The sequence below is a fragment of the Luteitalea sp. genome (assembly GCF_044337415.1).
Lineage (GTDB): Bacteria > Acidobacteriota > Vicinamibacteria > Vicinamibacterales > Vicinamibacteraceae > Luteitalea.
In genome coordinates, this window is the sequence record NZ_JBIINP010000025.1 from 1 (window position 1) to 44,308 (window position 44,308).

32 protein-coding genes are annotated in these 44,308 nt (G+C 70.3%); 14 read left to right on the forward strand and 18 right to left on the reverse strand.

What is annotated here, in order from left to right; genetic code table 11:
* The 6 genes from ACIRDX_RS06695 to ACIRDX_RS06720 form a co-directional block, all read right to left on the reverse strand.
* Positions 1-818 (reverse strand): VOC family protein (locus ACIRDX_RS06695; protein ID WP_396624627.1); only part of this gene is annotated, 818 nt, incomplete at its 3' end.
* Positions 819-860: 42 nt separating this feature from the next.
* Complete coding sequence (locus ACIRDX_RS06700; RefSeq protein WP_396624628.1) at positions 861-2,387, reverse strand: phosphoesterase; 1,527 nt, start codon at positions 2,385-2,387, stop codon at positions 861-863.
* Between the two features lie 127 nt (positions 2,388-2,514).
* Positions 2,515-3,171 carry an ACP phosphodiesterase gene (locus ACIRDX_RS06705; RefSeq protein WP_396624629.1) on the reverse strand — a complete coding sequence of 219 codons (657 nt, stop codon included), beginning with the start codon at positions 3,169-3,171 and terminating at the stop codon, positions 2,515-2,517.
* A 148-nt stretch (positions 3,172-3,319) separates the two neighbouring features.
* The gene (locus tag ACIRDX_RS06710; RefSeq protein WP_396624630.1) at positions 3,320-5,305 is read right to left on the reverse strand and encodes a response regulator; all 1,986 of its coding nucleotides are present in this window, start codon (positions 5,303-5,305) and stop codon (positions 3,320-3,322) included.
* Complete coding sequence (locus tag ACIRDX_RS06715) at positions 5,305-7,353, reverse strand: histidine kinase dimerization/phosphoacceptor domain -containing protein (RefSeq protein WP_396624631.1); 2,049 nt, start codon at positions 7,351-7,353, stop codon at positions 5,305-5,307. Before ACIRDX_RS06715 ends, ACIRDX_RS06710 begins: the two co-directional genes overlap by 1 nt.
* A gap of 161 nt (positions 7,354-7,514) precedes the next feature.
* Entirely contained in the window at positions 7,515-7,850 is a 336-nt protein-coding gene (locus ACIRDX_RS06720; protein ID WP_396624632.1) for a hypothetical protein, read from the reverse strand.
* 140 nt (positions 7,851-7,990) lie between these two features.
* Between ACIRDX_RS06720 and ACIRDX_RS06725 the strand changes: the two genes are divergently transcribed.
* On the forward strand, positions 7,991-9,607 hold the full coding sequence (locus tag ACIRDX_RS06725) for an amidohydrolase family protein (RefSeq protein ID WP_396624633.1): 1,617 nt from the start codon (positions 7,991-7,993) through the stop codon (positions 9,605-9,607).
* 20 nt (positions 9,608-9,627) lie between these two features.
* A complete protein-coding gene (locus ACIRDX_RS06730; protein ID WP_396624634.1) occupies positions 9,628-10,593 on the forward strand; it encodes a small ribosomal subunit Rsm22 family protein in 966 nt (321 codons plus the stop codon).
* 75 nt (positions 10,594-10,668) lie between these two features.
* On the opposite strand, the gene ACIRDX_RS06735 is transcribed toward ACIRDX_RS06730, so the two are convergent.
* A complete protein-coding gene (locus tag ACIRDX_RS06735) occupies positions 10,669-11,190 on the reverse strand; it encodes a DinB family protein (RefSeq protein WP_396624635.1) in 522 nt (173 codons plus the stop codon).
* Between the two features lie 126 nt (positions 11,191-11,316).
* Here ACIRDX_RS06735 and ACIRDX_RS06740 point away from each other — a divergent pair, with 126 nt between their 5' ends.
* Positions 11,317-11,892, forward strand: coding sequence for an SAM-dependent methyltransferase (locus ACIRDX_RS06740; RefSeq protein ID WP_396624636.1), 576 nt, complete (start codon positions 11,317-11,319; stop codon positions 11,890-11,892).
* A 2-nt stretch (positions 11,893-11,894) separates the two neighbouring features.
* Here ACIRDX_RS06740 and ACIRDX_RS06745 read toward each other — a convergent pair whose 3' ends face one another.
* The 3 genes from ACIRDX_RS06745 to ACIRDX_RS06755 all read right to left on the reverse strand — a co-directional run bounded on the left by ACIRDX_RS06745 (position 11,895) and on the right by ACIRDX_RS06755 (position 18,249).
* Complete coding sequence (locus tag ACIRDX_RS06745; protein ID WP_396624637.1) at positions 11,895-14,216, reverse strand: ATP-binding protein; 2,322 nt, start codon at positions 14,214-14,216, stop codon at positions 11,895-11,897.
* 143 nt (positions 14,217-14,359) lie between these two features.
* Positions 14,360-17,218 (reverse strand): ATP-binding protein, encoded by a 2,859-nt coding sequence (locus ACIRDX_RS06750; protein WP_396624638.1) that lies wholly within the window; start codon positions 17,216-17,218, stop codon positions 14,360-14,362.
* Positions 17,219-17,403: 185 nt separating this feature from the next.
* Positions 17,404-18,249 (reverse strand): DMT family transporter, encoded by an 846-nt coding sequence (locus ACIRDX_RS06755; protein WP_396624639.1) that lies wholly within the window; start codon positions 18,247-18,249, stop codon positions 17,404-17,406.
* A 277-nt stretch (positions 18,250-18,526) separates the two neighbouring features.
* On the opposite strand from ACIRDX_RS06755, the gene ACIRDX_RS06760 reads away from it, so the two are divergent.
* Positions 18,527-19,882, forward strand: coding sequence for a Gfo/Idh/MocA family protein (locus tag ACIRDX_RS06760; RefSeq protein WP_396624640.1), 1,356 nt, complete (start codon positions 18,527-18,529; stop codon positions 19,880-19,882).
* A 93-nt stretch (positions 19,883-19,975) separates the two neighbouring features.
* Complete coding sequence (locus tag ACIRDX_RS06765; protein WP_396624641.1) at positions 19,976-20,614, forward strand: DUF2911 domain-containing protein; 639 nt, start codon at positions 19,976-19,978, stop codon at positions 20,612-20,614.
* A gap of 88 nt (positions 20,615-20,702) precedes the next feature.
* Here the strand turns inward: ACIRDX_RS06765 and ACIRDX_RS06770 are convergent, their stop codons facing one another.
* Positions 20,703-21,713, reverse strand: a complete 1,011-nt coding sequence (locus ACIRDX_RS06770; RefSeq protein WP_396624642.1) for an SMP-30/gluconolactonase/LRE family protein — start codon at positions 21,711-21,713, stop codon at positions 20,703-20,705.
* 58 nt (positions 21,714-21,771) lie between these two features.
* On the opposite strand from ACIRDX_RS06770, the gene ACIRDX_RS06775 reads away from it, so the two are divergent.
* The gene (locus ACIRDX_RS06775) at positions 21,772-22,611 is read left to right on the forward strand and encodes a c-type cytochrome (protein ID WP_396624643.1); all 840 of its coding nucleotides are present in this window, start codon (positions 21,772-21,774) and stop codon (positions 22,609-22,611) included.
* 25 nt (positions 22,612-22,636) lie between these two features.
* On the opposite strand, the gene rhaM is transcribed toward ACIRDX_RS06775, so the two are convergent.
* Both rhaM and ACIRDX_RS06785 read right to left on the reverse strand, forming a co-directional pair.
* The gene (gene rhaM / locus ACIRDX_RS06780; protein WP_396624644.1) at positions 22,637-22,960 is read right to left on the reverse strand and encodes an L-rhamnose mutarotase; all 324 of its coding nucleotides are present in this window, start codon (positions 22,958-22,960) and stop codon (positions 22,637-22,639) included.
* A gap of 85 nt (positions 22,961-23,045) precedes the next feature.
* Positions 23,046-23,438 (reverse strand): VOC family protein, encoded by a 393-nt coding sequence (locus tag ACIRDX_RS06785; RefSeq protein WP_396624645.1) that lies wholly within the window; start codon positions 23,436-23,438, stop codon positions 23,046-23,048.
* 86 nt (positions 23,439-23,524) lie between these two features.
* On the opposite strand from ACIRDX_RS06785, the gene ACIRDX_RS06790 reads away from it, so the two are divergent.
* Both ACIRDX_RS06790 and ACIRDX_RS06795 read left to right on the forward strand, forming a co-directional pair.
* Positions 23,525-26,119, forward strand: coding sequence for a glycosyl hydrolase family 95 catalytic domain-containing protein (locus tag ACIRDX_RS06790; protein WP_396624646.1), 2,595 nt, complete (start codon positions 23,525-23,527; stop codon positions 26,117-26,119).
* 233 nt (positions 26,120-26,352) lie between these two features.
* A complete protein-coding gene (locus ACIRDX_RS06795) occupies positions 26,353-29,625 on the forward strand; it encodes a carboxypeptidase regulatory-like domain-containing protein (RefSeq protein ID WP_396624647.1) in 3,273 nt (1,090 codons plus the stop codon).
* A gap of 167 nt (positions 29,626-29,792) precedes the next feature.
* On the opposite strand, the gene ACIRDX_RS06800 is transcribed toward ACIRDX_RS06795, so the two are convergent.
* The gene (locus ACIRDX_RS06800; protein ID WP_396624648.1) at positions 29,793-30,851 is read right to left on the reverse strand and encodes an NAD(P)-dependent alcohol dehydrogenase; all 1,059 of its coding nucleotides are present in this window, start codon (positions 30,849-30,851) and stop codon (positions 29,793-29,795) included.
* A 103-nt stretch (positions 30,852-30,954) separates the two neighbouring features.
* A complete protein-coding gene (locus ACIRDX_RS06805; RefSeq protein WP_396624649.1) occupies positions 30,955-32,520 on the reverse strand; it encodes a family 43 glycosylhydrolase in 1,566 nt (521 codons plus the stop codon).
* A gap of 95 nt (positions 32,521-32,615) precedes the next feature.
* Between ACIRDX_RS06805 and ACIRDX_RS06810 the strand changes: the two genes are divergently transcribed.
* The 4 genes from ACIRDX_RS06810 to ACIRDX_RS06825 all read left to right on the forward strand — a co-directional run bounded on the left by ACIRDX_RS06810 (position 32,616) and on the right by ACIRDX_RS06825 (position 36,465).
* Positions 32,616-33,938, forward strand: a complete 1,323-nt coding sequence (locus ACIRDX_RS06810; protein WP_396624650.1) for a Gfo/Idh/MocA family protein — start codon at positions 32,616-32,618, stop codon at positions 33,936-33,938.
* A 207-nt stretch (positions 33,939-34,145) separates the two neighbouring features.
* Positions 34,146-34,589 carry a hypothetical protein gene (locus tag ACIRDX_RS06815; RefSeq protein ID WP_396624651.1) on the forward strand — a complete coding sequence of 148 codons (444 nt, stop codon included), beginning with the start codon at positions 34,146-34,148 and terminating at the stop codon, positions 34,587-34,589.
* Positions 34,586-35,683 (forward strand): sugar phosphate isomerase/epimerase family protein, encoded by a 1,098-nt coding sequence (locus tag ACIRDX_RS06820; protein ID WP_396624652.1) that lies wholly within the window; start codon positions 34,586-34,588, stop codon positions 35,681-35,683. The genes ACIRDX_RS06815 and ACIRDX_RS06820 overlap by 4 nt, the downstream gene beginning before the upstream one ends.
* Entirely contained in the window at positions 35,680-36,465 is a 786-nt protein-coding gene (locus ACIRDX_RS06825) for an SDR family NAD(P)-dependent oxidoreductase (RefSeq protein WP_396624653.1), read from the forward strand. The genes ACIRDX_RS06820 and ACIRDX_RS06825 overlap by 4 nt, the downstream gene beginning before the upstream one ends.
* A gap of 324 nt (positions 36,466-36,789) precedes the next feature.
* Here the strand turns inward: ACIRDX_RS06825 and ACIRDX_RS06830 are convergent, their stop codons facing one another.
* Positions 36,790-38,016, reverse strand: a complete 1,227-nt coding sequence (locus tag ACIRDX_RS06830) for a PQQ-dependent sugar dehydrogenase (protein ID WP_396624654.1) — start codon at positions 38,014-38,016, stop codon at positions 36,790-36,792.
* A gap of 27 nt (positions 38,017-38,043) precedes the next feature.
* Positions 38,044-39,420: a serine hydrolase domain-containing protein gene (locus ACIRDX_RS06835; protein WP_396624655.1), complete on the reverse strand. Its 1,377-nt coding sequence runs from the start codon at positions 39,418-39,420 to the stop codon at positions 38,044-38,046.
* A 365-nt stretch (positions 39,421-39,785) separates the two neighbouring features.
* On the opposite strand from ACIRDX_RS06835, the gene ACIRDX_RS06840 reads away from it, so the two are divergent.
* Positions 39,786-42,971, forward strand: coding sequence for a carboxypeptidase regulatory-like domain-containing protein (locus ACIRDX_RS06840; protein ID WP_396624656.1), 3,186 nt, complete (start codon positions 39,786-39,788; stop codon positions 42,969-42,971).
* 92 nt (positions 42,972-43,063) lie between these two features.
* Here the strand turns inward: ACIRDX_RS06840 and ACIRDX_RS06845 are convergent, their stop codons facing one another.
* On the reverse strand, positions 43,064-43,567 hold the full coding sequence (locus ACIRDX_RS06845) for a DUF427 domain-containing protein (protein ID WP_396624657.1): 504 nt from the start codon (positions 43,565-43,567) through the stop codon (positions 43,064-43,066).
* Positions 43,568-44,029: 462 nt separating this feature from the next.
* Between ACIRDX_RS06845 and ACIRDX_RS06850 the strand changes: the two genes are divergently transcribed.
* A partial coding sequence (locus tag ACIRDX_RS06850; RefSeq protein ID WP_396624658.1) for a hypothetical protein occupies positions 44,030-44,308 on the forward strand: 279 nt, incomplete at its 3' end.

The following is a 44,308-nucleotide window of genomic DNA, read 5'->3' on the forward strand; positions in this document are numbered from 1 at the left end:
GCATCGGGCAGGACGATCGTCCACGCCAGCAACTGCGCGTCGTCTGGACCTGGCGTCGCCGCGCGCGGGCCCGCCCAGGTGTTCGCGCCGAGGTGATGGTGGTACCCACCGGCCGAGAGGAACAGCGCGCCGGGGTAGCGCCAGACGATCCGGTCGAAGCCCATGGCGTCGCCGTAGAAGGCGCCTGCAGCCGTGGTATCGCCCACGTGGAGGTGCACGTGGCCCATCACCGTGCCGGCCGGCATGCCGGTCCACGTCGTGGCGCCCGCCGACTGCACCAGGCCGCGCACGTCCACCGGGTCGGTGGCCATCATCAACTCACGGCCGTCGCGCTTCCAGGTGTCGCGTGGACGATCCGCATACACCTCGATGCCGAGGCCATCGGGATCGGTCAGGTAGAACGCCTCGCTCACCAGGTGATCGCCCGCGCCGGCCCGCACGCCGATCTCCCCGAGATGGCGGACGAACCTCCCGAGCGCCTCGCGCGACGGCAGCAGGATCGCGAAGTGGAAGAGCCCGTGGTGCGGCGCGGCGTCGGCACGGCGTGCGCCCTTCCGCTCGACGAGTTCGACGAGCGCGCGCCGATCCCCGTGTGATCCGAGGCGCGCCTGCCCGCCGCCGTGGTCGAGCACGGCGAGGCCCAGCACGTCGCGGTAGTAATCGAGGGAGCGCTCGAGGTTGGCCACCTGCAGCGCCACCGGGCCGAGGCGCAGGGCGTCGGGCAGCCGATACGAAGGCGGTCGCTGGCCGTAGCTGCCGGGTGCCGCGATCTGGATGCCCGTCGGGTCGCCGAAGAGGTCGTCGGAGGTCACGCCCATCCAGAAATTGTAACAGTGAGAGTTTCGGACTTCGTCGAGCCCCTACGGATGCGTGTGCGCCGGCACGCGGAAGGCGGTCGTCGCCGACGCGGCGGGCGGCGCGATGACGCCGCGGTCGATGAACACCGGGTTGGCATAGAACCAGAGGTCGTCCCACGGGTTCTCGCCGGCCGTATCCATCGCCGGCTCATCGTCGGTCGTGCTCGTGCCGCGCACGCGCACGTACTGCGAGTAGGGCGAGGCCGGCAGCCGCGTCGCCAGCGAGCACGTCTCGCCCTTGCACTTCCAGTCCTTCGCGGTGAGGCGCGCCACGACCCGCGTGCGCGGCGCCCGGTCGGCGGTCGGGTCGGCCGCCGGCCCGGTCATGTCTCCCACGATGACGTCGATGCGGGCCACCGACGGCGTGCGCCCGCCGAAGTTCGGCCCCGCCGGATCGCGGAACGCGATCGCCACCTCGACGGCCTGGCCCGGCTTCGCCTTCATGGTCCCGCCGATCCCCGCCATCGACCTGCCGGCGCGCGCGGTGACCGACAGCTCGGAAATCAGATCACCGGCGACGGTGAACACGCGCCCCTCTCGAAGTCCCTCGAGCACGTCCGCGTAGTCCTTGCGCGCCAGTACGTACGTCTTGTGGAACTCGCCCGGCCAGAAGTCGCTGCCCTGTCGCGTCGTCTCGTCGAAGTGGACGTGCGAGTCCGACGCTGCCACCACCCAGAAGCGTCGCCCCTCGGCGAGCATCGTGTCCCACAGGCCGCCGACGATGGCCGTCATCTGATCGAAGCCGCCGAGGGTGTGCGCGCCCGGGCGTGAGTAGCCGCCGCGGAACCCGGTGAGTGCGCCCGAGGCATCCCGGCGCGGCGAGCCGTCCCTGGCCAGGCCCGACGCCTGATGCCCCGGTCCGCCCTCGAGGCCGCGGTAGACCTGCGGCGCGCGCGTGTTGTTGTCGCGCAGTTCGGCGGGCTCGTCGAGCCCGTACTGGCGGAGGCCCGTCGCCGACCGCGACGGGTGGTTGGCGAACACGAGCGGCAGGCGCGGCAGCGACGCGAGGAAGGCCAGGGCCGCCTGCCGGGCGGCGGCCGTCCCCCGCGACGGGTCGGCAGGCCACGCATCGGCCGCGTCGAACCGGCTCTCGATCTCGTACAGCACGTCGCGTTCGTCGGCGGCGCGCGGCACGATGAGCGTGTGGTGGTCCATGGCCGGCATGTTGAGTTCCATGCCGTAGAACTGCAGCAGGTCGGGCACGGCCGTGCGCGACTGCAACAGCTCCGGGTAGGCCTCGTCGCGATTGAGCCGCGAGTGGGTCGGTCCGCCATGATCGGTGGTGACCATCCACGAGAGCCCGTGGGCGCGCGCCATCGCGGCGTTCTTCGGCGTCGGGTACAGCGCGTCGGCGCCTCGCAGGTAGGTCGGCGGCGAGGTGGCGCGGTCGTAGCCGGGACTCCACTGGCTGTGCACGTGGGCGTCGCCGGCGAGCCACCGGCGTGGCGCAGCCGGCGCGGTCGTGCCGACGATCAGGAGTGCAGGAGACAGCAGCGCTGACGAGACGAGGGCGAGGGGCAGCAGGCGCACACGCGGAAGTCTATGCCCGGTTCGTCTCGACGGTGTAACCCGGCAGGAATTCAGAATTCAGAGTTCAGAATTCAAAGGGCGAAGGGCGAAGGGCGAAGGGCGAAGGGCGAAGAGAACAGTGCCCAGCTCAGAAGGGTGAAGGTCCGGGAGGCGTCGCGCGCTGCTCGCTGCTGGCGCTCTGGTCGTCACGGTGCGCGGCCACCAAGGCCGTGCAGTGTGCTTGCAACTGCGGGAAGAACTCGGCGAAGTCGGCGGCGATGTCGGTGTACTGCGCCGCGAGTTCCTCGGCGGCCGTCCCGATGTCGCGTGCCACGGGCGCCCGCCGCGCCATGCCGCGCAATGCGCGGCCGACGTAGGCGATGTCGGCGTAGCCGGTGAGCCAATCGCCCTGCGTCATCGCGTGCACGAGCGGGTGAATCTCCTCCGGCAGCCGCCCGAGGTTGCCCCGCAGCGTCCGGTACACGTCGTCGGCAAACGCCGGCAGCGTGCCCTCGCCGTGCGTCGCCCACTCCCGCGCCAGCACGTGGTCGTAGTAGACGTCGACGATCACGCTCGAGAGCCGCCCGTACCGGTGCGCGATGCGCTGCTTGGTGCGGCGCACCACCGGGTGCGTGTCCGAGAAGCTGTCGATGGCGCGGTGCAGGCGGATCCCCGCCTTGATCCCTGGCGTGACACCGGGATGGTCGTACCGTTCCACGCGTCCCTTCACGAGGTCGCCGAGGAAATTGCCCAGCCGCAGGTCCTCGTCGTTGGCCGACAGGAGGAAATGGGCGAGGAAGTTCATCGGAACCAGACGGAATCGGGAATCGGGAGTCGGGAATCGGAGGTCGGGGGGCGGCAGTCGGCAGTCAGTAGGCGGCAGTGAGCAGTCGGCAGTCGGCAGTCACGTCTGTATCCCGTACCCGGCACCCGGTACCCGGCTAGGCGGCCCGTCAGGACCGCACCGGCGGCTTGCGCAGGACGTCGCGGACGGCGAGCAGCAGGTGTCGGCCCTTGAACGGCTTCTGGAGGAACGCGAGGCCGTGTTTCATGATGCCCTGGCGGAGGACCGTGTCGGCGGTGTAGCCCGACATGAACAGCGCCCGGATCTCCGGCCGCGCGGCGCCGAGGCGCTGGCACAGTTCGCGGCCGCCGAGCCGCGGCATCACGACGTCGGTCAGCAGCAGGTCGATGGGGCCGGCGTAAGCGCTGGCCTGTTCGAGCGCATCGACGCCGTCGCAGGCGGCGAGCACCGTGTAGCCGTGCTGCTCGAGCAGCGTCCGCGTCAGGCTGCGCACCGCCTCCTCGTCCTCGGCCAGCAGCACCGTCGTCGCGACCTCGGCCTGCAGGTCGTCGTCGACGAGGTTGGGGCTGCCGGGCGGCAGCGCATCGACCTCGGCGACCTGCGGGAAATACAGCTTGAACGACGTGCCGTGGCCGGGCTCGCTGTAGAGCAGCACCTGGCCCTCGGCCGCGCGCACCATGTCGCGCACGACGGCCAGGCCCAGCCCGGTCCCGTGTCCGCCGGCCTTCGTCGAGAAGAAGGGCTCGAAGACGCGGGTGGCGATCTCGGGCGGGATGCCCGCCCCGGTGTCGGTCACCACCACGAGCACGTGATCGCCGGCCGGGAGTGGCGCATCGGCTCCGGTGTCCCAGCCGGCGTCGAGCGAGGCGATGCTGCTCTCGATCGTGAGCGTGCCCCCGCGCGGCATGGCGTCGCGGGCGTTCAGCGCGAGGTTCAGGATCACCTGCTCGAACTGGCCGGCGTCGACGCGGATGCGCGCGCCGGGGCCGGTCGACAGCCGTCGCATCGTGATCGTGGGGGGCAGCACCTGCGCCAGCAGGGGCTCCAGGCTGGCCAGCAGGTCGGCCACGTCGGCCACCTGGGGGCGCGGAATGCGATGACGACTGAACGAGAGCAACTGGCGCGTGATGCCCGCCGTGCGATCGCCGGCCTGCTTGAGTTCCTCGACGAGCCCGCGGTTCGGGTCGTCGGCCGCCAGTTGCGACAGCAGCAACTCGGCGTAGCCGGTGACGACGGTCATCATGTTGTTGACGTCGTGGGCCACGCCGCCGGCGAGGCGGCCGACGGCCTCCAGCTTCTGGGCCTCCAGCATCCGCGCCTCGGCCTCGCGGGCCGCGTCCTCCTGCTGCCGTCGCAGCGAGACGTCGCGGAACACCACCACCGCGCCGCGCGCCTCGGTGCCGTCCGCGATGGGCGCTGCCGACAGTTCCACGAGGGTCTGGTCGCCCTGCCGCCGCGTGAGGCGCAGCGGCTCGGCCACCACGTCCACGGCCTGCGTGGCGATGGCCCGGCGCGCCGGATCGACGACGGTGCCCGGATCCTGCTCGTCGATCACGGGGAAGACGTGGGCAACCGCCCGCCCCTCGGCGTCCTGCCGCGTCCACCCGGTGATCTGCTCGGCCGCCGGGTTGAGGAAGGTCACGCGGCCGTCGACGTCGGTGGCGATCACCGCATCGCCGATGCTGCTCAACGTGGTGAGGAAGCGCTGCTCGCTCGACCGCAGGTCGCGCTCGAGCCGGCAGCGGTGCAGCGCCAGGCTGAGCGTGACGCGCAGTTCGTACTCCTGCAGCGGCTTCAGGAGGTAGCCGTACGGGCTGGCCGCCTTGGACCGCTCCACGGTCATGTGATCGGAGTGGGCGGTCAGGAAGACGATGGGCGTGCCGATGGTGCGGCTGATGCGCGTCGCGGCCTCGATGCCGTCCATCTCGCCCTTCAGCCGGATGTCCATCAGCACCAGGTCGGGCCGTGCCTGCTCGGCGGCGGCGATGGCCTGCTCGCCACTGTGCTCGACGCCCACGACGGTGGCGCCGATGCTCTCGAGCCGCTCGCGCAGCTCCTCGGCCAGGAGGCGCTCGTCCTCGACGATCAGGATCCGGACGTCGAACCCGGCGGCGGTGGGGTCTGTGGTGGGCATCAGGCGGACGGGGCTGAAGGGACAGTTCCGGTGACGGATGTGCCCACGATGAGAGGGAAAGCGAGCGTGGAGCGGGTGCCCCGTTCCTGGCGCTCGGTCGACAACCGTCCCTCGAGCTGCTCGGTGAGCGCCTGCATCAGGCGCATACCCAGCGTCTGCGTCCGATCGGGGGAGAGGTCTTCCGGCACGCCGACGCCATTGTCCACGATCTCGATGCGCACCTCGCCGCCCCGCGCGCTGGCCTGCACCCGGAGGACCGCCGGCGCGCCGTCGACGAAGGCGTGCTTGAAGGCGTTGGTGAGCACCTCGTTCAGCAGCAGGCCGCACGGCACGGCCTGGTCGAGCGACAGCCGGATGGGCTCGATCTCGCGCTCGACCCGCAGGCCCGGCAGCGTGCCGCGGTACACGTTGGCGAGGTGGTCCACCAGCGAGTCGAGGTAGCGCGAGAAGTCCACGGCCGACAGGTCGTCGGACCGGTACAACACCTCGTGCACCATGGCCATGCTGCGCACGCGCGACTCGCTCTCGCGGAACACGCGGACGGTGTCGGGATCCTTCGCGTACCGCTGCTGCAGGTAGAACAGGCTCGACATCACCGCCATGTTGTTCTTCACCCGGTGGTGCACCTCGCGCAGCAGCACCTCCTTCTCGCGCAGGCTGGTCTCCATGCGGCGCTCGACGGCCCGCTGCTCGGTCACGTCGCGCACGGTCGCGATGATCCGCAATTCCTCGCCGAGGCGATACGGACTCAGGCCGATCTGCGCGGGAAAGGTCTTGCCGTCGCTGCGCAGCGCGGTCAGGTCCGGCCCGGGGCCGCGCGTGAGCATCGCCTGCGGATCCGAGGCGTAGCGCTCGTGGTAGGCCCGGACCGTCTCGCGGTCGACGTCGGCCACCAGCATGTCGCTCGGTTGCCCCAGCAACTGGTTGCGCGAGTACCCGAACATCCACTCCAGCGCCCCGTTCACCTCCACGATCAGCCGGTCGTCGTCGACCACGACGATGCCCTCGGGCGTGGCGTCGAGCAGCATCCGCAGCGACAGCGCGGTGCGCTCGCGTTCGCCGATCTCGTGCGTGAGCACACCGTTGGCCTCGGCCAGCGCCTCGTTGGCCAGGCGCGTCTGGAACTCCTGCCAGCGGCCCTGCTCGATGGCCAGCGCGAGGAGCAGCGTGGCCAGGCCGATCGTGGCCAGGAACCACTGCGTCACCACGACCCGCGCGTCGAGATCGGGATGCGTGGTCTTGAAGGCGCCCCCGCCGGCCGCCGTCCCCGCCACGGCGAGCAGCGCCAGGCCGACCATCGCGATCACCGCGCCGCGGACCCCGGAGCGGACGGCGATCAGCATCGCGAAGGGAATCACCTCGAACGGCAGCGACACCAGCAGCGGCGCCCTGATGCTGCCGACGCCGTTGAAGAACACCAGGATGCCGACCAGTGACAACACGCCGAACGCGAGCAGCGTCTCCGGGCCCCGAGCCGTCGAGGGGCCGGTCAGCGGCGGCAGGTGTGCCCGCTTCCAGATGAGGCACAGCGGCGCGAACAGGAGGATGCCCACGGCATGCCCGGACGACCACACGGTGAACACGTGCCAGGCATCCACCGTGGAGACGCCGGTCCCGTGGACGAAGAGCGCCCCGACCGCAGCCGCCACCATCGCCGAGAGCGTCCCGACCGTCACGAGGGCGAACAGGTCCTGGGGGCGGTCGAACTGCGTGACGGTGGGCCTGATGCGCGCCAGCACCCAGGCGGCGACCACGGCCTCGGCGACGCCCAGGCCCGACAGGGGCAGCGCGAACGTGAGCGAGACACCCAGCAGGTGCTGCAGCAGCGCCGTGGTGCCCCAGGTGGCCAGCGCGGTCGACAGCCACACCGCGCGCGGCAACTGCAGGAGCGCCCCGATCAGGATCCCGGCGGCGGGCCAGATGATGGCGACCGACCCCGGGACGCTGAAGAGGCGGAACCCGGCCCAGGCGGCGCCCGCGTAGGCGAGGGCGGTGAGCAGGACCGGCAGGGGCTGCGGCGGGCGGTCGGCGGGTTCAGTGGCGGGCACGGGACGAACGATACCCGCCAGCCCATGCAAGAGGAACTCCAGCTGCAGACGAGCTGGAACGCGCCGCCTCCGCCCGCAAACGCGTGAGTGGCGTCAGCGGTGCGCGCTCGGGCGGGCCGAGTGGTGTCGGCCCGGCGATGGCGGGGTCGGTCGCCCGTCGGTCAGGACATGCTGGCGGCGCCAGCCGTGAACGAGCCCTCGGAGGCCTCGTTCAGCCGTGCGTCGGCCGCATCCCGCGCTGCAGGCGCCAGCCACGACCGCACCATCGCGACGTCGTCGTGGCCCCGCAGGGCGCGTGTCAGGAGGATGCCGACGCCGATCCCGACGAGGCTGACGCCCAGCCAGGTGAGCGTGTGCCGGCCGTCGGCCGCCGGGTCCAGCCCCGGGCGTTCGCCCAGCCAGGCGCCGCTGTGCGGTGCGTCGTCGGCCAGTCCCTCACCGAAGGCATCCACCGGGTAGCCGCGGTCGCTCCGCTTCCACGAGTGCTTGTCGAACATGTGCGGGGCCTCCTCCTCTCGAGTCGTCGATGCGTGACCCTCGCATCGTCTCATAGAAGAAGACGCCAAAACCTCGTCGGGAGTTTGATCGCGGCCCCGTCGGACCGGCGTGTGCGGCGCGGCTGGCGTACACTCGGGCCGTGCATCGGCGGCGTTTCCTCGCAGGAGCCGGCGCGGGTGCGCTGGTCACGGTCCTCGGCCCTGTCTCGCGCACGCTGCGCTCGCAAGGACGTCAGGCCGACGTCCTCATTCGCGGCGGCCGCCTCTTCGACGGATCGACCGACGCTCCACGGCTCGGCGACCTGGCGCTCGCGAAGGGACGCATCCTGGCGGTCGGCGACCTCCAGGGCTGGTCGGCCCCGCGCACCATCGACGCTGCCGGCCGCGTCGTCGCGCCCGGCTTCATCGACAGCCACTCGCATGCGGCCGAGAGCCTCGTCCGCAAGGGCCTGCACTCGGCCGAGGCCCTGCTCGCGCAGGGCATCACCACCATCGTGATCAACCCCGACGGGGGCGGGCCTGTCGACCTGGCGAAGCAGCGCGCCGCGATGGGCGTGCTCGGCCTCGGCGTCAACGTGGCGCCGCTCGTGGGCCACGGCGCCATCCGCGGCGCGGTACTGGGGGGCGAGCAGCGGGCCCCAGTCGCGACCGAACGAGCCCGCATGCACGACCTGCTGCGCGCGGCCCTGCGCGACGGCGCGTTCGGGCTGTCCAGCGGTCTCTTCTACACGCCGGGCGCCTGGGCCGCCACCGACGAGGTCACCGACCTCATGCGCGTGGCGGCCGAGACGCTGGGGCCGTCGGCATTCCACACGAGTCACATCCGCGACGAAGGCACCTACTCGGTCGGCGTGGTGGCTGCGGTCGACGAGATCATCGCCATTGCCGAGGGCTCAGCGACGACCGGGATCGTCACGCACATGAAGGCGCTCGGTCCGGACGCGTGGGGGCGCACGCGCGAGTGCGCCGCGCATGTGGAGGCCGCGCGGCGGCGAGGCGTGGCCGTGTGGGCCGACCAGTACCCGTACGAGGCGTCGGGCACCAGCCTCTTCGCGGCGCTCGTGCCCCGTGAGGCCCAGCGCGGCGGGCGTGCGGCCCTGGTCACGCGTCTCGCCGATCCGGCGCAACGCGCCGCCCTCCTGCCGCAGGTAGCCGACAACATCCGCCGCCGCGGCGGCGCGGCCTCGCTGCTCGTGGCGTTCCACCCGCCAGACAGGACGGTGGAAGGGAAGTCGCTCGCGCAGATCGCCGAGGCGCGCGGCGTGCCCGCGGAGGAGGCCGCCCTGGCGCTCGTGGCCAGGCACGACACATCCACGGTGTCGTTCAACATGTCGATGGACGACATCGAGTTCCTGATGCGCCAGCCCTGGATGATGACGTGCAGCGACGGCGCGACGTATCTGCCTGGCGAAGGCAAGCCGCACCCGCGTGGACACGGCGCCTTCACGCGCAAGCTGACCGCGTTCGTGCGTGACCGCGGCACGATCACGCTCCCGCAGGCGTTGCACTCGATGACGGGCCTGCCGGCGCAGGTCTGCGCGATCACCGGGCGCGGACGCCTGGTCGAGGGCGCGCATGCCGACGTGGTGGTCTTCGACCCCGCCGCCCTGCGCGACCAGGCCACCTACGCCGAGCCCCACCGCCACGCCACCGGGATGGATTGGGTGTTCGTCAACGGCGTGCCGGCGATTGCCGAGGGCCGCACGACCGGCGCCCTCGCCGGCGTCTCGCTGCGCCGGGAGGCGCGTCGCTCCTGACTCCCGGCCTTCCCCCCGCGTTGCTCGACGCCATCGACCGCGAGGTCGATGCGCGGCCCGCCTCGCGCGTCGCGGCCGCGGCGCACGCGCTCACCGAGGACTACGCGCGCGGTCGCCCCTCGCCGGTCGACGACGAGGCGTGGCACGCGGCCTACCTGGCAACACGGCTGCCCGCGACGTATGCCGCCGTGTCGGCCACGTTGGCCATGCTGCCCGACCACGTGCGCGCGAGGTGCCGGGACGTGCTGGATCTTGGCGCGGGCCCGGGGACGGCGACATGGGCCGCGCTCGCCGCGTGCGAAGGCGTGCAGGCGGCACTGCAGGTGGACAGGAGCGCCGCGCTCCTCGGGGTCGGCGCCCGACTGGCGCCAGGCGCCCTCGACGGCCGCGCCGTGGCGATGTCGTCGCGCGTGGCCGACATCGGCGTCGCCACCGACTGGCCCGCCGCGGACCTCGTCATCTCCGCGTATACGCAAGGCGAACTCGCCCCTGCCGGCCGAGCCCGCCTGGCGCAGGCCGCCTGGGGCGCCACGCGGCAGGTGCTCGTGCTGGTGGAGCCCGGCACGCCCACCGGCTTCATGCATCTGGCCGAGGCCAGGACGCGCCTGCTGGAGGACGGGGCCCACCTCGTGGCGCCGTGCCCACACGCCGGCCCGTGCCCGGTGCGGGAGGCGGCCGGACGTGACTGGTGCCACTTCAGCGTCAGGCTCCCGCGAACGCGGCGCCACCGGCAGTTGAAGGGCGGCACGCTGGGGTACGAAGACGAGAAGTTCGCCTACCTGGTGTTCGCCCGCGACACGGACATCGAGCCGGCGAACGCGCGCGTGCTGCGGCACCCGCGCGTGGACAAGGGGAAGGTGGGACTCGACCTCTGCACGCCCGACGGCCTGCAGCGCGTCGCAGTCACCCGTCGCCACGACGCCTGGCGTGCGGCGCGGAAGGCGGAGTGGGGCGACGCGTGGAGCGCCGCCCCCCTTGACGCTTGACGCTTAACGTCGAACGTCGAACGTCGAACTGTGTTCTGTGAATTCTGAACTCTGAATTGTGAATTCTGAATTCCGCTAGCGCCCCTCGCTCGACGGCGGGACGAGGCCCTTGAGGCGCATGTAGGTGACCAGGTTGCCGTAGTGCTCCATGTTGTGCGAGTTGTTGAACGCGAACACGGCCAGGCGCGGCGTCGGCCCGGTGAAGAACTTGATCTCCTCGTGCACGTTGGCGGCCGTGAGCTTGCCGATGGCCGATTCGCAGTACGCGAGCGACTCGCCCAGGGCCTTCTCGAGCGCGGCCTTGCCGGTCACGGTCTTCTCGATGTTGCCCGGGGCCGGGCTCTTCTCGCCGATCGCCGTGGCGCAGATCATGTAGTTGGCGTTGGCCACGTGTCCCACCAACTCGCCGAAGCTGCGGACCTCGGGCGTCGGCTTGAAGGCGTAGTCGACCTCGGACATCTTCGCCGCCGACTTCACCAGGTTGCCCTTGACCATGGCGTGCTGCGTCTTGATCGCCGCCACCATCGGGTTGTCCTGCGCCGCCGCGACCGTCGCGACCCCGAGCACCATCGCCGCTGCCAGCACTGCCTGCCTCATGATCGTTGCCTCCCGGTTCGCCCAGGATGGGCGAGCCCGACGATCGTACCCAAGGCCCGAACGCGTCCGTGGCGGTCTGCTACGATCGACGGACCTGTGAGCAATCCCTTCCGAAAGGACGCGTGCATGACCGGTGGGTTCAGGGCAGTCTTCCTCGGCGCGACCCTCGCGATGGCCACGGCAGGCCTGGCGGGCGCGGCGCCTGATCAGGTGCAGCCGCCGGCTGTGCCGCTGCAGACCGAGCGGCGCCCGGACGTCATCTTCGTCCCGACGCGCGACGTGGTCATCGACGCCATGCTGCGCGCGGCGAAGGTCACGCCGGCCGACGTGGTGTACGACCTCGGCTGCGGGGATGGCCGCATCGTCGTCGCGGCCGCCAAGCTGGGGGCGCGCGCCGTCGGCATCGACATCGACCCGCAGCGCATCCGCGAGGCCAACGAGCACGCCGCCAAGAGCGGTGTCGCCGGCAAGGCGACCTTCCGCCAGGAGGACCTGTTCGAGGCCAACATCCGCGAGGCGACGGTGGTGACGCTCTACCTGCTGCCCAGCCTGAACGTGAAGCTGCGGCCCCGGCTGCTCGAACAACTCAGGCCCGGGACACGCATCGTGTCGCACGACTTCGACATGGGCGACTGGGCCCCGGAGGAGACCATCGAGGTCGACGGCAAGACGGTCTACCTCTGGACGGTGCCGAAGCGCTAGCGTCAGGCCGGCGTGGCGGATGACGGCGTCGCGGGCGCCTCCGCCCTGATGCGGACGAGCGTGTCCACCAGCAGTGCCGGTTCGACCGGCTTGGCCAGGTGGGCCAGGAAGCCCGCGTCGAGCGCGCGCTTCCTGTCGTCGGCACGCGCCAGGCCGCTCAGGGCGACGGCCGGCACCGCCCGCCCGCCGATGGTCGCCAGCAGGGCGAAGCCATCGCGTGACGGCATGCTGAGGTCGCTCACGAGCACCTCCGCCTGGCGCGCCTGCCAGAGCGCCTCGGCCTCGGAGGCCGAGCGCGCGGTCCGGACCACGGCGCCTTCCCGTTCCAGCACGAACGCGATCAGCTCCAGCGTGTCGGCGTGGTCGTCGACCACCAGGACGTCGACCCCTGTGAGGCGCTGGCGCCCATGGGCCTCGGCGGCCGGTTGCGCGCCCGGCGCGAGCTCGTCGTCGCGCCGCGCGTGGGCAAGCGGCAGGCGCACGGCAAAGCAGGCGCCCTCGCCGCGGCCCGACGACCGTGCCGCGATCGTCCCGCCCAGGTGCTCCACGATGTACCTGGTGATCGAGAGGCCGAGCCCGAGGCCCTCGTGCTCGCGGGTCGAGCTGGTGTCGGCCTGCTGGAAGCGCTCGAAGATCGTCGGGAGCAGCGCCGCGTCGATGCCGGCGCCGGTGTCGCGCACGTCCAGCCATGCGTGCCCGTCGTGGCTGCCGCACGCGACCAGCACCTCGCCACCAGGTGCCGTGAACTTGACCGCATTGGTGAACAGGTTGGAGACCACCTGCCGGAGCCGCTCACGGTCGGCGACCACGAACGGATCGCCGCTCGCCTCGAGCGAGACGAGCACGCCCTTGTCGATGGCGAGCGGCCGCAACTCGTCGACCGTCTCCCGCACCACGGTGGCGAGCGGCAGCGTGCTCAGGTGGAACACGAGCTTGCCGGTCACGATGCGCGAGACGTCGAGCATGTCGTTGATGAGCTGCGTCTGCTGGCGCAGGTTCCGCTCGATGGTGTCGAGGGCGTGGCCGGCCTGCGTGGTGTCCAGCGGGGCCGTACGCAACACCTGCACCCAGCCCAGCACCGACTGCATCGGCGACCGCAACTCGTGCGACAGCACCGCCAGGAATTCGTCCTTGGCGCGGCTCGATCGCTCGGCCGCCTCCCGCGAGGCCTCGGCCGCCTCGAGCAGCAACTGGCGCTCCGCGATGCGCTCGCGCAAGTCCTGGTTGAGCGCGCGGATGCGTTCCTCGGTCGCGCGCTGCGGCGTCACGTCCTGCAGTACGCCCTGCACCAGCACCAGCGCGCCGACGGCGTCGAAGAGCAGGCGACCCCGATCCTCGATCCACACCGGGCCCTCCCGGTCCTGCAGGGAGGCCTCGGCAAGCCGGTATTGCGACTGGTACTGCCCGTCGGCCGTGCGGGAGGCCTCGCGGATGCGCGCCACGTGGGCGTCGCGGTCGTCAGGGTGGATCAGCGCGATGCCCTCGGCCCGGGTGGTCGGCAGCCGTTCGACGGGGATGCCGAGCACGTCGCTGGCCGAGGCGCCGTAGGTCACGCGATCGGCGCGCGGGTCGTACTCCCACGCGGCCATCCGCGCGGAGGCCAGCGCACGGTGGAGGCGCTCCTGGTGCCGGAGGGACTGCTCGCGCAGCCGCCGCGGCTCGGTGACGTCGCGGAACACCACCGAGATGCCTTCCGCCGTCGGCGACACGTGCACCTGCGACCACTCGCCCTCACGCTGGAAGCTCGCCAGCTCCACCGTGACCGGGACACGCTGCACCATCACCTCGCGGTAGTAGTGCTCGAGCGGCGTGCCCACGGCCTCCGGGAAGACGTCCCAGCACGAGCGGCCGATCAGCTCCGCCTCGCTGCGCCCGAAGTAGCGCTGCGCGGCCTCGTTCACGTAGGTGTAGCGCCAGGCGAAGTCGACCGCGACGAACCCGTCGGCGATGCTGTCGAGCACGGTCTGCACGCGGTGCTCGGCCCGCTCGGCCTGCACGCGGGCCTGTCGCGTCAGGTGCGTCAGCCAGACGATGAGGCCGCCGACGATCAGGAAGACCAGCAACGGGACCAGCGCGAGCGGCGCGTGCGCCGGGCCGGGCACCCACAGCCACGCGCTCGCGGCCGCCGAGACCGCCAGCGCGAGGCTGCCGGGGCCGAGCCCGCCGGCGAGCGCGGCGAGCACCACGGCGCCGTAGAACGGCCCGAACGTCGTGCTGCGTGGGTCGGTCCCCACCTCGAGGAGGGCCAGGCGACAGAGCGCGGCCCCCGCCACGAACACCAGGGCGAGGCCGTACCGGCCGACAGGAGATTCGAGGCGCAGCATGCGGGCAGGCGGCAGCGCCGCAGCGGCAGTGCCTCCGCGAGTTCACCTGACCCGCCCCCCGCAGTCAAGCTCAGCGACAACAGATCGGGGTCGGCAGTCGGCAGTCGGCAGTCGGCAGTCGGGAGTCGGGGAGCGGCCCCGGGTCAGGTGGTGGCGACGGGCTGGCCGATCGGCACTCGGCCGAGGGCCTGGCGCAGGTCGTTCAGCTGCACGGGCTTGGGCACGAAGTCGTTCATGCCCGCGGCCAGGCACTGCTGTCGATGCTCGTCGAGGGCGTGCGCGGTGAGCGCGATGACCCACGGGTGGGCCCCGTGCGCCTCCCGGATGCGGCGCGACGCTTCGAGCCCGTCCATGACGGGCATCTGCAGGTCCATGAGCACCACGTCGTAGTTGGTGCGCGCCACGGCGTCGATGGCCTGCTGCCCGTTCTCCACCACGTGGATCTGGTGGCCGAGCACCTCGACCAGGTGCGCGATCACCTGCTGGTTGACGAAGTGATCATCGGCCAGCAGGATGCGCAGCGCCCGCGTCGCCTCCGCGGGCGCCAGCTCTCGGGGCGGGCCAGGATCGGCCGGCGCCTCGGCCGCGCGCAGCGGTACTTCCACGAAGAACTGTGCGCCCTCGCCCAGCACGCTTTCGCACCAGAGGCGCCCCTCCATCATCTCCACCAGGCGCTTGCTGATCGCGAGGCCGAGGCCGGTGCCCCCGTAGCGCTTGGTGATCGACGCATCGCCCTGCTCGAACGGCCTGAAGAGGCGCGACAGGCGCTCGGGCGCAATGCCGATCCCCGTGTCGCGGACCTCGAACAACAGCCGGTCCTCGCCGTGCAGGCCCGGGACGCGGCGCACCCGCACCGTCACGCCGCCCCGCTCGGTGAACTTCACCGCGTTGGTCACCAGGTTGAGCAGCACCTGGCCGAGTCGCAGCCCGTCGAGCTGCGCGGCCGCCGGCAGGCCGGGCTCCAGTTCCGACCGCAGCGTCAGCGACTTGCCCGTGGCGAGCGGCTCCACGCACTGCACCGTGACCTGCACGAGGTCGCGCAGGCGCGTCGGCTCGGGGGCGATCTCGAGGCTGCCCGACTCGATCTTCGACATGTCGAGCACGTTGTTGATCAGCCCGATGAGGATCTGGCCGCTCGACCTGATGGTCTCGACCCGCTGCCGGTGGCGCGGCGCGAGCGTGTCCTGCAGCAGCAGGTCGGCCATCCCGATCACGCCGTTCATCGGCGTCCGGATCTCGTGGCTCATGTTGGCGAGGAAGTCGCTCTTGGCGCGGTTGGCCTGCTCGGCACGGGCGCTGGCGCGGGCCAGGTCCTCGGTGCGGGCCTTGACGCGCGCGTCGAGCTCGCTGAGTGTGGCCTCGAGCTTCGCGTTGGCGTCTTCCCGCGCGCTGAGCGCCGACTGCAGCTGGGCCTGGTTCTCGTGCAGGCGCTCGAGCATCGCGCCGAGGTCCTCGGCCAGTTGCCGCACCTCGGTGGGGGCCGCCGCCCCCATGTCGGGCATGTTCGTCGTCGTGCCCGGTTCGGCCCCCGCCGTGGCTTCGAGGAGCCGCTCGAGCGGACGGGTGACGCGCTCGGCGGCCAGGTTGGCCAGCGGCAGCGCGATCAGGAGCATCAACAGCGCGCCCGCCATGGTCACGCGATAGAAGTCGGCGATCGGTTGTTGCACGACGCGCACCGGGACGCGGGCGTACACGGTCCACGGCACCCCCTGGACGGCTGCCGTGCCGACGAGGAAGCGGGTGGGGAAGCCCATGTTCGGCTCGCGTTCGTAGTGCGTGCGCCCCCCGCGCGCCGCGCTGCTCACCCATGGCCCCTTCGAGACGTCGCGCAACAGGGTGGCGCCATGCGGCCCCGTGCTCGCGACGACGCGGCCCCGGTCGTCGACGACCACGGCCGAGCGCTCCGCCGGCACGTAGGTGCCCGCCACCTGCCCGAGGAACTTGAGGTCCAGCGAGCCCTCGATCACGCCGGTGAACCGCCGCTGCCGGTCGTGCAGGGGCGCGCTCAGCGCCACGATCGGGTCGGTGCCGAACCCGCGCCCCAGGAACACCTCAGACGTGAACGGCCGGCCCGTGCGCGCGGGCTCGCGGAAGTAGGGCCGGTCGGCCACGGTGCGCCCGCCCGAGTTCTGCTCGGGCTGGCTGCGATCGTTGACGCGCGACGATCCGGCGACGATCCAGCCCTGGTGGTCGGCGACCAGCATCGTCAGGAAGCCACGATGCAGCCCGTGCGCCGCCAGCAGGGCGCCGGTCACGTCGCCGCGCGCCGACTGCGTGCTCTCCACGAGCAGCGCGGCCGAGGCGAGCGCGTCCTCGTGCTCGCGGACGTAGTCGGCGACCTGCCGCGCGAGGCGATAGGAATGCTCGTTGAGTGCCGTGAGTTCCTGGCGCTCCGCATACTGCGCGAAGACGCGCCCGAGCCCGAAGCCGAGGAAGAGCACCGGCACCACGGCCAGCGGCAGGAACGTGTGGAAGATCTGCTGCTTGAGCCGCGTGTCGCCCCCGCGCACCGGGGCGCCGCGCAGCAACCCGACCACGGCCGGTTGCGCCGCCAGCAGCGTCGCGATCACGGTGTTGACCAGGCTGTTGAGCGGCTGCTTGGCCATGACCAGCGTGACCGAGGTCGGGTCGTGCTTCTGGATCAGCAACTGCACCACGAGGATGAACGGCCAGCCGATCAGCAGCCAGTACGCGACCGTCGCCAGCACCGGCTGCCATCGCCGCCGCCGCACCAGCGCCACGACGCACAGCACCTCACCAGCGGCCAGGACCACCATCTGGCTGGAGCCCGCCTCGATGGCCGTGCGCAGGGTGGCCAGGATCGCCGTGATCACGCCGGCCGCAGGCCCCAGGACCAGGCCGAGCAACAGCGAGAACGCGCCATCGAGCCGCAGCACCGACCCGTCGAGCAGGGGCAGCCCGTGCTCGATGCTGCGATCGCCGAGGATGCCGGCGAGCAGCACGACAATCGCGACGCGAAGCAGGTGGGGCAACTGGCGCATGGACGGTGGAGGAGGCTAACGCCCGGGACGCCCCGGGTCAACCGGGTTATCGGCGCGCGCGGCAGAAATCGCAGGGGCATACCCAAGGGCAGGTCTCGCTCCCTGCCCTCGTCAGGTGACGGGTCCCCCGTGGGTGTGTCGGCAGGCAGGCGGTGCGGGCAGGCGCCGCGCCTCCCCGGTGCGAATCAGGTGTGGACCGGCGCCGGCCGCCAGGCGCGCGCGGTGGTGGCCACCAGCACGAGGCCGCCGCCGAGACTCCCGACCAGCCCCGGTGTCTCGCCGTGGACGAGGAAGGTCCACAGCGGGTTCAGCGCGGGTTCCAGCAACAGCAGCAGCGAGGCCTCGAGGGCCGGCAGCTTGCCGATGCCCCGCGTGAGCAGCACATACGACAGCGCGAGCTGGAAGCACCCGAGGTAGCCGATCACCAGCCAGTCGACCGGGCGAGCCCCGACGACGGGGAAGGCCAGCGGGGCGCACAGCAGGAACGCCAACACGTTGCCGTAGAACGTGGCCGTCATCGCGCCGCGAAGCCCGTCCTCGCGGGAGATGCGCCGGACACCAACCAGGACCAGGGCCCACGTGACGCCGCTCGCCGTGGCGATGACGTTGCCGAGCAGGGGATTGGGCGCCGTGGTCGAGGGCGCGACAGACCCGGTGAACAGGAGCACGAGGCCCAGCCCCACCACCAGCAGGAACGGCACGTCGCTGGTGTGCATGCGCTCGTCGAGCAGCCACGGGCCGAGCAGCACCAGGTACAGGGGCGCCGCGGCCTGCAGGAACACGGCATGCGCCGACGTGGTGAGCTTGTTGGCGACGATGAACGAGATGAACGTGACGGCGATGATGAGGCCGACGCCGAGCGTGCGCCATGTCGGCCGCAGGTGGATCCGCGCCACGAGGAGCAGGAAGACGGCGGCCACCGCGGAGCGGAAGCCGGCCACCTGCCACGACGTGAGGGTGGTGGCCTTGACCACCATGCCGGCCGTGGAGAAGAGCACGGCGGCGATCAGGACCTGCAGGCGTCCACTCATCGGGGCGGGATGGTATCAGGGTCAGGACTCATGACTCTCGAGTCATGAGTCCTGACCGAATGCCGCGATGCGGCGATGCCGGAATGCCGAAGGCCAAAGGCCAACGTCGCAGGTGCGTCCAGCCCCCAGCGCCACGCCCCCAGCACCACGCCCCCAGCACCAAGCCCCCAGCACCAAGCCCCCAGTTTCCAGCCCCCAGCCCTGTCGCCGTCGTATCCACATGTGCCGATGGCGTGATGGCTGTCGACGGGTCGCCGAGTATGGTGAAATGCGGCGCATGTCGTTGTCCTCATCTTCGTCCGCCCGCCTCTCGCGTCGCGCGTTCGTCGCGCGGACGCTCGGCACCACCGGTGCCCTCGGCCTCGCGCCCCTCACCGGGCTGGCGCGCGGCGCCACCGTCCAGGGCGCCAACGACGCGGTCGGCGTCGGCGTCATCGGCGCGGGCATCCGCGGCGAGATCCTGATTCGTGCCACCAAGTCGATCCCGGGCACGCGGATGGTCGGCGTCGCCGACATCTACGACGGGCATTTCGCGCGCAGCAAGGAAATCCTGGGCGACGGCCTGGTCACGACGCGCGACTACCGCCAGCTCCTCGACAACAAGGACATCCAGGCCATCGTCATCGTCACGCCCGACCACTGGCACAAGCAGATGGCCCTCGAGGCGATGGCGGCCGGCAAGGACGTGTACATCGAGAAGCCGATGACCCACAGCTGGGAGGAGGGCGACGCCATCATCGCCGCCGCCCGCAAGCACCAGCGCATCGTGCAGGTGGGCAGCCAGTGGGCGAGCATGCCCGGCAACGCCAAGGCCATCGAGATCATCAAGAGCGGCCGCCTCGGGAAGGTGACCCAGATCAACGGGGCGTTCAACCGCAACACCGCAACCGGCGCCTGGTACTACCCGGTGCCGCCCGATGCGTCGCCCGAGACCATCGACTGGGCCCGCTTCATCGGCCCCGCGAAGAAGGTGCCCTTCGATGCCGAGCGGTTCTTCCGGTGGCGCCTGTACTGGGACTACTCGGGCGGCCTGCCCACCGATCTGTTCGTGCACCTCATCACGGCCACCCACACGCTGATGGGGGTGTCGATGCCGAGCAAGGTCTTCGGGATGGGCGGCGTCTACCGGTGGAAGGACCGCGAGGTGCCCGACCAGATGTCGGCGGTGGTGGACTACCCCGAAGGGTTCACGCTCAACCTCGCGTCTACCGCCAACAACGCGCACGCCAGCCCGCCACTGACCATCCTCGGCACCGAGGGCGCCCTCGAGTTCTACGCCAACCGGCTCGTGGTGCACCACGAGCCGCTGCTCGAGAACTACACCTACTCGACCAACCACTTCTCCGCCGCGCAGAAGGACGCGTTCGCGGCCAAGCACGATCTCGATCGGGCGTCGATGCGGCCGAAGGCCACCGCGACCCAGAAGCCGTCGCCCGCCGAGGAGATCAAGGTGGAGGGCGGCGACGCGACCGTGCCGCACATGGCCGCGTTCTACGACAGCGTGCGTACCCGCAAGGAGCCGTTCGAGAATGCCGACATGGGCCATCGGTGCGCCACGGTCGGGCACATGATCAACCTGAGCTACCGCAAGGGCGCGCTCGCGCGCTGGGACGGCAGGCGTGTGGTGGTGTAGAACAGGGCTCAGGGCTCACGGCTCAGGGCGAAGGTAGAAGGTAGAAGGTAGAAGAGCGAAGAAACAAGGATGAAGGGATACGAACACGTGCGAATGCTGAAGATACTGACGATGACGGCGGCGAGCGTGATGCTGGCCGCGACGGTGACGGCGCAATCGGTGCCCGAGGTGAAGCTACCTCCGTCGCCAGCAGGACAGGCGTCGGTGCAGGTGGGCGGCACCTGGACGAAGTCCGACGACGGCCAGCGCTATCAGGGCGGCAAGTGGATCGTGGTGGACTACGGGCGTCCGCTGCTGCGCGGCCGCAAGAACATCTTCGGCAGCGGGGCCGAGTACGGCAAGGCCGTCCTGGACGGCACGGCCATCTGGCGGGCCGGAGCCAACGCCACGACCACGCTCACCACGCAGGCGCCCCTGATGCTCGGCGGCAAGCGGCTCGAGCCTGGCATCTACAACGTCTTCGTGGACCTCAAGCCCGGGGCGTGGACGCTGGTGCTCACCAACCAGCCGCGGCAGGCCAAGTACGACCCCAACGACAAGGTGAACCTCTCCGGCGCGTACAACTACAACCCGAAGTTCGACGTCGCGCGCGTGCCGATGATGGTGGACTCGGTGGACTACTCGGTCGAGCAGTTGATGATCACGTTCATCAACGCCACCGACACCTCGGTGGTCATGGCGATGGCGTGGGAGAACACCGTGGCGCTCGCGACGCTGGAAGTCGCGAAGTAGGACGCAAACCTACAGGGTAGGGCGCGGTGTCCCACCGCGCCGCTGTGGAGGGCGGCCGGGTGGGACACCCGGCCCTACCTCGATTCCCTCACCGCGCCGCGACCGTCTCCACGTACACGCTGTAGAGCGACTGGCTCGCCGTCATGAAGAGGCGATTGCCCTTCGCGCCCCCGAAGCACAGGTTGCTGCAGACCTCCGGCAGGTCGATCTGCCCGATGTGCGTGCCGTCGGGCGCGATGATCCGCACGCCGTCGTAGCCCGCCCCCACCCAACCCGCGCTCGCCCAGATGTTGCCGTCGGCGTCGCAGCGGATGCCGTCGGCGCCGCCCTTGCCCATGTCGTGGAACAGGCGTCGGTTGGCCAGCCCCTTCCCGTTCACGACGTCGAAGACATGGATGCCGCGCGGCCACGCAGCCGACGGGTTCTCGGTGTCGGCGACGTAGAGCTTGGAGTAGTCCGGCGAGAAGCAGAGCCCGTTGGGCCGCTTGATGGCCTCGGTCATCGGCGTGGCGACCTTCGTGGCCGGGTCCCACCGGTACACGCGCGTGGGGAGCTTGAATTCCTCGAGCACGCCCTCGTAGCGCGAGAGCAGGCCGTACCCGGGGTCGGTGAACCAGAGCGATCCATCCGGATGCGCCACCACGTCGTTGGGCGAGTTCAGTGGCTGTCCGCCGACGCCGTCCACGAGCACGGTGATCGTGCCATCGGGCTCGGTGCGCACCACGCGGCGGCGTTCGCACGTGATCAGGCGGCCCTGCAGGTCGCGCGTGTTGCCGTTGCAGTTGTTCGAGGGTTGCCGGAACACGCTGACCTCGCCGGTCTCCTCGGTCCAGCGCAGCATCCGATTGTTGGGGATGTCGCTCCAGATCAGGCAGCGGAGGTCGCCGAACCACACGGGGCCTTCGGCCCAGCGGCACCCGGTGTAGAGCCGCTCGACCACCGCCGCGCCGACCCGGTACTTGCCGAACCGCGGATCGAGTACGCGCACCGCGGGATCGGGATAGCGGGTGACGGCAGGCAGTTGGCCGGCGGCCTGCGCGCGGGCGGTCGGCGCGAGCGCGCCGATGGCGGACAATGACAGGAATGCACGACGGTCCATGGGGCGCCTCCTCGGGCCTGCCTACGAGTGTGCGCAGACGATACATGAGCGACCGCGCATGACACCACTCCGCGCCTGGATCGTCCGCATCGTCCTGCTCGGCCTCGGCAGCGCGGGCCTCGCGTCGGCGGCGGTGTGGCTGGCCTCGGAGCGCCGGCTCCACGCCACCGAGACCTGGCCGCAGCCCGTTCTCGACGCGGTCCCTGCCGATGAGGCGACCGTGCGCGAGGGTGAGCGTCTCGGGCGGATTCTCGGATGCCCGAGTTGCCACGGCCCGGCGATGGCGGGTGCCCCCGTGCGCGATGCCCGCACCGGCCTCGACCTGGCGGCACCCAACCTCACGCGCGTGCGGCATGCCTACACGAACGACGCACTGGCGCGGGCCATCAGGGCCGGCGTGGACCGCGACGGGCGCGCGTTGTACGGGATGCCCGCGCGCGACTTCCGGCATCTGTCGGACGAGGACGTGCGGCGCGTGATCGCCTGGCTGCGGGCCCTGCCCGAGCGGGCCGATGCCCTGGCCCGCCGCGGCCCCGGCGTCGGCGCGCGTCTCCGCCTGTTGGTGGGACGTGCCGTGCCGGATGCGCTCGCGGTTGGGCCTGTCACGCCCTCGTCATCGGAACCAGACGCGGCGACGCGGGGACGCTATCTCGCCCATGTCGCGTGCGGCGAATGCCACGGCGCCACCCTCGAGGGCGACGGCGCGCGCGTGCCGCCGCTCACCGTGGCGGTGGCCTACACGGAGGCCGCATTCGCGCACCTGATGCGTACCGGCGAGACCCCGGGCGGTCGCGATCTCACGGTGATGGACGACACGGCGCGCGCCCGCTTCACGCACTTCACCGACGAGGAGATCGCGTCGCTCTACGCGTACCTCAGGCAGCGGGCCGGGCAGTAGGCTTTTCGAGCCCTGAGCCTTTTTCTCACTGCATCCTGAACACTTCGCGCAGCGGCACCTGCACCGGCGACTGGTCCGCGTTGGTATCCATGATGTCGGCCATCATTGCCCACCAGCGCTTCATGATCGGGTGGTCGGGCAGGGCGTCGAGCGTGTGGTCGGTGCGCCGTGTGAGCACCGCGAAGAGCGCCCGCGTCTCCTCGTCGAGGAAGATGCGGTACTCGACCACGCCCGACTCGCGCAGCAGGGCGTCGAGTTCGGGCCAGATCGCATCGTGGCGCCGCTGGTACTCGTCGGCCTGCCCCTCGTGCAGGCGCATGCGGAAGGCGACGGTCTCGGTCTGCGACATGATCTTCTTTTGGGGCTAGGGGCTAGGAGCTAGGAGCTAGGGGCCAGGGGCTGCAGGCAGCCTGTGGCCTGTCGCCTGTAGCCCTTCAGATCATCGGCGCGGCCCGCTTGGCCAGCTGGATCGCCAGGCCCCACGGGTCGCGCAGCATCACCAGGTGCGACCCGTCAGGGTGCCGCTGGTGCTCCAGGAGCACGGCGCCTGCCGCCACCAGCCGCTCCGTGTCGGCGTCCGGATCGGCCGAGGTGAAGGCCACGTGCAACTGCGCGGGATGCAGGTCCCCGTACATGTCGGCGCGCGCCACCGGGTTGTTGTAGATCTCGATCATCGCCCGGCGCGACGCGTCGGCGAGGAAGTGCATGTGCACGGGCGCGTCGCCGCGGCGCACGACCGTCATGCCGAGGTGCGTGACGTACCACTCGGCGACGGCGACGGGGTCGGCGACATTGATCGCGAGGTGCTCGAAGGCCAGTCCTGCCATGGCGGCAGAGTACATCACGGAATGCCGCGATGCCGGGAATGCCGCGAATGCGGAACGAGCAGCCCACCTGACGTAGGATGCGACGCGTGAATCGCCGGAATCGAACACCCTCGGGGGTGCCCCTCCGGACGTCCGGCCGCCGGACGTTCCTCGAGTCGTTACTCGCGCTTGGGGCCCTGCCGCTCCTGCGCGGCGGGCTGCTTGCCCAACCAATCGGCGGCGGCACATCGCTGCTGCAATTGGCCTACGCGCGGCCCGCCCGGCAGTGGGTCGAGGCCCTGCCGCTCGGCAATGGCCGGCTCGGCGCGATGGTGTTCGGTGGCGTGGGCGTCGAGCGCCTCCAACTGAACGAGGACACGCTGTGGTCGGGCGGGCCGTCCGACTGGAACAACCCCGGCGCCCGCACGGCGCTTGCCGACGCCCGTGCCCTGGTGGCTGCAGGCCGCTTCGTCGAGGCCGACGCGGCGGCCAAGCGGATGATGGGGCCGTACACGCAGTCGTACCTGCCCCTCGGCGACCTGCATGTCGTGTTCGATCACGGCGACCTGGGGCGCGGCTATGCGCGCTCGCTCGACCTCGCCACGGGGGAGGCGGTCGTCTCGTACCGGCAGGGGCCAGCCACGTTCACGCGCCGCGTGGTGGCCAGCCATCCGGACCAGGTCATCGCCCTGCACCTCACCTGCGACCGACCCGGCCTGCTCGGGTTCGAGGCGCGGTTGTCGAGCCCCTTGCATGCCGCCACGCGCGCCGATGGCGAGGCGCTCGTGCTGCGAGGGCGCGCCCCCTCCCACGTCGAGCCCAACTACGAGGACGTTGCCGACCCCGTGCGCTATGCCGACGATCGCGGCATGACGTTCGAGGCGCGCATGGGTGTCCGCACCGACGGCCGCATGTCGATCACCGCCGAGGGCGTGCGCGTCGCCGGGGCGTCGCACGCGACCCTGTACGTCGCGATGGCGACCAGCTTTGCCGGGCCCGATCGATCGGGCATGGCCGACGGACGCGATCCGGCTGCGGCGACATCGGCGCAGCTTGCGGCCGCACGGCAGCGCGACTGGGACGCACTGCGCGCCCGCCAGCGCGAGGATCATGCGGCGCTGATGTCGCGCGTCACGCTCGACCTCGGTGCGGCCTCGGCAGCACTCGTGTCGCGACCGCTCGACGTCCGCCTTGCCGAGGGACCCGCCGACGACCCGTCGCTGGCCACGCTGTTGTTCCAGTACGGCCGCTACCTGCTGATTGCCTGCAGCCGGCCTGGCACGCAGCCGGCCAACCTGCAGGGGCTCTGGAACGATCAGGTGCGCGCGCCGTGGAGCAGCAACTACACGGTCAACATCAACACCGAGATGAACTACTGGCCGGCCGAGCCGGCCAACCTCGCCGAGTGCCATGCGCCGCTGCTGGCGATGGTCGGCGAACTGGCCGTCCCCGGTGCCGAGACGGCGCGCGTCAACTACGGCGCCCGTGGCTGGACGACGCACCACAACACGGACCTGTGGCGGCAGACGGCGCCGGTCGGTCGTTTCGGCGAGGGCGACCCCGTGTGGGCGTCGTGGCCGATGGGCGGCGCCTGGCTCTCGCAGCACCTGTGGGAGCACTACGCCTTCGGGGGCGACAGCGCCTGGTTGCGCGCCACGGCGTACCCGCTCATGCGGGGCGCCGCCGAGTTCTGCCTCGACCTGCTGGTGCCCGACGCCGACGGCCACCTCGCGACGTCGCCCTCGACGTCGCCCGAGCACAAGTTCCGCCTCCCGGACGGCCGCTTCGCCGCCACGAACGCTGGCAGTGCCATGGACCTGGGGATCACCTGGGACGCCTGCACGAACGTGCTCCAGGCCGCCGCGATCCTCGGCATCGACGACCTCGTCACCGCGCGCATCCGTGAGGCGCTGCCCCGGCTCCGCCCCTACCGCATCGATGCCAACGGCGCGCTGCAGGAGTGGGGCGTCGACCTGCCACCGCAGGATCCGTACCACCGCCACTTCTCGCACCTGTTCGCGCTGCATCCGGGCAGGCAGATCACGCCGTTCTCCTCGCCGGAGCTGTTCATGGCCGCACGCAAGGCCCTCGAGTTGCGCGGCGACGACGGCACGGGCTGGTCGCTGGCGTGGAAGGTCAACGCGTGGGCGCGGCTGCGCGACGGCGATCGCGCGCATCGCCTGCTCGTGCGGCTGCTGCGCCTGGTCGACGAACTCGGCGTGCGCATGAGTGCGGGCGGCGGCGTGTACGCCAATCTGTTCGATGCGCACCCGCCGTTCCAGATCGACGGCAACTTCGGCGCCACGGCAGGGATCTGCGAGATGCTGCTGCAGAGCCACGCGGGCGCGCTCGACGTGTTGCCCGCCCTGCCCGCGGCCTGGCCGCGCGGGCGCGTGACGGGGCTGCGGGCCCGCGGCGGCTTCGATGTCGACCTCGCGTGGGACGCAGGCCGCCTCGTGAGCGGGGAGGTGCGGTCGCGCCTCGGTGGCATGTGCCGGCTCCGCAGCACGACCCCGTTGCGCGTGCAGGGGGCGTCGACGCGCGCGGTGACCGGACCCAGCAGCAACCCGCTGCTGGCGACGCACGCCGTGGCGACGCCCTTGCGGGCCCCTGGGGCCACGGTGCCAGCGCTCCCGTCGTGGTCCCTGCACACGATCGATGTGGAGACGCGCCCGGGAGGGACGTTCACGGTCAGGGGCTGACGGCCGACAGGCGTACAGGCGACTGGCTGCCTGCACGCCCGCATGAGGTTCCTCTCCCCTGGCCTGCCTCCGAGCGCGCCGGCAGTCGGACCCGCGGTCCGCGCGCTGGCCGTCCGTGGTGCCCGAAGGCACCAGTGTCACGGTGTCGTTGCATGGCGCCGGTACCGTGGGACCCGTCTTCGACGGCTCCCCGCCCGGGGCGACCGTTCGCGTCTGCGCCTTTCTTGCCAACCATGACCCGATACCTGCATTCCTTCCTGCGCGCCCTGGCGTTGCTCTGCGCGCTCGCCCCTGCGGCCCACGCGCAGTTCGACAGCGCCACCGTGCTCGGCTTCATCAGTGACCAGTCCGGCGCGGCGATGCCCGGCGTGACGGTCACCCTGACCAACCCGGCCACCGGCATCTCGACGACGGCGGTGACCGACGACCGCGGGCAGTACCAGGTGCTCAACGTGCGGCCCGGCTCCTACACGGTGAGGGCAGAGCTGCAGGGCTTCACCACGGCCATTGCCGACAACGTCGTGGTGACGGTCAATGCGCGCCAGCGCGTCGACCTGTCGCTGGCGGTGGGCGGGGTCGGCGAGACGGTGCAGGTGACCGGCGCCGCGCGCCTGCTCGAGAGCGAGTCGAGCGACCGCGGCACGGTCATCAGTCGTGAGCAGATCGTCAACCTGCCCCTGAACGGGCGCGCCTACGCCGACCTCGCGCTGTTGAGCCCGGGCGTGCGCCGCTCGTCGATCGCCACGTCGCGCGACGCCTCGTTCAACGTCAACGGCCTGCGCAGCGCGCTGAACAACTTCATCCTCGACGGTGTCGACAACAACTCGTACGGCACCAGCAACCAGGGTTTCTCGAACCAGGTGGTGCAGGTGTCGCCCGATGCGGTCGAGGAGTTCAAGGTCCAGACCAACAACTTCAGTGCCGAGTTCGGGCGCGCGGGCGGCGCGGTGATCAACGCGTCGTTCCGCAGCGGTACCAACCAGTTCCGCGGCGCGGCCTGGGAGTACAACCGCAACACCAAGCTGAACGCGACCGGCTTCTTCAAGCCCTCCTCTGGCGTCAAGCCGGAGATGAACCGCAACCAGTTCGGCGGCGTGCTCGGCGGGCCGATCGTCCGCGACCGCGCCTTCTTCTTCTTCAACTACGAAGGGTTCCGCGAAGTCTCCAAGCAGCTCACGTTCGCCAGCATCCCGACGGCGGCGCAGCGGCAGGGCAACCTCGGCGTGCCGATCCGCAACCCGATCACCGGTGAGGTCTATGCCGATGGCGTGGTGCCGCAGTCGGCCATCACGTCGTTCGCCAAGCAGGTGCTGGCCGGCCTGCCGGATCCGACGCGGCCTGGGCTCTCCAACAACTTCGACTCGATGCCGCGGCGCGAGGACTTCAACGACAAGTTCGACATCAAGTTCGACCAGAAGTTCGACGCGGCGACCACGGTGTTCTTCCGGTACAGCCACCGCGACGTCACCAACTTCGAGCCGGGCCCGATTCCCGGCGACATCGGCTCGCCGGCCAACAACTTCGTCGACGTGCTGAACAAGCAGTACGCGGGCGGGGTCACGCGCACGCTCACGGGCAACTCGCTGCTCGAACTCCGCGTCGGCGTGTCGCAGACCGATGCCGGCAAGTCGGCGCTCGGCACGGGCACGCCGAACATGCTGCAGGCGTACGGCATCACCGGCCTGCCGACCGACACCTACTTTGCGGGCGGCCTCACGCAGCAGTCGGTGGGCGGGTGGACGGCGTGGGGGCGGCAGAGCAGCAATCCGCAGTTCCAGAACCCGACAGTGATCAACCTCCGCGCGAACTACTCGTGGATCAAGGGCGCGCACACGCTCAAGACCGGCTACGAGTACCAGTCGATCAACACCGAGGTCGACGACGTGAACCCGAAGTACGGGTCCGACTCCTACTCGGGGCAGTTCAGCCGTCCGACGGGGGCGGCGGCCAACGCGCCGATCTTCAACCTCGCCGACTTCATGTTCGGGGCGCGCAGTTCGTACGACCTGGTCAACCCGTACGTGTTCAACCTGCGCCAGCGGATGCACTTCGGCTACCTGCAGGACGACTGGAAGGCGGCGCCGAACCTCACGGTGAACGTTGGCGTCCGGTACGAATTCGGCACGCCGCAGTGGGAGGCCGACAACTACCTCACCAACTTCGACCCGGCCACCAACACGCTCCTGCAGGCCAGCGACGGCTCGATCTACGACCGCGCCCTGGTCAACCCCGATCGCAACAACTGGGCGCCGCGCGTCGGCGTGGCGTGGAGCATCACGCCGAAGACCGTCGTCCGCTCGGCCTACGGCATGAGCTACATCCACTTCAACCGGCTGGGCGGCGAGAACCTGCTCTCGTTCAACGGTCCGCACGTCGTACCGGTGTCGATCACGCAGCAGCCGTCGCAGGGGCTCTGCTCGGGCAACCAGGCACCCACGACCTGCTTCCGCACGACGCAGCAGGGCTACCCCGAGGGCCTGAACGTGCCGGCCAACTTCAACCCGCTGAACGGGCGCGTCAACCACATCCCGAGCGACCTGAAGAGCGGGTACGTGCAGAGCTGGCACGTGACGCTGCAGCGCGAGCTGTTCTCGAACGTGATGGTGGACATCGCGTACATCGGGAACAAGAGCGACAACCTGATGATCCTGGCGGACCTGAACCAGGCGCGACCGAACCAGCCGGGCGAGAACACGCTGCTGCAGTTGCGTCGGCCGATCCAGGGCTACCAGTTCATCCAGACGGCCTTCGACGGCGGGCGTGCCGAGTATCGCGCGCTGCAGGTGAAGCTGGAGCGGCGCTGGTCGGATGGCCTGTACCTGCTCAACTCGTTCACGTGGTCGCGCGCCATGGACAACGCGTCGGGCCACCTCGAGACGGCCAACGGCGACAACAGCCGCGTGAACTACGCCAACCTCGAGGGCGAGTACGGCCTGTCGGGCTACAACCAGCCGCTGAACAACACGACGTCGGTGGTGTGGGAACTGCCGTTCGGGCGTGACCGCCGCTTCGGCAACGACTGGAACGCCATCGTCGACGGCATCGCCGGGGGCTGGCGCCTCACGCTGATCAACACGATCACGAGCGGGCTGCCGGTCAACCTGACCTATGCGCCGTCGGCGCAGTTCTCGGTGAGCGGCGCGCCGACCTACCGGCCGAACATCTCCGGCGACATCTACCCGGCCGAGGGGTCGAAGACGATCGACAACTGGTTCAACCGTGATGCGGTGACGACGCCGACCAATTCCTCGCAGCCGTTCGGCAACGCGCCCCGCAACGTCGCGGTGGGCCCCGGCATCTGGACGCTGGACCTGGGCTTGCACAAGAGCTTCCCGCTCGGCTTCCGGCAGGCCCGCCTCGAGGCGCGCGTCGAGGCGTTCAACGTGCTGAACCGCTCGAACTTCGGCGCCCCCAACGGCAACCGGTCGTCGACCGACTTCGGCACGATTCGGACGCTGTCGACCACGCCCCGGCAGATCCAGCTCGGGGCGCGCATCAGCTTCTGACAGACAAGGGCAGAAGAGTAGAAGAGTAGAAGAGCAAAAGGCAGAGCGGGAAGGAAAAAGGACGAAAGCGGGAAGAAGCCTTGAAGTCTTCAAGGCCCTTCCTGCTTCCGTCCTTCGCCCTTCCCGCTCTGCCTTTTGCTCTTCTACTCTTCTACTCTTCTTTCCTTCTATTTCATGCTGCTGATGTCGATCACGAAGCGGTACTTGACGTCGCTCTTCAGCATCCGCTCGTAGGCCTCGTTGATCTGCTGGGCCTTGATCAGCTCGATGTCGCAGACGATGCCGTGCTGGCCGCAGAAGTCGAGCATCTCCTGCGTCTCGGGCAGGCCGCCGATGAGCGAGCCGGCGATGCTGCGGCGGCCGAAGACCAGGCCCATCACGCTCGGTGACGGGTGCGAGTGCTCCGGGGCGCCCACCAGCACCATCGTGCCGTCGCGCTTGAGCAGGTTCACGAACGGGTCGAGGTCGTGCGACACCGCGACGGTGTTGATGATGAGGTCGAAGCTGCGCATGTGCGCCTGCATCGCCTGCGGATCCTTCGAGATGACCACCTCGTCTGCGCCCAGGCGCTTGCCGTCCTCGACCTTGCCGGCCGACGTCGTGAAGAGCACCGTGTGCGCGCCGAAGGCGTGCGAGAACTTCACGCCCATGTGCCCGAGGCCGCCGAGGCCGACGATGCCGACCTTCTTGCCGGGGCCGGCGCCCCAGTGCTTCAGGGGGGAGTACGTGGTGATGCCGGCACACAGCAGTGGCGAGGCTGCGGCCTTGTCGAGGTTGCCCGGCACCTTCAGCACGAAGTCCTCGGTGACCGTGATGCCCGTCGAGTAGCCGCCGTAGGTCATCTGGCCTGGCAGGTGCTTGTCGGGGCTGTTGTAGGTCATCACGAAGCCGAACACGTCGCAGTACTGCTCGAGGCCCGCCTTGCAGCTCTCGCAGGTGCGGCAGGAGTCGACCAGGCAGCCGACGGCGGCGGTGTCGCCGACCGTGAACTTCGTGACGGCGCTGCCCACGGCACTGACCGTGCCGAGGATCTCGTGACCGGGGACGCACGGGTACACCGTGCCCGGCCACTCGCTCCGCGCGGTGTGGAGGTCGGAGTGGCAGACGCCGCAGTACTGGATGTCGATCTGGACGTCGGTCGGGCCCGGGTCACGTCGGGTGATGGTCGTCGGGCCGAGCGGCGTGGTCTTGTCGAAGGCGGCGTAGGCGTGGGCGGAGTGAGGCATAGGACTCAAGCCTACGGCAATCCCGCAACAGATTCGCAACGAACGGTCCTGACGGGGCGGCCCGCGGCCGGGATGGTGAGGCCAACGGTGGCGCGCCGTCTGCCTATCGTGCCGGGGGCAGCGGGTCGGCGAGCCCGAACACCGTGAACTCGGCGATGCCCGCCGTGATGCCGCGCGGCGCGCCCACCACCACGACTCGGACACGCGTCACCGACGTCGGCGGGAGTTCGCGGTAGTCGATCAGGAGATCCGTGGCGTTGTCGCTACGGTCCAGCAGGACGCGCCAGGTTCCGGGAGCCGTCTCGCCCTCGATGCGGTAGCGGAACGGTCCGGGTACCACGCCCTTCCTGGTGTCGAGGCCGACGTCGCGCCACGCCAGCCGCATCGCCCGCACGGTGGAGCGCGTGCTCAGGCGACTGGTCAGGGTCGGCGTGGCATCACCCGCCGCCGGTTCCCACCACGTGCGCAGGTCTTCGTCCACGGTCTGTCGCGGCGGCGCCTGCGGCGTCGTGCTCGACGCCACGGTCTGGACGCCCACGTTCAACGGCAGCCATCCGGTGTCCGCTCCGGAACCTGCGGGTTCGCGGCCCGGCAGCCACTGCGGCGTGCTGGTGGCCTGCCGCACGAGCAGTTCGCCGTCGGCGTCGACCTCGACGCGATCCATGCCGATGCGCCGCTCGAAGCCGTGCGTGACGGTCGCCCGCAGCGTATAGAACGCCCACAGGTGCCCACCCGGCCCACGCGCGATGCTGCCGTGCGCGGTGCCGGTGAGCAGGCCGTGCACGTTGCGCATGAACGGGTTGCGGCGCTGCGGCGTGAACGGACCGAGCGGCGAGTCGCTCACGTAGGCGCCCATGGCATAGGTGGCGTTCTCCGTCCCCGCGGCGCCGTAGGTGAGGTAGTAGCGGCGACCGACGCGCAGCACCCACGCGCCCTCCACCCACCCGGCGTGCGGATTCTGGTTGTGGTCACCAACGCGTTCCCACGGGTGCTTGTCGGACTGGAACCGCAGCAACTCGATCGGCGCGCCCTTGATGCGCGTCGGGTCGTCGGCGTCGAGTTCGACGCCCCACAGGCCCGCGGCCGGCGAGTTGCCCCAGTAGTAGTAGAGCCGCCCATCCTCGTCGGAGAACAGCGCGGGATCGATCAGCGACGGCCAGCCACCCTTCGCCGGCAGCGCGATGCGCCCGAGGCGCTCGAACGGGCCGAGCGGCGATGACGACCCGTAGAGCTCCGAGTCGGAGGCCATCAGCAGGAACCGCCCGCGATGCCGCACGACGGTCGGGGCATAGCCGACGTCGCGCACGTTCAACGGGTGATGAGTCCACGTGGCGCCCGCGTCGCGGCTCATCCACGCCATGTCGACCGACGGGTAGAGATACCACGCGTCGTCGTGCCAGAGGGCGGTCGGGTCGGCCAGCTCGCGGAACTGCGCGACACGGTCGACAAGCCACAGGTTGGAGTCATCGACGGGGGAGCCCACCTCCACGTCGCGCACCCGTCGGCCGATCGGGTAGTCGGGGATCGACAGCGGGTTGCACCAGGTCACGGGCGCCGTCGTCGCAGCGGGTTGCGCCCGCAGCGGCACCGATTCGTTCGACAGCGCCAGCAGCGTGCCCGCGAGGACGCACGCCAGTGCCACACGGACATCGCGACGGGCCTGCAGCATGCGCGCATGATAGCGATTCGCCGCGCCTGGGCAAGCGCCTCGCTTGCCCTCCGTCAGGCCGTGTGTCACGCTCCGCGCACACGGAGGTAGGGCACATGGCCACTCGACGGACGTTCCTCAAGGCCGTCGCCGTCGGCGCTGGCGTCGCGCGCGTGGCGGCGAGCGACCGCGTGCGCGTCGGCTTCATCGGCGCCGGTCTCATCGGCACGCGCCATCTCATCGACTTCGCGGCGCAGCCCGACGTCGACGTGGTCGCCATCGCCGACGTCTCGCCCCCGCGCCTGGCGGCGGCCGTGAGGCGCGCCGGAGGACGCCCCGAGCCCGTCACCGACTTCCGTCGCCTGGTCGACCGGCAGGACATCGACGCCGTCGTCGTCTCGACGCCCGACCATTGGCACGCGCTGATGACCATCATGGCGTGCGCCGCCGGCAAGGACGTCTACGTCGAGAAGCCGCTCACCCATGTCGTGCGCGAGGGCGACTGGATGATCGAGGCCGCCACGCGCCATGGCCGCATCGTGCAGGTCGGCACGCAGCAGCGATCGGGAAAGCACTACCAACGCGCGGCCGAGCTGGTACGGGGCGGGCACATCGGGCCGGTTCGGCACGTGCACATCCGTGCCACACGCAACATCTCGCCAGGCTTCACGCGTCCAGTGGCCGAGCCGACACTCGACGCTGCGGCCTGGGACCTGTGGCTCGGCCCGGCGCCGTTGGTGCCGTTCGACGAGCGTCGCGCGCTGTACCACTTCCGCTGGTTCTGGGACTACTCGGGCGGCCAGACGACCAACCTGCTGGCCCACGACCTCGACATCGTGCAGTGGATGACCGGCGCGATGCCGCGCCGCGTGTCGGCGTTCGCACGCCGATCACTCGAGGGCTTCGGCGAGACGCCCGACACGTGCGAGGCCATCTACGAGTTCCCGGACTTCCTGCTGACGTGGACCAACTCCGAGGTGTCGGCCGGTCGATGGCGCGGCCTCGAGATCGGCGGCACGAAGGGCACGCTCACCATCAACCGCGCCGGCTTCCAGGTGGTGCCCGATCGCGCGATCCCGGCCGAGGTCCAGATCCCGACGCCAGACTTCGCGGGCAGCGCGCCTCGTGAGGACCCGCTGCGCACCGAGGCCGTGACCGACGAGGGCTATCAGCAGGTGCGCGACCAGTTCGTGCCGCACGTGCGCGACTTCCTCGAGAGTGTCCGCTCGCGCCGGCCCCCGATGTCGGACCTGCGCAGTTCGCAGCAGACCAACATCGGCTGCCACCTGGCCAACATCGCCCTGCGCGTCGGACGCGTGGTCACCTGGGACGCCGCCGCGAACACCATCGCCGGCGACGCCGAGGCCGCAGCGATGCTCTCCAAGACCTACCGCGCGCCCTGGGACCGCGAACTGCGCGCCTCGATCAACGCGGTGTGACGGATAATCCGGGGATGGACGCCCACGCGGTATCGCCAGCTGCGTCGGCTGCGCGTCGACGCCGGATGCAGGTGCGCGTGTTCGGTTCGCTGGCCGAGCACGACCGGAGCGACCCGGCCTACTGGGCCGCGCTGCCGGTCGGCGAGCGCGTCCTGCAAGTGTGGAGACTGAGCCGCGAGCAATGGCCGTCCGAGGTGAGCACCGCGCATGAACGAGGACTTCGTCGATCTGTTGCGTGCGTTCGCCGACCATGAGGTGCGCTTCCTCGTCGTCGGCGCCTACGCCCTGGGTGTGCACGGCCGCCCTCGTGCGACCGGCGACCTCGACGTGTGGGTCGACCCGACGCCGAGCAATGCCGCTCGGGTGATGGCGGCACTGGCTACGTTCGGCGCGCCCCTGTCCGACGTGTCCGAGACGGACTTCGCCCGCCCCGGCATCGTCTTCCAGATGGGCCTGCCCCCCGTGCGCATCGACGTCCTCACCGAGTTGACGGGCATCACGTTCGCCGAAGCCTGGCCCACCCGGGTCCGCGCCCCCTTCGGGCCCGTGGAGGTCGACGTCATCGGCCGAGCCGCGTTCATCGCCAACAAGCGAGCCACGGGGCGCGCCAAGGACCTGGGCGACATCGAGTCGCTCGGAGAGCAGGCATGACACCACTCGCACATGGCGTCCTGATGGACCGACGCGGCTTTCTCTCGACACTCGCCGCCGCGTGCGTCGCGGCCCGCAGCACCGAGGTGGCCGCCGCGCGGCGATCGTCGCTGTGGCTGGCCTACACGAGCTTCGCGGTGCGGCTGCGCTATGGCCGCGAGACGCCCGCCGCCGTTCCCTTCGATGCCGTGGCGTTGGCCGGCATGTGCACGCGGGTCGGGTCGTCGGGCGCGCAGGTCGACTTCGGGCAACTGCAGCCGGGTAAGGAGGCCATCGACCGCGCCGCGGCGGCGTACCGGGGGCCTGGGCTCGGCCTCGAGGTGTCGATGCCGGCGCGCGCGCTCGATTCGCCGCAGGCCTATGCCGACGCCATCGCCACCGCCCGGGCCCTGGGCGCCACGCGGGCGCGGGTGGCGCTGCTGTCGGGCCGGCGGTACGAGACGTTCGCGACGCGTGCCGACTGGGAGGCGTTCGCGACACGGTGGCGGGAGACCCTCCTCCGGATGCGGCCCGAGTTCGAGCGCCAGCGGTTCACGATCGGCATCGAGAACCACAAGGACTGGCTGGCGCCCGAGCTCGCGTCGTTGCTGCGTGAGATCGACAGCCCGTACGTCGGCGCCTGCGTCGACTTCGGTAACAACCTCGCGATGCTCGAGGATCCCGACGAGACGATCACGCTGCTGGCGCCGTTTGCCGTGACGACGCACGTGAAGGACATGGGGGTGCGGGTGACGACCGACGGGTTCGAGCTGTCGGAGGTGCCCCTGGGGCAGGGCATCCTCCCGCTGGCCCGGTACATCGACGTGATCCGCGCGGCGCGCCCCGACGCGCGGTTCTGCCTCGAGATGATGACGCGCGACCCGCTCTTGGTGCCGTACCGGACCGAGCGCTACTGGGCGCCGTTCGAGGCGGCCGGGCGTGAACCGGCGCGGGTGCGGCGATTCGAGGAACGGGTGCTCTCGCGCGCGACCACCACACTGCCGCGCGTGAGCGGCCTGACGCCTGAGCGACAGCTTGCGCTCGAAGTGGACAACGTAGCAGCCTGTGTCGCGCACGCATGCGACGTGCTGCACCTGGAGGCTCCCGACGCATGACCGCCACGCCACCGCACGCCCTCGACCTGTTCAAGCTGGCCGGCCGCACTGCACTGGTGACGGGCGGCGCGCGCGGGCTCGGTCGCGTGATGGCGGAGGCGCTCGCCGAGGCCGGCGCCGATGTCTGCATCACGAGCCGCGCGGCGGCCTCGGCGACCGAGGCCGCGGCCGAGATTGCCGCAGCGACGGGGCGCCGCGTCGTGGGCGTCGAGGGCGAGGTCTCGACGGCCGAGGGCGTGCAGCGGCTCGCGGCAGCGGTTGCCTCCGCGTTCGGGCACGTCGACATCCTCGTCAACAACGCCGGCGTCAACATTCGCGGCAATGCCGGCGACCTGTCCGAAGCCGACTGGGACACGGTGCTCGACACGAACCTGAAGGGGCCGTTCCTTGTGGCGCGCGCGTTCGGTCCCGCCATGTGCGAACGCGGCTGGGGACGGGTGATCATGCTGTCGTCGATGCTGGCGACGATTGCCCTGCCGGGGCGGGCGCCCTACGCCTCGTCGAAGGCCGGCATCAACGGGCTCACGCGCGTTCTCGCCCTCGAGTGGGCGAGCGCGGGCGTCACCGTCAACGCCATCTGCCCTGGGCCGTTCGGCACCGAGATGAACCGGCAGCTCATGAACGATCCCGAGAAGTACCAGGCCTTCATCCAGAAGCTGCCGATCGGGCGCTGGGGCCACCTGCACGAGATCAAGGGCGCCGTGCTGTACCTCGCGTCAGACGCCTCGTCGTTCATGACCGGCGCGTCGCTCGCGCTCGACGGCGGCTGGACGGCGCAATAGCAGGACGGGCCTGTCATGGGTCATGGGTCATGCCTCATGCCTCATGCCTCATGACTCATGACGCATGACGCCGCTCCCGACGCGGCACCATTGGTGCTGACGACGGGCACTCGCCTTGGGTCCTACGAGATCGTTGGCCCCATCCGTGCGGGGGCCTGGGCGAGGTCTATCGCGCGACCGACACGAAGCTGAAGCGGCAGGTCGCGAGCAAGATCCTCCCGCCGTCGGTCGCGGCCGATCATGACCGGCTCGCGCGGTTCCAGCGCGAAGCAGAGGTCCTCGCGTCGCTGCCTGGCCCCCACTCCCCGAGAATGCCGTCTCAGCCTACTTGCTCGCCGCCGGTACGATCCTGAGGATCGCCCCGTCCTTCTGCTCGGTGGCGAGGTAGATGTACCCGTCAGGACCCTGCTTCACGTCGCGCACCCGCTGGTGGAGGTCCCACAGCAGGATCTCGCGGCGCAGTTCCTCCATGTTCTCGTTGAACACGAGGCGCTCGAGGTGGCCGGTGCCGGGGATCTCCCCTGTCCGCAGCGCGCCGACGAACACGTCGCCCTTCCACTTGGGCAGCGCGTCGCCGGTGTAGAACATCAGGCCCGAGACGGCGATCGCCGGGGTCCAGTAGGCGACCGGCGGCTCGAACACCTCGTGGCTGGGGCGGTCGCCCCGCTGCCATGGACCCGGATAGGTACGGCCCAGGCTGACGAAGGGCCACCCGTAGTTGGCGCCGGGCTCGAGCAGGTTGAGTTCGTCGCCGCCGTTGGGCCCGTTTTCGGTCTGCCAGACCGCGCCGGTCGTCGGATGCACGGCGAGCGCGAGCGCGCCGCGATGCCCCAGGGTGTAGATGGCCTTGTCGGCGCTCGCACTGCGGGCGAAGGGGTTGTCCGAGGGAATCGAGCCGTCGTCATTGAGGCGCAGGATCTTGCCGCCCGGGATGGACATGTTCTGGGAATCGCCGCCCGCGCCGCTGAGGAACAGCGTGCCGTCCTTGCCGAAGGTCATGACCACCAGCCCGCCCGCGCCGCTTGGCGCCTGCCAGACGTCGCTGAAGCCCTCGATCGCCGAGCCCGTCCAGCGTCCACGGCCAACCGCCGCGCGGCGTCCCCCGCCGTCGGGCGTGTTGTAGGAGATGTAGACGAGGCCGTTGCTGGCAAACTGCGGGTGCAGCGCGACGTTCATGTACCCGTGCCAGTTGCCGGACGCGCCGGACTCGCCGCGGAACACGGCGGGCGGCCCGCCGGCGACCGTGCGCGGCGTGTTCGATTCCGGCGCGAGCTGGAACAACTCGCCCTTGCGCGTGACGACCAGCATCGACCGGTCGGGCAGGAAGGTCAGCGCCATCGGATATTCGATTCGCGCCAGGACCTCCACGCGGATGTCCATCTGTTCGGCGGTGCGATACGTGAACGGTCCCTCCGGCAGCGGGTTGTCGGCCACGCCTGTCGGAGCGACCGGAATTCCGTTGGCCATGGGCACCGTGCGCTGGGCCTGTGCCGCGCCTGCCGCCAGTGCCAGTAACCCGGCACACACAGTTGTCTTCGCAGTCACCCGCATGACCTGTCTCCCCTCAGTCGTCGTCCCTCACTGGCCGCTGGCCGTCGCCCGCGCGAGCACGTTGTGCCCGGAGCCGGTGTCGAGCCGCAGCCTGACCACCTTGCCGTCCTGCTTCTCGAAGACGACCAGGGTGTCCCTGAGCGCGAAGGTCTCGCCGCCGCGATAGATCAAGGCCTCCGGCGGATCGGCCGCGTCGGCGGCGTTGGTCAGCGTCAGACCGCGTCCGCTGGCGGCAATCGTCACGGTGGTGGCGCTGCGGCGGCCACGCCCCGTGAACGTGCCGGCATAGGCAGACGCGTCGCCGGTGAACGGACGGCTGCGATCGGGCGGCGGAGGCAGCACCACGTCGGCAATCTGCAGGGCCAGGTCGCGCGGGTTGACCGAACCCCTGGTGTTCTGCAGCACGACGATGATGAGATCGTCGTCCGGGTAGTACTGGGATTCCGACAGGAAGCCGTCGATGCTGCCGCCGTGGGCGATGGCGCGGCGTCCACCGATGTCGCGCAGCCCGATGCCCATGCCGTACCGCACCGGCGTGCCGTCGTTCAGCACGCCCGGCGTGGTCATCTCCTTGTACGACGCCGGCGACAGCACTGTGCCTCCGTGCAGGGCACGGTTCCACGCCACCAGATCCTCGGCGCTGGAGCACAGCGATCCGCCCGCGTAGGGCCAGGTGTGATCGATATAGCCCTTGAGCACGAGCGCACCCTTCTCGGTGTCGTAGCCGTGCGCGTGGTTCCTGCGCACCGTGCGCTCGCTGCAGTAGTACGAGTTCGGCATCCCCACGCGGTCGAACAGGCGCTGCTGCACGAACGTCTCGTAGGACATCCCCGACACCTTCTCGATCACCAGGCCGAGCAGGAAGAACGCGGAGTTGTTGTAGATCTGCTCCTCGCCTGGCGCGAAGGTGAAGGGCTGCGCGGCAAACAGCGCCACGAGATCCTGGCGCGGCCGCCTCAGCTTCGAGAAGTCGCCGAACTCACGCATCTCGGTGTAGCCCTTGATGCCCGACGTGTGGTTCAGCAGGCGGCGCAGCGTGAGGCGGTGGCCCTGCGTCGGGTAGTCGGGCAGGAACCTCGTGATCTCGTCGTCGAGCGACAGCGCGCCCTGCTCCTTCAGCAGCAGGATCGCGGCGGCCGTGAACTGCTTGGTCACCGAGCCAATCTCGTAGGTGGCGCCCGGCGGCGTCGGCACATGCAGTTCGAGGTCGGCCAGGCCGTAGCCCTTGCTGACGAGCGTCTTGCCGCCCTTCATCACGGCAACCGACGCGCCGGCGATGGTGCCGGCCTTGATCGGAGCCTCGACGATCGCGTCGATACGGGTCACGAGATCCGGCTGCGCGGCCGCGGACCTGCCGACCAGCGTGGCCAGGGCGACGCACACGACGAGGTGATGGCGAATCATCGGGGCCTCTGTTCCCGGCGGCGGCCGCCAGGGCTCAACTGACTCTGTGGGCGATACGTGCGTTGTCGCGAATCCGTTGCACGGCGCCGCGTTGGTCGCGGATGAAGGCGCCACGATAGCAGACACCATGACGCAGGACGCCGCTCCCGACTCCCGACACCCGGCTCCGGAATCGAGGCCGACGCTGGAATTGCGAAACTTGTTTCGTGAATGTAACGTCTGCTAGCCTCGACCATCCGGGCAGCGGCCCGGCCGTTCCCGGGCGTCTCCTCGGCGCCGAACGGCCTCGCGCTGCTGCGTCCGGCTTCTCTGGATTCTCAGGAGTGCGGACCCGCCGCGCGCGGGTCGTGTGAGGAGGAACTATGGTGCGTCTTCGACGCGCATGGCTCGCCGTGGCGGCGATGGCCATGGGTGTGCTTCTGCTCGGGCCGTCGGCCGCGCCCGTTGCGGCGCAGTCGACCACGGGCACGATTCAGGGCGTGGTGCGTGATGACCAGAACGCGGTCATCCCCGGCGCCACGGTGACCGTCCGCAACGTCGGCACGGGGCAGTCCCGCACGGGCGTGACCACCGAGGGTGGGCAGTACCGGTTCCCGAACCTGCAGGTCGGGCAGTACGAGCTCACGGTGGAACTGGCTGGCTTCGGCACGTACAAGCAGGCGGGCCTGAACCTCTCGCTCAACCAGGACGCCGTGATCGACGTGACGCTCCGCCCGGCCAGCGTCTCCGAGTCGGTGGAGGTGACGGCCGACACGCCCCTGCTCAACACCACCAACGCCGAAGTGGGCGTGCGCTTCGATACGCGGCGCGTCGCCGAGCTGCCCGTGATCAACAGCCGCGACATCTTCTCGCTGGCGTTGCAGGCCGCCGGCGTGTCGCAGCTGGGCGCGGGCCAGACCGGCTTTGCCTCGGGCACCAATTTCTCGGTCAACGGCATGCGCCTGCGGTCCAACAACTTCATGATGGACGGGCAGGACTCCAACGACCCGAGCGTGGCCGGCCGCCAGCAGCCGATGAACAACACGGACCTCGTGCAGGAGGTCCGCCTGATCACCAACCAGTTCGCCGCCGAGTACGGCCGCGCCGCCGGGTCGGTGATGAACGTGATCACCAAGAGCGGCACCAACCAGTTCCGCGGGTCGGCGTTCCTGTTCCACAACGACAACAGCCTCAACGCCCGCAGCAACCTCGACAAGGCCGCCGGCCGCACCGAGGCGCCGTTCTACCGTGAGCAGCAGTACGGCGGCACGATCGGTGGTCCGGTGCTGCGCAACCGCACCTTCTTCTTCGGGTCGTACCAGAAGTGGACGCAGGACCTGCTCGGCTCCGGCACGACGCTCAACGGCGCGCCGACCGAGGACGGCCGCCGGATCCTCGAGTCGGTCGCGGGCACGCGGCCCCAGGTCGCCGCGCTGCTCAAGTACCTGCCGCCGGCGCAGACGCCGCTCGGGCGCACCGTGCCGATGACGGTCAACGGGCAGTCCTACGCGATTCCGATCGGCTCGCTCACCGGGTCGGCGGCCGGCGTGTTCGACAACCACCAGGGGTCGGGCCGCATCGACCAGCAGTTCGGCGGCAACGACAACCTCGGCGGCCGCTACATGATCAACGACAGCGTGCAGGACGGCACGGGTCAGGTGACGCCGCAGGGCCTCACCACCTTCAGCCCGTCGCGCCAGCACTCCTTCACCGGCTGGTGGACCCGCGTCTTCTCGGCCAACGTCGTCAACGAGTTCCGCTTCGGGTACCAGAAGCTGAACACGACGACGACGGCGTCCGATCCCTCGTCCGAGGCGATTCCGTCGATCGAGATTCCGGAGCTCGGCCTCACCGGCTTCAACGCCGCCACGAGCCGCACGGCGATCGGCCTCGCGGTGAACCTGCCGCAGTACCGCATCAACGACACGTTCCAGTACATCAACAACCTGTCGTACGTGCGGGGCCGGCACGCCTTCAAGACCGGCATCGACGTGCGTCGCATCAACGTCGAGAGCTTCTTCCTGCCGACGATCCGCGGCCGCCTCGTCTACCCGACGCTCCAGCGCCTGATCGACGACAACGCAGAGACGGCCACCATCAACAAGCCGCTGCCCGGCGGCCAGGCCATCCAGCTCTACGACTGGACCGACGTGTTCGCGTACATCCAGGATGAGTGGCGCGCCACCGACAACCTCACGCTGAGCGCCGGCCTGCGCTACGAGACGCCGGGCAACTCGATCGCCAGCCTCTACCCGCTCAACGACGCCATCGTGGCCGAGGCGGGCGGCGACCAGCGCTACGCCATGACGACGCGTCCCGAGCGCGATACCAACAACTGGCAGCCGCGCGTCGGGTTCAACTGGAACCCGCGGACCAACGGCGAGGGCCTGCTCGGGTTCCTGACCGGCGGCGACAAGATGGTGGTGCGCGGCGGCTACGCGCGGACCAACGACTACGCGTTCATCAACATCAACCTCAACATCGCCAGCGCGTTCCCGTTCGTGGCGGCCTTCAACCAGCCGAACATGCCCAACGCGTTCGTGACGCTGCCCACCGTGCAGCTCTCCGGGCTGAACCCCAACTCGTTCGCCCGCACGATCGTGTCCGACGACTTCCGCTCGCCGTCGGCCGACCAGTTCAGCCTGGAGTTCCAGCGCGAGCTGACGAGCGACATCGTGTGGCGCGTCGGGTACGTTGGCACGCAGGGCAACGACCTGTTCCAGACGCTCGACGGCAACCCGCGCCAGCCGTTCTCGGCGGTGCGTGTCGACCCCACGCTGGCGACCGTGCGTGAGCGCTCGAACACGGCGTCCTCGAGCTACCACTCGCTGCAGACGTCGTTGCAGAAGCGCCTGCGCGGTGGCTTCGCGGCCGAGGTCCACTACACGTGGAGCAAGTTCATCGACACCGCCTCGGAGATCTTCAACCCGTCGTCGGGCGAGGTGGCCGTACCGCAGGACTCGTTCAACATCGCCGCCGACAGGGCCGTGTCGACCTACGACCGTCCGCACCGCTTCACCGGCAACTTCGTCTACGAACTGCCATTCTTCCGCAGCCAGGAAGGCTTCCTCGGCAAGATCCTCGGGGGCTGGCAGGTCAACTCGGCGTTCACGCTGCAGAGCGGCGCGCCGTTCACGGTGCTCAACGGGTCGGACCCGACGGGCGCCCTCGCCGGCATCGACGGCCTGGTCGGCAGCGCCATCCGTCCGAACATCAACACGGACATGGACCTGTCGAACATGACCATCCCGGACATCATCGCGGCCGGCGGCTCGAGCCTCTTCCGCACGCTGTGCGGCAACCCGAGCGCCACCTGCCAGGGCGAGCGCGTCGGCAACGTGGGCCGCAACACGCTGCGCGCCGACGGCATCCAGAACATCGACGTGGGCTTCATGAAGAACACGCGGTTCGGCCGCACGAACCTGCAGTTCCGCCTCGAGATGTTCAACGCCACCAACACGCGCAACTTCGGCATCCCCGAAGGGCGTGTGACGTCGACCAACTTCCTCAACCAGTGGGGCACCGACGGCGGCCGCCGCGCGATCTGGGCGTCGGCTCGCTTCACGTTCTGATGGCCTGACCCGCCGCTCGGTGGATGTCATCAGGGGCGCGGCGCTTTCGGGCGCCGCGCCCTTCTGCATTCAAGGCACGCGCGTGGGTCACCTCACCAGTGGCCTGTGCCCGGCTCCCCCTTGAACGGGCCCACCACATCCGGGGTGATCCATCCGCCGTAGAAGCCGCCGGGCTGCGGCGTCACGGGCGCATCGCCCACGAAGCAGGCGTCCACGCGTCCGGCATAGAAGGCCACGTAGCCGGCGATGGCCGCGAACGCGGGCGCAGGCGATGGATAGCTCCACGCGGCCTCACGCGACACGCGGTCGCCCACGCGCAACGTCCAGTAGGCGGCGCGGCCCTTCCACTCGCAGTACGACGAGCCCCCTGCAGCTTCGAGGACACCTGCCGCGATGTCGTCCGGCGGCAGGTAGTAGGTGGGCGGGCTGGCGGTCTCGCACACGCGCCAGGCGCGCATGGTGTCGGCAATGACGAGGCCGCCGAACTCGATGCGTACCGGGGCGGCGACGCGCTCGAGGCGCGGCGGGCGGGGGAAGTCCCAGACGGAGATCTGGCCGGTGCCAGGAGCAACGGGAATGGGGCGGGCAAGCGGCATGCCCAGTGAGACGCTCCGATCATGTCGCCGCGCTTCACGCGGGCAGCGCGGCGCGGCTTGTCGGGCGGCTGAACCGACAGCTCAGGAACGACCCCGAGACGTACCAGGCGTTGGTCCAGAAGCTGCCGGGCGCGGCCGCGCTTCGTGCCCGGGCAGGCGTTCCTGGCACATGGTTGCCGCCGCAACTCCCCGCCAGCGTGCCGGGGCACGGCGACACGCCCCGTTACCGTTCGCAATCGCGGTAATCCGGCGCAGGCGGTGCCAGTGGTAGACTGAGTCAGTTTCCGTCATGGGCGCGGCCGTTGTTCTGCGGCCGCTGCCGTCCACACTGCGCCCCGCCCCCTTCAAGGGAGGCGGCTGGCTGGCCGCCGAACGTGGCGGTCGCGATGGGCGGCGACGCGTCAGACCGACGGCGCCAGGGGCGGTGGGATCGATCGCTGACGAACGAACGGGGAGAGTCGAATGATGCGCAACACGCTTGCCGCGGCCGTCGTGGCCATGGTCGCCTTTGCCGCACCGGCCAAGGCCGCACCGATTGTCTATGGCATCACCTTCACGAACACGGTGACCACCGGCGCGCTGCCGGCAACGCCGAGCGGCTCCTTCACCTATGACGCGGTCACCGCGACGTTTTCCGGCTTCCTGGTGACGCATCGCGGCGTCACGTTCGACTTCACCGCTGCCGCCAATGCGGGTGGCGGCGTCGCCTTCCAATGCGGCGCCGGTGCGAGCGCGTTCGAC

Bases quoted from the DNA above. Each gene is read 5' to 3' on its own strand.
- ACIRDX_RS06770 (WP_396624642.1), bottom strand. From the start codon at position 21,713: ATGGACCGTCGTGCATTCCTGTCATTGTCCGCCATCGGCGCGCTCGCG.
- ACIRDX_RS06820 (WP_396624652.1), top strand. From the start codon at position 34,586: ATGACACCACTCGCACATGGCGTCCTGATGGACCGACGCGGCTTTCTC.
- ACIRDX_RS06825 (WP_396624653.1), top strand. From the start codon at position 35,680: ATGACCGCCACGCCACCGCACGCCCTCGACCTGTTCAAGCTGGCCGGC.
- ACIRDX_RS06795 (WP_396624647.1), top strand. From the start codon at position 26,353: ATGACCCGATACCTGCATTCCTTCCTGCGCGCCCTGGCGTTGCTCTGC.
- ACIRDX_RS06710 (WP_396624630.1), bottom strand. From the start codon at position 5,305: ATGCCCACCACAGACCCCACCGCCGCCGGGTTCGACGTCCGGATCCTG.
- ACIRDX_RS06845 (WP_396624657.1), bottom strand. From the start codon at position 43,567: ATGCCGCTTGCCCGCCCCATTCCCGTTGCTCCTGGCACCGGCCAGATC.
- rhaM (WP_396624644.1), bottom strand. From the start codon at position 22,960: ATGTCGCAGACCGAGACCGTCGCCTTCCGCATGCGCCTGCACGAGGGG.
- ACIRDX_RS06830 (WP_396624654.1), bottom strand. From the start codon at position 38,016: ATGCGGGTGACTGCGAAGACAACTGTGTGTGCCGGGTTACTGGCACTG.
- ACIRDX_RS06755 (WP_396624639.1), bottom strand. From the start codon at position 18,249: ATGAGTGGACGCCTGCAGGTCCTGATCGCCGCCGTGCTCTTCTCCACG.
- ACIRDX_RS06835 (WP_396624655.1), bottom strand. From the start codon at position 39,420: ATGATTCGCCATCACCTCGTCGTGTGCGTCGCCCTGGCCACGCTGGTC.
- ACIRDX_RS06765 (WP_396624641.1), top strand. From the start codon at position 19,976: ATGCTGAAGATACTGACGATGACGGCGGCGAGCGTGATGCTGGCCGCG.
- ACIRDX_RS06785 (WP_396624645.1), bottom strand. From the start codon at position 23,438: ATGGCAGGACTGGCCTTCGAGCACCTCGCGATCAATGTCGCCGACCCC.
- ACIRDX_RS06745 (WP_396624637.1), bottom strand. From the start codon at position 14,216: ATGCTGCGCCTCGAATCTCCTGTCGGCCGGTACGGCCTCGCCCTGGTG.
- ACIRDX_RS06735 (WP_396624635.1), bottom strand. From the start codon at position 11,190: ATGAGGCAGGCAGTGCTGGCAGCGGCGATGGTGCTCGGGGTCGCGACG.
- ACIRDX_RS06720 (WP_396624632.1), bottom strand. From the start codon at position 7,850: ATGTTCGACAAGCACTCGTGGAAGCGGAGCGACCGCGGCTACCCGGTG.
- ACIRDX_RS06750 (WP_396624638.1), bottom strand. From the start codon at position 17,218: ATGCGCCAGTTGCCCCACCTGCTTCGCGTCGCGATTGTCGTGCTGCTC.
- ACIRDX_RS06815 (WP_396624651.1), top strand. From the start codon at position 34,146: ATGAACGAGGACTTCGTCGATCTGTTGCGTGCGTTCGCCGACCATGAG.
- ACIRDX_RS06805 (WP_396624649.1), bottom strand. From the start codon at position 32,520: ATGCTGCAGGCCCGTCGCGATGTCCGTGTGGCACTGGCGTGCGTCCTC.
- ACIRDX_RS06810 (WP_396624650.1), top strand. From the start codon at position 32,616: ATGGCCACTCGACGGACGTTCCTCAAGGCCGTCGCCGTCGGCGCTGGC.
- ACIRDX_RS06800 (WP_396624648.1), bottom strand. From the start codon at position 30,851: ATGCCTCACTCCGCCCACGCCTACGCCGCCTTCGACAAGACCACGCCG.
- ACIRDX_RS06760 (WP_396624640.1), top strand. From the start codon at position 18,527: ATGTCGTTGTCCTCATCTTCGTCCGCCCGCCTCTCGCGTCGCGCGTTC.
- ACIRDX_RS06705 (WP_396624629.1), bottom strand. From the start codon at position 3,171: ATGAACTTCCTCGCCCATTTCCTCCTGTCGGCCAACGACGAGGACCTG.
- ACIRDX_RS06775 (WP_396624643.1), top strand. From the start codon at position 21,772: ATGACACCACTCCGCGCCTGGATCGTCCGCATCGTCCTGCTCGGCCTC.
- ACIRDX_RS06740 (WP_396624636.1), top strand. From the start codon at position 11,317: ATGACCGGTGGGTTCAGGGCAGTCTTCCTCGGCGCGACCCTCGCGATG.